Below are 56,774 nucleotides of genomic sequence, written 5' to 3'. Positions count from 1 at the left end.
GGCACCGTGACGCGCGAACCGGGCGACTGGCTCCTCGCCGTCGCGATCGCCGTCGTCGGGATCGTCGCGGTGACGTACGTCGGCGCCCTCGTCGCCTGCGTCGCGTTCTGGATGACCAAGGCCGACGGGCTGATGGGCCTGGTCATCGGGCTCCAGTGGGTGCTCGGGGGCATGGTCGCCCCCATCGCCCTGATGCCCGGCGCGCTCCCGCAGGTCCTCTCCCACCAGCCGTTCTGGTACGCGGCAGGTGCGCCTGCCGAGATCGCGGCCGGGATCGGGCACCACAGCGCCTGGGTGCTCGTCGAGGCGGCCGTCTGGGTCGTGGTGCTGCACCTCGTGTTCCGCGCGTCGTGGCGCCGCGCGCTCCGTCGCTACGAGGCGGTGGGGACGTGAGCGCCGTCGACGTGCGGGCGGCACGTCTCGGGTCGCTGCGGCACACGGCTGCGGTGATCTGGGCAGGATGGCGGGCCACCCTGGTGGGGGCGACGGAGTACCGGTCGGACCTCGTCTCAGGAACCGTGGTCTCCGTGATCTGGCTCGGTGTGTCTGCCGTGCCCTCGATCGTCCTGTCCCTCCACACGGACGGTGCGGGCGGGTGGACGCTTCCGCGTCTGATGTACCTGCTGGCGATCTGGTACTTCATGGACGCCATCATGTGGATCCTCATCCAGCCGAACATCGGGCGCTGGGGGGAGGAGGTGCGCAGCGGGACGCTCGACGTGCTGCTGCTCAAGCCGGTCCACTCGCTGATCCTCTGCTCGCTGCGCACTCTCGGGGTGCAAGACCTTCCCAAGCTCGTGCTCGCCGTCGTCCTGGGAGTCCTCGCGGTGTCGAGCGGGGGCGGGCCGACGTCGGCGCCGGCGCTGCTGGGCAGTGTCGTGTGCGTCGGGTGCGGCGTCGTGCTCATGTGGGCGTTCGGTGTGCTGACCTCGTACAAGGTTCTCTCGCAGGTGCAGTTCGACGCGAGCTTCCTTCTTCATGCGGGTCTCAATCTCGGGCGCGTACCCGTCCCGCTGTACGGGCAGGTCCTCAGTCTGCTCCTGACATGGGTGGTCCCCGTCGCCTTCGTCACGACGGTCCCCGCACAGGTCATGTTCGGGATGGTGCCGGTCTGGATGACCGCGATCGCCGTGGGGATCACCGCGGCGGTCGTGGGCCTCGTGGTCCTCCTCTGGAACCGGGAGCTGAGGCGCTATGCAGGAGCGATGGGCTAGGTGTGGGCTGAGCCGGGACGCCGGGTGCAGCGCCGACCCGCCGCCGCGCGCGCCCCTATGCTGGCCGCGTGACCCTCACCGAGCTCGTTCCGGTCCCCGGCGGGGTGTTCCGCATGGGCTCCGACCGGCACTACCCCGAGGAGGGGCCGGCGCACGACCGGGAGGTCGAGCCGTTCCTGCTCGAGCGGCACGCGGTGACGAACGCGCAGTTCGCGGTGTTCGTCGCGGACACCGGCCACGTGACCGTGGCGGAGCGCGCGCTCGACCCGGCCGACTTCCCGGGAGCCGACCCGGCGGACCTCGTGCCCGGGGGCCTCGTGTTCACCCCGACGGCGGGTCCGGTCGACCTGCGCGACTGGCGGCAGTGGTGGCGGTGGCAGCCCGGGGCGTCGTGGCGCACGCCGCAGGGCCCGGGCTCCGACGTCGACGACCGCCCGGACCACCCCGTGGTGCTCGTCGCGTTCGAGGACGCGTCGGCCTACGCGGCGTGGGCGGGCCGTCGCCTGCCGACGGAGGCCGAGTGGGAGCGCGCGGCGCGGGGCGGGCTGGACGACGCCGAGTTCGCGTGGGGCGACGAGCTCGCGCCGGGCGGGCGGCCGAGGGCGAACACGTGGCGGGGCCGCTTCCCGTACCTCGACGAGGGGTGGGGCGGGACGTCGCCCGTCGGCTCCTACGAGCCGAACGCGTACGGGCTGGTGGACCTCATCGGGAACACGTGGGAGTGGACGGTCGACACGTTCACCCCTCGTCACGTCGTTCCCGGGACGCGGGGGCCGGACGCCGGTGCGCGGCCGAACCTCCTGGCCCCGACGACGTCGCCGCAGGTCGTGCGCGTCACCAAGGGCGGGTCTCACCTGTGCGCGCCCGAGTACTGCCGTCGGTACCGTCCCGCCGCCCGGTCCCCGCAGTCGGACGACAGCGCGACGACCCACCTCGGGTTCCGCTGCGCCGCCGACGTCGGCGCCGGCTGACGGACGACGAAGGCCCCCGCCACCGGCGGGGGCCTTCGTCCTGTGTCGAGAGCGGACGGAGCGCTCCGAGCAGCGTGAGCGCGTCAGCCGCAGGTGTACGTGATGCCGTCCTCGACGTGCGTACCCGGGCCGAGCTCGGCGCACTTCTCGGCCACCGTGGCGAGGCCGATGCCGAGCACGATGCCGACGACGATCGAGATCACCAGCACGACCGCACCGACGATGATGCCCGCGAGGGCGACGCCGTTCTTGTAGCCGGCCTTCTTCGACTTGTTGAAGGCGATGATGCTGAGGATCAGGCCCACGATCGAGAGGCAGCCGAGGAACGACAGCACGAGGCCGACGATGCCCATCGTCTTGCCGGGGTCCTGGGCCGGGGCGGAGTACCCGGGCGTGCCGCCCTGCGGGGCGTTGTACTGGGGAGCCTGCGGCGCACCGTACTGGGGTGCCTGCGGCGGCTGCTGGGGCTGGCCGGGCTGCGGAGCGCCGTACGCGGGCGGGCCGGAGGGCGTCCCGCCGGGCTGCGGGGTCTGGTCAGGCTGGTCGGGGGTCGACATGCGATCTCCTCGGCGGTGGGTCAGGGCCCGGCCAGTATGCCGGTCGAGGCCGCCCGGCGTCCCGAGCGCCCGCGGCGCGTCCCGAACACGGGTCGCCGGTTCGCCCGCCGTCCACCCGACGGGCCGACCGTCACGAGTCCCACACATCCGTGGGGCTGCAGGGCGTGGGGCATGCGCGATGATGGGGGCGTGAACTCTCGGAAGGTCCGATTCGTCCCTGTCGTCCTCCCCGTCGTCCTCAGCCTCGGCGCCGCTGCGGCGCTCGGTGGCTGCGCCGCGGAGGCCGCGAAGGCCGACGGACCGTCCTCGGGAGAGACCGGGCTCGTCGCGCGTGCCGCGGAGCCCAGCGACGGGGTCCTCGTGCTCGACTCGACCGACCCGGCGGAGCTGGCTCTGACGAGCAGCCAGGCGTTCTTCACGTCCGCGCCCGTCGTCGTCCTCGCCGTCGCCGACGACGAGGCGGCGCGGGCCACGGCGGCCGCTGCGGCGGTCGAGCTCGCCGCGCCCGTCCTGCTCGTCGGCGGGGCCATCTCCGACGGGGGGCTGCGCACGGAGCTCGCCCGGCTCGGCACGGTCGCGGTCGTCGAGGTCGGCGAGGCGGACGCGCCCCCGGGGCAGGACGACACGGGCGAGACCCCGGAGCGCGCGACGCTGGGCGACGTCGAGGGTGTCGAGCGGGTCCTGCTCGACGTGGGGGCGCTCGGCGCCGACGGGGCTCTCGACCCGCACGACCTCGACGACGTCCGCGTCGCGCTGCCCGAGCGCGGCGAGCCGGAGACGCTGACCGAGGTGCTCGCCCTCACCGAGCCGGGGGGCCTCGACGCGCCCGGGGGCCCGCAGGCCGCGGCGATCGCGACCGCCCGCGCGGCCGGGGCGGTGCCCCTCGAGGTGCCGCAGGGCGACCCGCGCTCCTCGGCGGAGGTCGTCGACGCGCTCGCGGCCGCGAAGGCGCTCGCGGTCGTGGGCATCGGGGAGAGCTTCGGGTCCGCGGAGGACCTGGCGTGGCGGCTGCGCACGGCCGAGGCCGGCGGCCTGCTCCCGAGCGGGTCGCAGCTCGTGCTCGCCGACGGCGTGCGGTACGTGGCGGTCGAGGCGGACGCGGTGACCTCCGGGCTCGAGGCGGTGGGGGAGTGGGCGGTGTCCGACGCCGTCACGCGCGCGCAGGACGCGGCGGCGTCGTACGCGGAGGCCGTACCGGAGGAGACCGTGGTCCCGGTGCTCGAGGTCCCGGCGACCCGAGCGTCGTCGAACCCCGGCGAGGACCGGGACTACTCGACCGAGATCCCGACCGAGGAGCTGTTGCCGCTCGTGGACGCGGCGGCCGAGGCGGGAGTCATGGTGGTGCTGCGCCTCGAACCGGGCCGCGCGTCGTTCGACGAGCAGGTGACCGAGTACGCGGACGTCCTCGCCCGCCCGACCGTGGGCGTGGCGCTCGACGTCGACGCGCGCCGGGTCGGTGACGGTTCGCCGTCAGGCACCGTGGACGCGGCCGAGCTGGGCGCGGCGATCGACGCGCTCGGCGAGGTCGTGCGCGCGGACGGGCTCCCGCAGAAGCTCGTCGTGCTCCAGCGCTCGGACGCGGACGCGATCCGGGGGGCGTCGGACCTCGACCTGGGGTCGGGGGAGGCGGCCGTGGTGCTCCAGTCCACCTCGGGTGACAGCTACGGCGCGCGGGTGCGCGACTGGGGGCTGCTCCTCGACGGGCTGCCGCAGGGCGCGGTCGGCGGCTGGACGACCGGTTCGTCGGACCCGGCCCGTGACGTCGAGGGCGTGCTCTCGCTCGACCCGAGCCCGCGGTACGTCGCGCCCTCGCGCTAGTCCGCAGGCGCTTGGCCGCGCCTCGAGCGGCGGGTTAGGGTGTGTCGCTCGCAAAAGCCGAATCGATTCGATCCCAGCCAGACGACGAGGTACCCGATGGTCTCGGTCATCCCCCAGCCCCTGCACGTCGAGCCCGGTACGGGCCACGTCCCGGTGACCACGCTGGAGGTCCACGCGCTCGGTCTCGAGCGGACCGCCCCGTGGCTCGGGGACCTGGCCGCCTCGCTCCTGAGCGCCCTCGACGGCGTCGCCGCGACGCACGACGACCCGGCGTCCGGCGCCGCTGCGGCCGCGTCGGGCTCCACGACCCCGACCACGCTCGTGCTCCGGATCGACGAGCCGGCCGGGCCGGAGGGTTCCACGAGCCCGGAGCGGTACAGCCTGGTCGTCGACGAGGCCGGGGTCACCGCGACCGCCGCCGAGCCCGCGGGGCTGCTCCACGCGGTGCAGACGCTGCGGCAGCTGGTCGAGGCGCCCGGTCCGGGCGACGAGCCCGCGCGGGTGCCCCACGTCGTCGTGCACGACGCGCCCCGCTACCCCTGGCGCGGCCTGTCCGTCGACGTCGCGCGGACGTTCTTCGGCCTCGACGCGCTGCGCACCGTGATCGACGTCGCGGCGGCGTACAAGCTCAACGTGCTCCACCTGCACCTCACGGACGACCAGGGCTGGCGCATCGAGTCGCCGTCCCGGCCCGAGCTCGCCAAGCTCTCCTCCGGGAGCGACACGTCCGGCGGGAAGGGCGGGCACCTGTCCCTCGCGGACTTCCGCGCGCTGCAGGACCACGCGGCCGAGCGCTTCGTGCGGGTCGTGCCGGAGATCGACGTCCCGGGTCACATCAACGCGGCGACGCACGTGTACGGCGACCTCATGCCCGACGGCGTCGCGACCGACGCCTACTCGGGCATCGAGGTCGGCTTCTCGCGCCTCACGTTCGACCTGCCCGCCACCGAGCCGTTCCTGCGCGACGTCTTCACGGACCTGGCGCACGCGACCGACGGCGAGCACGTGCACCTGGGCGGCGACGAGGTGCTGAAGATGGAGCCTGCGGAGTACGCGCGGTTCGTCGAGCTGTGCGAGCGCCTGATCCTCGAGGCCGGCAAGAAGCCGGTCGCGTGGCAGGAGGCCGCGAAGGCGCCGCTGCGCCCGGGCACGATCGTGCAGTACTGGGACACGCACCCCATGGACCTCGCCTACCTGGTCGACGCGGCGAAGGGCGGGGCGCGCATCGTCCTGTCGCCCGCGAACCGCGTCTACCTCGACATGAAGTACACGGCAGACTTCGGCCTCGGTCAGGACTGGGCGGGTCTCGTCGAGGTGCGCGACTCCTACGACTGGGAGCCCGAGGAGGTCGTGCCCGGCCTGCCGGTCGAGACGATCGAGGGCGTCGAGGCGGCGGTGTGGACCGAGCGCATCCCGACGCTCGACGCGCTGTTCACCATGCTCCTGCCGCGCCTGAGCGCCGTCGCCGAGGTCGGCTGGACCGCCCCGGACCGCAAGGACTGGGACGGCTTCCGTCGCCGCGTCGCCCGCGAGGCGCACGCCTGGCGCCGCGCGGGGATCGCGTTCCACGAGTCCGCACAGGTCGACTGGTGACGCGTCAGATCCAGGTGGGCAGCCACATGTGCAGGCGCCAGAACCAGTACGGCACCTGCCACGCCGTCCAGATCGGGTAGAAGAACACGCTGACGGCGCCGATCGTCGTGAGCAGGACCGTGAGCCCCACCTTCACGCGCGCCCGCGCGACCGGGCGGTGCTCGGTGCGCTCGAGCGCGAGCGTCATCGCGTAGACGAGCGTGAGCACGACCCACGGCGTGAACACGATCGAGTAGAACGTGAAGATGGTCCGCTCGGCGTAGAGGAACCACGGCGCCCACCCGGCGACGACGCCGCTGAGCACGGCGAGCGCGCGCCAGTCCTTGAGCCGCACGAGCGCCCAGAGCGCGACGAGGATCGCGAGCGCCGCCGTCCACCACAGGACGGGGTTGCCGAGCGACGTGATCGCGCGGGCGCACCGCTCGACCTCGCACCCGGCCTCGCCCGGGTCGTAGGAGCGCCAGTAGAACGACGTGGGGCGCCACTGGAGGATCCACCCGAGCGGGTGCGCCTCGTACGTGTGCTCGGACGTGAGCCCGTTGTGGAAGTCCCACATCTTGAGGTGGTACTCCCACAGCGACCGCAGGCCGGGCGGGAGCCACCGGACCCCCTCGCCGGGGTGGTCGACCGCCCACTGCCTCATGTACGCCCCGGGCGTGCGGAACCACGACGTCCACGACGCGAGGTAGGCGAGGGCCGCCGTCGGGAGCATGACGAGCGCGGCCGGGACCGCGTCGCGCACGAGCGCGTCCTCCCACCAGCGCCCGACGCCCGCGGTGCGGCGCGCCGTCGCGTCCCACAGCACCGACACCACGGCGAAGACCGCGAGGAAGTACAGCCCGGACCACTTGACCCCGCACGCGAGGCCCAGCGCGACGGCCGCCGCGAAGCGCCACCACCGCCACCCGAGCCCGGGCCCGTAGCGTCCGATCCTCCCGCCTGCGTCGAGGATCGCCCCGCAGCGGTCCGCGAGCCGGCGTCGCGCCTGCTCGCGGTCGAGCAGCAGGCACCCGAACGCGACGAGCACCCAGATCATGAGCATGTTGTCGAGCAGGCCCGTGCGCGAGTGCACGATCGCCTCGCCGTCCACCGCCATGAGCGCGCCCGCGACGATCCCCATCGCCGTCGAGGCGAACAGGCGCCGCGCGATCCTCGCCACGAGCACGACGGCGACCACCCCCACGACCGCGGACGCGATGCGCCACGACCACGGGTTCTCCGCCCCGCCGAAGAACCTCATCCCGAGCGCGATCATCCACTTGCCGAGCGGGGGGTGGACCACGTAGTCGGCCGTCGGGAGGAACGAGTTCACGTCCCCGGCCTCGAACGCCGGGTTCGGCTCCTCGGGCCAGTCGGCCTCGTACCCGACCTGGAGCAGCGTCCACGCCTGCTTGACGTAGTACGTCTCGTCGAACACGAGCGTGCCCGGGCGGCCGAGGTTCCACAGCCGCAGCACCGCCGCGACGACGGCGACGATCGCGACCCCGAGCCACCCCCACAGCCGGTCGTGCGCGGTCGCCCCGAGCGTCAGACGGCGGGGTCCGAGCAGAGCGAGCAGGAGGCGCTCGCGGTGGGTCAGGGCGGGCGCGTCGTCGGCGTCCTGCTCGAGGGGCGCGGGCGACGTGTCGGCGCCCGAGGGGATCCCGTCGGGCTCGACGCCGGACGGCCGGCCCGACGCGTCGGCGGGCTCGTGGGGGACGTCGGTCGTGTGCCGGGGTCCGGGGTGCGCGTCGGCGGGCGGCTGGGACACGCTGGCCATCGTAGGGGCACAGGGGTGTGGAACCCTGGGAACCATGTCTTCCTCGCCCGACGCGCCCGACGCCGACCGGCCCACGACCCCGCGGGAGGCCGGGCACCTGGTGCTGGGCGGCACCCCGATCGGCAACGCGGAGGACGCGAGCCCGCGGCTGAGACGGCTGCTCGCGGAGGCGGACGTCGTCGCGGCGGAGGACACCCGCCGCCTGCACGCCCTCGCCGGCCGGCTGGGCGTGCAGGTCGGTGGACGCGTCCTCAGCTTCCACGAGCACAACGAGTCCGACCGCGCGGACGACCTGCTCGACGTCGTCGACGGCGGCGGGACGGTGCTCGTCGTGTCCGACGCGGGCATGCCGAGCGTGTCCGACCCTGGCTTCCGCGTCGTCGCGCGCGCGGTCGAGCGCGGGGTCCCGGTCACGACGGCGCCCGGGCCGAGCGCCGTCCTCACCGCACTCGCGCTCTCGGGGCTCCCGACGGACCGCTTCTGCTTCGAGGGCTTCCTGCCGCGCAAGGCGGGCGACCGGTCGCGCGCGCTCGCGGCGCTCGCCGACGAGTCGCGCACGCTCGTGTTCTTCGAGGCGCCGCACCGCGTGGCGGAGACGCTCGCCGCGATGGCCGAGGCGTTCGGCGCGGACCGGCCGGCCGCCGTCGCGCGCGAGCTCACCAAGACGTACGAGGAGGTGCTGCGCGGGCCTCTCGGCGAGCTCGCGGGACGCGCCGCCGACGAGCAGCTCCGCGGGGAGATCTGCGTCGTGGTCGGCGGTGCGCCGCCGCGCGGTCCGGTGCCGCTCGCCGAGCTCGTCCCGGCCGTGCTCGCGCGCGTCGACGGCGGCGAGCGGCTCAAGGAGGTCGTCGCGGACGTCGCCCAGGACGCGGGGGTCGCGAAGCGCGACCTCTACGCGGCGGCCCTGGAGGCGCGCCGCCGCTGAGGCGGCGGGACCGTCAGCGCCCGACGGCGGTGCTCGGCTCGAGCGCGACCCCTGCCGCCGCGAGCTCCTCGCGCGCCGCGGCGCCCAGCTCGGGCGTCACCGGCACGGTGAGGTCGGTGAGGACCCGGGTGGCGAGGCCGAGCGCGTGCGCGTCGAGCGCCGTCGCGCGCACGCAGTGCGACTCGGCGATGCCGACGACGTCGACCGCCTCGATCCCGGCGTCGCGCAGGACGTCCGCGAGCGGCCGGCCGCCGACGTCGACCCCCTCGAAGCCGGAGTACGCGGCCTGGTACTCGCCCTTCTTCACCTCGGCGTCGGGCGCGAGGCCGGCCAGCGCGGGGTGCAGCTCGGCGTTCGGGGTGCCCGCGATCCCGTGCGGGGGCCACGTGTCGACGAAGTCGGGGTCCGGGCTCCAGTGCTCGCCCGGGTCGACGTGCCAGTCCTGGGTCGTGACGACGAGGTCGTAGGCGTCTCGGTGGTCGCGCGCGTGGTCGGCGATCCGCTGCGCGACCGCGTTCCCGCCCGCGACCCCCAGCTCCCCGCCCTCGCAGAACGTGGGCTGGACGTCGACGACGATCAGCGCGCGGCGCACCGCGGGAGTGTTCTCGCTCATGCGCCCACTCTGCCACCCGGGACGGGGGCGTGGGGGAGCCTGCGCGTGGGGGGCCGGGCCCGCCGGGCGCGTCCCGCGCGCGGGTGCGAGAGTGGGAGCAGCCGTGACCCGAGCACCCGGGAGGACCCGATGAGCGACGACCCGACGCCCGCCGCGACGCCTCCTGCCGGTGCGCCGGAGCGCCCCATCGGGTACTGGCTCAAGCTCGTGGACCGGCTCATCGACGAGAGCTTCGACGGCGTGTTCCAGCACTCGGGGCTCACGCGCCGGCACTGGCAGGTGCTCAACACGATCCGGGACGGCGTGAGCGAGGAGACGAGCGTCGACGGCGTCCTCTCGCCGTTCACGGGCGCGGCCCCGGGGGTCGGCCACGGGGCGAGCGCCGTGACGGCCGAGATCGACGACCTCGTGCGGCGGGGCTGGGTCGCGCGCGACGGCTCGGGCAGCCTGTCCGTGACCGTCGCGGGCAACCACGCCTATCACGACCTGCTCGACGCGGTGTCGGTCTCGCGCGAGCGGGTCGCGGACGGCATCAGCCGCGCGGAGTACGCGCAGACGGTCGCGACGCTCGAGCGCATGGCGCGCAACCTCGGCTGGGAGGGCTGAGCGCCCGTCCCGACGAGACGGGACGCGCGGCGTCCGGCAGCAGGCGTACCCTGCGAGACCCGCGACCCGCGCGCACCCCCGCGCCCGGGCACCCCGCACAGAGCTGGAGCACTGCGATGGAGTTCCGCCGGATCCCCGGTCTGCCGCCCTACGTCTTCACCATCATCGACGGGCTCAAGATCGAGGCACGCCGAGCGGGGCGCGACGTCGTCGACCTCGGGTTCGGCAACCCCGACCTGCCCAGCCCGCAGGTCGCGGTCGACAAGCTCGCCGAGGCCGCGCAGAACTCGCGCAACCACCGCTACTCCGCATCGCGCGGAATCCCCAAGCTCCGCGAGGCCGTGGCCGGGCTGTACCAGCGCCGGTTCGGCGTGAGCCTCGACCCGGACACGGAGATCATCTCGACCATCGGCGCCAAGGAGGGCTTCAGCCACCTCATGTGGGTGCTGCTGCAGCCGGGCGACGTCGCGCTCGTCCCGACCCCGAGCTACCCCATCCACATCTGGGGCCCCTACTTCGCGGGCGCCGACGCGCGCCAGGTCCCCATCGGCGACGGGACCGACGCCGCGGGGTACATCGACCGGATCATCGAGGCCTGGGAGCTGGGCTGGCCCAAGCCGCGCGTCGTCGTGCTGTCGTTCCCGCACAACCCGACGACGACGGTCGCGACCAAGGAGGACCTCCAGCGGCTCGTCGACTGGGCCCGGGACAAGGACGTCGTGCTCGTGCACGACCTCGCCTACGCGGACATGACGTTCGACGGGTTCCGTCCGCCGTCGATCATGGAGTGCGAGGGCGCGCGCGAGGTCGCGGTCGAGCTGTACTCGATGACGAAGTCGTTCTCCATGGCCGGCTGGCGCGTCGCGTTCCTCGTGGGGCGCCGCGACGTCGTCGGGGCGCTCGCCAAGCTCAAGAGCTACCTCGACTACGGCACGTTCCAGCCGATCCAGATCGCCGCGACCGTGACGCTCAACGAGGCGACCGAGTTCCCGCAGGAGATCTCGTCCGTCTACGCGTCGCGTCGCGACGCCCTGTACGACGGCCTCCAGCGCATCGGCTGGGACATCCACAAGCCCGGCGGCACGATGTTCGCGTGGGCCCGCATCCCCGAGCCCTACCGCGACATGGGCTCGATCGAGTTCGCGACGCACCTCGTCGAGGAGTGCGACGTCGCCGTGTCCCCGGGCGTCGGGTTCGGTCCCGGCGGCGACGAGTTCGTGCGGTTCGCGCTCATCGAGAACGAGCACCGCATCGGTCAGGCGATCCGCGGCCTCAAGCGCGGCCTCACCCGGCTGGCGTAGGCGTCGTCCCCGTCCACACGTCGTCCCCGCGCAGCACGGCGTCGGCGCCGCCGTCGTCGTAGATCGTCTGCCCGGTGACGTGGGTGTTCGCCGGGTCGGTGAGCCACAGCAGCAGGCTCGCGACCGACTCTGGCGACTGGTGCCCGTGCAGGGGCATCGGGACGGCGGCGTCGACCATGGCGGCGGACTCCGGGGTCGAGAGCAGCGCGGACGTCATGGGCGTGAGCACCGTCCCCGGGGCGACGGCGTTGAGCGGGATCCCTCGACCCGCCCACGAGGGGGTGACGCACTCGCGCCGCACCCACCTCGAGAGCGCCCGCTTGGACGACGGGTAGCTGAGGTAGCCGACCGCGGGCCCCTGGTCCGCGAGCGTCGCGGCGACGCGCAGCGCCGTGTCCTCGTCGTCGGCGAGGCACGCGGCGACGAGCTCGTCGGACACCGGCTGCAGGGTCGCCATGGACGAGACGACGGCGGCGCGCGGCGCGTCCGACCGCTCGAGCGCCGGGAGCAGCGCGGCGAGGAGCCGCGTGACGCCGAAGAAGTTCACGGCGACGGTCTTCGGCACCGGGGCGGCGATGCCCGCGCACGCGACGACCCCGTCGACGCGCCCGTCGGTGAGCGCCATGACGCGGTCGACGGCGGCCGCCCGGCCGTCGGGGGTGCTCAGGTCGGCCTCGACCTCGGCGTCGCGCAGGTCGACACCGACCACGCGGTCTCCCCGGTCGCGCAGCAGCCCGGCGGTGGACGCACCCACCCCCGACGCCGAACCCGTGACCACGTACGACCGCGACATGCGTACCGACCTCCTCGCCGGCTCCTCCGGCCCTCGGGGGAGCTTCCGGTACCAGCGTGCCTCGTCGCGGGTGGGCGCGTGGCCGCCGAAGGACCGGGTCGTCGGGCCAGAGGTCCTGAGGGTCCGGGGTCAGGCCGGCGCCGCCGTGGGCGGCGTCCGACCGTGACGCCCCTGGTACCTGTCGACCTGACGCCCCGCCGCGGCGACGGCGCGGTCGTCGACCAGGTCGTAGACGACCGTCCCGACCCAGACGATGAGCGTCGCCCAGACCCAGGTCCAGAAGCCGTCGATGTCGAACCCGCTCGACGGGGACAGCAGCGTGGTGACGATGAGCGAGCCGAGCACGGTGACGATCCCCAGGGTCCACGTCCAGCCGTGGACGTGCTTGCCGAGGAGCCGCACCACGAGCGGGCGCAGGAGGGTGATCGTCACGGTGAAGAGCGCGACCGCGACGAGCCCCCACAGCCAGCTCATGGTCATTCCCTCGAGCACCAGGTCGGCGATGCCGAGCGTCACCCCGTACGCGACCGCGGCGACGACGAAGCTGAGCACCTTCGGGTTCATGGCGTCCCTCCCTGAGGGCCGGTGAGGCGGGAGGACCCGCCTCCTTCTCTCCAGTGTGGCGCGGATCGGCCGTCGTGCGCGGCGAGCGCGGCACGTGCGACGGCGCCCACGGCGCGCGACGATGGGCGCATGCGTGTCCACGGGTCGTCGTCACGCCGCGCGCGGCTCACCGTCGTGGCCGGGATCGTCGCCGTGCTGTTGACCGGGTGCACCCCCGACGACGGTCCGGGACCCGTCCCCGGCCCGTCGGTCACGACGGCCACCGCAGAGCCGAGCGAACCCGCGGAGACGAGCACCCCTGCGCCCGCGCCGGAGCCCGGGCTCGTCGTCGTGCCCGAGGTGCGGGTGGACGTGACCGAGGTCGCGACCGGGCTGCCCGCGCCGTGGGGACTCGCGGCGCTCGCGGACGGGACGCTGCTCGTCTCGCTGCGCGACGAGCGCCGGCTCGTCGTCGTGGACCCGGCGACGGGCGCCGTCGAGCCGGTCACGGGGCCGGGCGCGGACGACCTGCGCGACGGAACGGTCGCGCGGGGCGAGTCGGGCCTGCTCGGGGTCGCGGTCGGGCCCGAGGGCGGCGCGGCGCCGGGGGAGGTGTTCGTCTACCGGACCGCGGACGGCGGCAACGAGGTCCTGCGGGGGACGCTCGCCGGTCGCGAGCTGTCGGCCCTCACCCCGGTCCTCCAGGGCATCCCCGCGGCCTCCACGCACGACGGCGGTCGGCTCGGGTTCGGGCCGGACGGCTACCTGTACGTGACGACGGGGGACGCGCAGCAGCGCGGTGCGGCGCAGGACGCGGGCGCGCTCAACGGCAAGACCCTGCGTCTGACGGTGGACGGCGATCCCGCACCGGGGAACCCGGACCCGGCCTCGCCGGTGTGGAGCCTGGGGCACCGCAACGTCCAGGGTGTCGGGTGGGACGTGACGGGCCGCATGCTCGCGTCGGAGTTCGGGCAGGACACGTTCGACGAGCTCAACGTCGTCGTGCCCGGCGGGAACTACGGCTGGCCGGAGGTCGAGGGAGTGGGCGGCACCCAGGCGGGGTTCGTGGACCCCGTGGCGACGTGGGCGACGTCGGACGCCTCGCCGAGCGGGCTGGCCGTGACCCGCGAGGGCGCGTACCTGGCCGGCCTGCGGGGCCGGACGCTGTGGCGCGTGCCGTTCGCGTCGCCCGACGGCGGGACGTCGGCCGACGCGTTCGGGGCGCCGCAGGCGATGCTCACGGACCGGGGCCGGTTGCGCGCGGTCCTCGTGGACCCGGCGACGCCGCTCGGGGACGACGGGAGCTCCGTGCTGTACGTGCTGACCAACAACACCGACGGGCGCGGGGACCCGCGCGACGGCGACGACCGGCTGCTGCGGGTCGCGGTGACGCCGACGGGGTGACGGGCACGACCCGCGGGCTGACCAGTCGGTTTGGAGCACGATAACGAATCGGTTACGGTCGAGTGTCTCGCGTTGCCGCTCACCGGGGACAGGTGTATTGGCCGGCCGTGGGACGCGGTCTCCGTAGAGCACCCAGGGTGCCGGGGGCCCGCAGGACGGCCGGATCGGCTGGTCGAACCGGGTGACGCCCGCGCCGCGGCGCGGGACGCCCCGGGGCGCGCGTGCGCCGTCGACCCCCGTGCCCGGGACCCCCGACGACTGGACCAGAGTGCACAACCCCTTCCGCTTCCGCGCGCCCCAGAATCGTGACGTCGAGACCGCGACCTCGGACGCCGCCCCCACCGAGACCACCCCGGAGACCTCCGAGACGCCGAGCCGCCGCTCCGCGCGGACGCTGCGCACCACGCGCCGCCGCCGCTGGTCGATCGTCACGGCGGCCACCGCCGTCGCGCTCGTCGGCTCCGGCGCCGTCGCGTACGGCGAGGCCGACAAGACCGTGACGATCGACGTCGACGGCGAGCTGACGACCGTCAGCACGCTCGCCGGCTCGGTCGGTGGCGCGCTCGACGCCGCCGGGATCGAGGTCGGTGCGCGCGACCAGGTCGCGCCGGACCCCGGCTCGGCGCTGGACGACGGCGACGAGGTCGTGGTGCGCCTCGGCAAGCAGGTCACCGTCCAGGCCGACGGCGAGCAGTCCGACGTCTGGCTCACCGCGCTCGACGCGGACGAGGCGCTGAAGACCCTCGCCGAGCGCGGGGGCGACGTGCGTCTCGTCGCGTCGCGGTCGGGAGAGCGCGCGTCGCTCGACCTGCGCCTCGACACCGACGGCCCGGTGAACGTCGTCGCGGACGGCGAGACGACCGTCGCCCCCGACGGCAGCGTCGGCGTCCCCGCGATCCTCGACCAGCAGGGCATCGAGCTCGGCGAGCTCGACCGCGTGAGCGTCCAGCGCGTCGAGGCGCCCGAGCCGGGCGCTCCGACGGTCTCGCTCGTCGTGCAGCGCGTCGTCGTCGAGCAGCAGCAGACGACGACCCCCGTGCCCCACGAGACCGTCGAGAAGGCGGATGCCGCGCGGTACAGCGACGACCCGGCCGTCGTCTCGCAGAAGGGCGCCGACGGCGTCACCACGACGACCTTCGAGGTGACCCTCGTGGACGGCGTCGAGGAGTCGCGCGAGCAGCTGACCCAGGAGGTCACGACCGCCCCGGTCGACCAGGTCGTCGTCAAGGGGACCAAGGAGCGGCCCAAGGACCCCCGCGCGCTCGGGCAGCTCATGGCCGCCGAGCGCGGCTGGACCGGGTCGCAGTGGACGTGCCTCGAGAAGCTGTGGACCAAGGAGTCCAACTGGAACCCGAGGGCGGACAACCCGACGTCGAGCGCCTACGGCATCCCGCAGTCGCTCCCCGGCTCGAAGATGGCGAGCAAGGGCGCCGACTGGGCGACCAACCCCGCGACGCAGATCGCCTGGGGCCTGGACTACATCGCCGGCTCGTACGGCTCGCCGTGCGGCGCGTGGTCGCACTCCCAGGCGACCAACTGGTACTGAGCACGGACCTCCCGAGCCGACCGGCTCCGGACGGGCCCGCGACCTCCGAGGTCGCGGGCCCGTCGTCGTCCGGCCCCCCGAGACGACCCCACGGCGCGCTGCGCGGGCCGACTAAGATCGCCCGCATGACCCACATCCTCTCGGCCGTGGCGTGGCCGTATGCCAACGGGCCGCGCCACATCGGCCACGTCGCAGGTTTCGGTGTCCCGTCGGACGTCTTCAGCCGGCACATGCGCATGGCGGGTCACGACGTCCTCATGGTCTCGGGCACCGACGAGCACGGGACGCCCATCCTCGTGCAGGCGGACAAGGAGGGCGTGACGCCCCAGGAGCTCGCGGACCGGTACAACCGCGTCATCGTCGAGGACCTGCACCAGCTCGGGCTGTCCTACGACCTGTTCACCCGGACCACGACGCGCAACCACTACGCCGTCGTGCAGGAGATGTTCCGCACGGTCCACAAGAACGGGTACATGGTCGAGCAGACGACCATGGGCGCGATCTCGCCCTCGACGGGCCGCACGCTGCCGGACCGCTACATCGAGGGCACGTGCCCCATCTGCGGCTACGACGGCGCGCGCGGCGACCAGTGCGACAACTGCGGCAACCAGCTCGACGCGATCGACCTCATCAACCCGCACAGCCGCATCAACGGCGAGACGCCCAGGTTCGTCGAGTCGAACCACTTCTTCCTCGACCTGCCGGCGTTCGTCGACGCGCTGGGGGACTGGCTGCGCACGCGCACCGAGTGGCGCCCGAACGTCCTGAAGTTCTCGCTCAACCTGCTCGACGACGTGCGCCCGCGCGCCATGACGCGCGACATCGACTGGGGCATCCCCGTCCCGCTGGAGGGTTGGGAGTCCAACCCGAGCAAGCGCCTCTACGTGTGGTTCGACGCGGTGATCGGCTACCTCTCGGCGTCGATCGAGTGGGCGCGGCGCAGCGGCGACCCGGACGCGTGGCGCGCGTTCTGGAACGACCCGGAGGCGCGGTCGTACTACTTCATGGGCAAGGACAACATCACGTTCCACTCCCAGATCTGGCCGGCCGAGCTGCTCGGCTACGACGGCCGGGGGAGCAAGGGCGGGGCGCCGGGGGCCTACGGGAACCTCCAGCTCCCGACGGAGGTCGTGTCGAGCGAGTTCCTCAACGTCGAGGGCCAGAAGTTCTCGTCCTCGCGCGGCGTCGTGATCTACGTGCGCGACATGCTGGCCCGCTACCAGCCGGACGCGTTCCGGTACTACGTCGCGTCGGCGGGCCCGGAGACGCAGGACGTCGACTTCACGTGGGCCGACTTCCAGCGCCGCACGAACGACGAGCTCGTCGCCGGCTGGGGCAACCTCGTGAACCGCACGGCGAACCTCGTGCACAAGAACTTCGGGGCCATCCCGGAGCCGGGTCAGCGCCAGCCGATCGACGAGGGCGTCCTCGCCACGACGACGACCGCGTTCGGGCGCGTGGGGGAGCTCATCGCGACGCACCGCCAGCGCGCTGCCGTCGCGGAGGCGATGAAGACGGTCGGCGAGGTGAACAAGTACGTGTCCGACACCGAGCCGTGGAAGCTCAAGACCGACCCGGACCGCCTCGCCACCGTGCTGCACACCGTGACCCAGGCGGTGAGCGACCTCAACACGATCCTGTCGCCGTTCCTGCCGCACTCGGCGCAGCAGGTGCACGAGGCGTTCGGCGGCACGGGCACGATCGCGCCGCAGCCGCGCATCGACGAGGTGACCGACCTCGACGACGACTCGCGCCACTACCCGATCATCACGGGCGACTACCGCGCCGAGGGCCTGTCGACGTGGGAGCCGAAGGCCGTCGTGCCGGGTACCCCTGTGGGCAAGCCGACTCCGGTGTTCACCAAGCTCGACGACTCGATCGTCGAGGAGGAGCTCGACCGCCTGCGCGAGACCGCCTGACCGTGGCGAAGCAGCGCGAGCGCGGGTGGCCGCCCGACCCGGAGCCGCTGCCCGTCCCCGTGGTGGACAACCACACGCACCTCGACTCGATCGGGCACGTGCTGCCCGACGACGTCCCCGCCCCGCGCGTCACGGACCACCTCGCGCGGGCGGCGGCCGTGGGGGTCGACCGGGTCGTGCAGGTCGGGTGCGACCTGCCCGCCGCCCGCTGGACGGACGCCCTGCTGCGCGGTGACCTCGCGGCATGGGACACGACGTCGGCCGCCGAGCAGGGCGTCGGACGGCTGCTCGGGGCCGTCGCGATCCATCCCAACGAGGCGGTGCTGCACGGCGGGGTCCGCGAGGTGGGGCCGGACGGGCTCGAGCCCGACCCGCGACCGCACCACGACGTCCCGCTCGACGACGCCGTCGCCGAGATCGCCACGATCGCGCGCGGCAACGACCGCGTGCGGGCGATCGGCGAGACGGGGATGGACCTGTTCCGTACAGGCCCGCAGGGGGAGGTCGTACAGCGCGAGGCGTTCCGTTCGCACGTCGCCCTCGCGAAGGAGCTGGGCCTCGCGCTGCAGATCCACGACCGCGACGCGCACGCCGAGGTGCTCGACGTGCTCGCGCGCGACGGCGCTCCGGAGCGGACGGTGTTCCACTGCTACTCGGGCGACGCCGCGATGGCCCGGTTCTGCGCGGAGCAGGGCTGGTTCCTGTCCTTCGCCGGCCCGGTGACGTTCCGCGCGAACGACGAGCTGCGTGCGGCCCTGCGGGAGGTGCCGCTCGGGCAGGTGCTGGTCGAGACGGACGCGCCCTACCTCACGCCGCACCCGTACCGGGGCCGCCCCAACGCCCCGTACGTGCTGCCGACGACCGTGCGTACGGTCGCCGAGGTCGTGGACCTGCCGCTCGCGGACGTGTGCGAGCGCCTCGCCGCGACGTCCGTCGCGGTCTACGGGCCCTGGTGACGCGGGCCGGCGGGGCGCCACACGTCACCGCCCGTTCCGGGCGAACCGGAGGTTTCGTCCTGGGTGACGTTTCGGCTACGGTCGGGTCCGTGCGTCGCGCGCCGTGCGCCGACGACGTGCCCCACCTCGCCTCCGGCGGTCGCCGAGGGCTGCTTCCCCGCAGAAGGGACCGCGCGCGTGCTCGCACCTGACGGAACCGGTCGCCGGCGCCTGCAACGGCTGGCGGCCCAGGGCGTCGTCGTCGCGAGCCTGGTGGTCGTCACGGGTGCGTTCGCCTCGCTCCAGAAGAGCGTCACGCTCGACGTGGACGGCGAGCTGCACGACGTCTCCGCGTACGGGCGCACGGTCGCCGAGGTGCTCGACTACCAGGACGTCGCGGTCGGCGCGGAGGACCTCGTCGAGCCGGGCCTGGCGGACCCCGCGCGCGACGGCAGCACGATCGTCGTCCGGTCGAGCCACGACGTGACGATCGAGATCGACGGCCAGGTCCAGACGATCTCGACGACCGCGCGCACCGTCGGGGAGCTCCTCACGTACCTCGGGCCGCGCGCCGAGGGCGCCGTCACCGAGGTCTCGCGCACCCAGGCGCTCGGCCGCGACCCGATCCGGGTCTCCACGCTCAAGACCGTGCACGTCGCCGTCGACGGCGCGGTCATGCCCATCACGACGGCGGAGCCCACGGTGCGCGGCGTGCTCGCGACGGCCGGCATCGTGCTCGCCGAGGGCGACAGCACGTCCGCGCCGCTCGACGCGGCCGCGGTCGACGGCATGCTCGTCCTCGTGAGCCGGGCCGCCGCGTCCGCGACGACCGTCACCGAGGTGCTGCCCTTCGCCACGGAGGAGGTCGAGGACCCGAACCTGCCGAAGGGGCACCGGGTGGTCGTCCAGTCCGGCCGCGTGGGCGAGGCGACCACGACGTACGCCGTCCAGACGCTCGGCGGCGCCGAGGTCTCGCGCACGGTCCTCACGCGCACGGTCACGACGGAGCCGCGCGACGAGATCATCAAGATCGGGACGATGGACGTCTCCGTCTCGGTGGACCCGGGCTCGGCCCGGGCGATCGGCCGTTCGCTCGCGGCCCAGCGCGGCTGGGGCGACGACCAGTTCGTCTGCCTCGACAAGCTCTGGACCAAGGAGAGCAACTGGCGCGTCGACGCCGACAACCCGAGCTCGAGCGCGTACGGGATCCCGCAGGCGCTGCCCGGCTCCAAGATGTCCAGCGCCGGAGCCGACTGGCGCACCAACCCGGCGACCCAGATCACGTGGGGCCTCGGCTACATCGAGAGCCGGTACGGCACGCCGTGCTCGGCGTGGTCCCACTCCGTGGCCAAGGGCTGGTACTGACGCCGGCGCCGGGAGGTCGGCTACCGCTCGAGCATCTCCAGGTAGTGCGGGTTCTGCATGATCCCCAGCACGTTGCCGAACGGGTCCACGACCGAGGCCGTGACGAAGCCCTCGCCCTGCCCGCGCTCGACGACGCCCTCGTACTCGGTCGCGCCCAGCGCGAGCAGCCGGGCGAACGCCTCGCGCACGTCGTCGACGTGCCAGTTCACGATGACGCCGCCGGGCGTCTCCGGCTGCGGGTGCGGTGACCACGACCGGGCGATGATCCCGAGCTCGTCCTGACGGTCGCCGACGCGGAACTCCACGTACCCGCCCGGCACCACGTAGTAGGGCTCGGTCCCGAGCACCTGGGCGTACCACGCGGACGCGGCCTCCAGGTCGTCGGCCCACAGGTTCGACGTCGCCATCCCTCGCAGCATGCTGCACTCCTCGTCGTCGTCCGGGCGTGCGCCCGGGGTCGTGGTCGTCGCGTCCTCGGCGGGACCCGTCACCACGACAGTAGGACCCCTTGCGGAACGTACGGTTCCGCATGATCGGGCAGGATGAGATGCGTGCTCGACACCTCCGTGCGACTCCTGCGCCTCCTGGCGCTCCTCCCGACGCGTCCCACGTGGTCCGGACCCGAGCTGGCGGGCCGGCTCGGCGTCACGACCCGTACCGTCCGCAACGACGTCGAGCGGCTGCGGCTCCTCGGGTACGAGGTGCGCTCGGCGCCGGGGACCGCGGGCGGCTACCGGCTCGGGTCGGGAGCCGCGCTCCCGCCGCTCCTGCTGGACGACGAGGAGGCGGCCGTCGTCGCGGTGTCGCTGCGGGCCGCCGCCACGGGGTCGATCACGGGGGTCGAGGACGCCGCCCGCCGCGCGCTCGTCAAGCTCGACACCGTGCTGCCCGCCCGGTTGCGCGCCCGGGCGGACGCGCTGCGCGCCGCGGTCGCGAGCGCTCCGGTGGGCGGTCCCGCCGTCGACGCGCGGGTGCTCGCCGACGTCGCGGCGGCCGTCGCCGCCCGGACGGGTCTGCGGCTCGAGTACGAGGCGCACGACGGCACGGCGACGGACCGCGCGGTCGAGCCGTACCGGCTCGTCCACGTCGGTCGGCGGTGGTACCTGCTGGCGTTCGACCTCGACCGGGACGACTGGCGGACGTTCCGGGTCGACCGGCTGCGCCTGCGCACACCGGGTGGCCCGCGCTTCGTGCCGCGCCCCGTGCCGGGTGGTGACGCGGTCGCGTACGTGGTCCGCGGCGTGGGGTCGATCGCGTGGGCGCACCCCGCCCGCGTGCGCCTGCACGCGCCGGCGAGCGTCGTGGCGGACCGGGTCGCGCCGGGTACGGGCGTGCTCGCCGACGACGGCCCCGACGCGTGCGTGCTCGAGACCGGGGGGACGTCGCTCGCCCAGCTCGCGGGATTCCTGCTGGGCCTCGACGTGGACCTCACGGTCCTCGACCCGCCCGGGCTCGCGGAGACGCTGGCACGGGTCGGGGCACGCGCCGCACGGTCGGGGCGTGCGGGCTCAGGCGTGGCGGAGGGGGGGCCTCGCGCGTGACGCCGACGGTGTCGCCGGGTGAGAAGCGCGTGGAGGTGCCTGTGACATAGGCGTAGAAATACGGACAGAACCTCCCAGCGTAGCGGCTTGGGGGTTGGACTTCGATAACGGATCGGTTACGGTCGAACGTCGCTCGCGCGAGAACGGCACGCTGCCACGGTCCCTCCGGACCGCGGGAGACGTGCCCGGACCACGCGGGCGGTGCGCCGTCGTCGGGCCCTGGGGAAGGGGCGCCGGGGTGGCGCCGGCAGCCGGATCGGCCGCTCGAGACCCGCGGACGCACGTGTGCGCCCGCCGCGGAGGACGCACGTCCGCCGCGGTCCGCGGGTGGTGCCCACGCGCCGTCGAGCACCCGTGCCCGGGACCCCCGACGACTGGACCCGAGTGAAGAACCCCTTCCACCGGACCGCTGACGCGGCCGGCGCCCCCGAGAGCGCCGACACCCCCCTGACCCCCTTCGAGACCACCACCGACGGCCCCGCGGAGAGCCCCCAGAGCCCCGCCGCCACGGCCGCCCGCCGTCGCCGCTGGCCCCTCGTGGCCGGCGCCACCGCCGTCGTCCTCCTCGCGACCGGCGCCGTCGCCTACGGCAACGCGCGCAAGACCGTCGAGCTCGACGTGGACGGCAAGATCACCACCGTCACGACCTTCGCCGGGTCGGTCGAGGGCCTGCTCGCCGAGCAGGACGTCGCCGTGGGCGACCGCGACCTCGTCGTCCCCGACGTCGACTCGGCCCTGCGCGGCGGCGGCGACGTCGTCGTGCGCTACGGGCGCGAGGTGCCCGTCCAGGTCGACGGCTCCCAGTCCTCCGTCTGGCTCACCGCGCTCGACGCGGACGAGGCGCTGACGACCCTCGCGACGCGCGGCAGCGACGTGCGCCTCGTGGCGTCGCGCTCCGGCGAGCGTGCGTCCCTCCCGATCCGCCTCGACACGGACGGCCCCGTGAACGTCGTCGCGGACGGCGAGACGAAGGTCGCGCCCGACGGCAGCATCGGCATCGACGCGATCCTCGACCAGCAGGGCGTCCAGCTCGGCGAGCTCGACCGCGTCCACGTGGAGAAGTCCGACCAGATCGCCGCGGCCCAGGCCGACGCCGCTGCCGAGGCGGCACCCGCCGCGGACGCCGACGCCACCGCCGACGCGACCGAGGACGCCGAGGCTGCGGCGGACGCCGCGTCGGTCTCGCTCGTCGTGCAGCGCGTGAAGGTCGAGGAGGTGCCCACCGAGAAGGCCGTCCCGTTCGAGACGGTCACCGAGGAGGACGCCGACCGCTTCAAGGACCTCGACCCGGTCGTGAAGCAGGAGGGCGTCGAGGGCGTCCACACGACCGTGCACCGCGTCACGACGGTCGACGGCGCCGAGGAGTCGCGCGAGCTCGTCTCCGAGGGTGTCACCACGCCCCCGGTGAACAAGATCCTCGTGCAGGGGACCAAGGAGCGCCCCAAGCCGCAGCCGAAGGTCGAGACGCAGCAGCGCTCGTCGTCGTCCTCCTCCTCGTCGTCGGGCGGCTCGTCCGCCCCGGCCGCGAACCTCGGCTCCGCCCCCGGTGGCGTCTGGGGTGCGCTCGCGCAGTGCGAGTCCGGTGGCAACCCCGCGACGAACACGGGCAACGGCTACTACGGCCTCTACCAGTTCTCGCTGCCGACGTGGCGTGCCATGGGTGGCTCCGGTCTCCCGTCGGAGGCCTCGGCCGCCGAGCAGACGCAGCGCGCCCAGGCGCTCCAGGCCCGCTCGGGCTGGGGCCAGTGGCCCGCGTGCGCGGCCAAGCTCGGTCTTCTCTGACCGGGTAGCAGGACGCGCGGCCGCCCGACGGCCGCACCGCGGAGGGCGGGGCGCACGGCGCCCCGCCCTCCGTCGTCCCCCGTGGCGTCCGGACCGGGCTCGCCCCGGTCGGTAGGCTTGGCTGTCATGAGCGACACCCGCGGTGCCCTGCTGGGTCCGGCCGAGATCCGTGACCTCGCGGGCCGCCTCGGCGTCCGCCCCACCAAGACCCTCGGCCAGAACTTCGTGCACGACGGCGGCACCGTCCGCAAGATCGTGCGCGCCGCGGACGTGCGGACGGGGGAGCGCGTGGTCGAGGTCGGCCCGGGGCTCGGCTCGCTCACCCTGGGACTCCTGGAGGCCGGGGCGAGCGTCGTCGCGGTCGAGATCGACCCGGTCCTCGCGAAGCAGCTCCCCACGACGGTCGCCGCGCACGTCCCCGACCTCGGTGACCGGCTCGAGGTCGTCGGCGCGGACGCGCTGGAGGTCACGACCCTGCCCGGCGAGCCGCCGACGGCGCTCGTCGCCAACCTCCCGTACAACGTCGCGGTGCCCGTGCTGCTGACGTTCCTCGAGCGGTTCGACTCGCTCGAGCGCGTGCTCGTCATGGTGCAGGCCGAGGTGGCGGACCGGCTCGCCGCCCCGCCCGGGTCGCGCACGTACGGCGTGCCGTCGGTCAAGGCCGCCTGGTACGCCGACGCCCGCCGCGCCGGGACCATCGGCCGCAGCGTGTTCTGGCCGGTGCCGAACGTCGACTCCGCCCTCGTCGCGCTCGACCGTCGCGAGCCGCCGACCACGACCGCGACGCGCGAGCAGGTGTTCGCCGTCGTCGACGCGGCGTTCGCGCAGCGGCGCAAGATGCTCCGCTCCGCGCTGTCCGGTCTCGCGGGCTCCGCGAGCGTGGCCGCCGAGGTGCTCGAGGCGGCCGACGTCGACCCGCAGGCGCGCGGCGAGGTGCTGGACGTCGCGGCGTTCGCGCGCGTCGCCGAGCAGCTCGTCCTGCGGGGCAGCCTCGACGAGCGCCCCGCCCGCGGTGCGGCACCCGCGGAGCGTCGGACCGGACGACCTGGCACAGTGGACGCGTGACACCCCCGCGACCGCCGCGCATCGCCCTCGCGCCACCCCCGTCCGTCCGCGTGCGCGCACCCGGCAAGGTCAACCTCTCGTTGCGGGTCGGGGCGCTCCAGGACGACGGCTACCACCCGCTCGTGACGATCTTCCAGGCGGTCGGGCTCAGCGAGGACGTCGTCGCCCACCAGGTGCCGCCGGGCTCGGGCGTCTCGCTCAGCGTGACCGGCCTCCAGGCCGACATGGTGCCGACCGACGAGACGAACCTCGCGTGGCGGGCCGCCGTCGCGCTCGCCGAGCACGTGGGCGTCGACCCCGACGTGCGGCTCGAGATCCACAAGGAGGTCCCCGTCGCCGGCGGCATGGCGGGCGGTTCCGCCGACGCCGCGGCCGCGCTCGTCGCGTGCGACGCGCTGTGGGACGCCGGGGTCCCGCGCGCCGACCTGGTCCGCCTCGCCGCGGGGCTCGGGGCCGACGTCGCGTTCGGGCTCGTGGGGCACACCGCCGTCGGGACGGGGCGGGGCGACGTGCTCACGCCCGCGATGACGCGCGGCGAGTTCCACTGGGTCTTCGCCGTCCAGGCGGAGGGGCTCTCCACGCCCGAGGTGTACCGCACGTTCGACGAGACCGTCGGCGGCCCGGCCGAGCTCGACCTCGCCGACGACACCGCGCTCATGCAGGCGCTGCGCGCGGGCGACGCCGTCGGGCTCGGACAGGTGCTGCGCAACGACCTCCAGGGCCCTGCCCTCGCCCTGCGCCCCGAGCTCCGGCGGACGATCGACGTCGCGACCGAGGCCGGCGCGCTCGGCGCGATCGTCTCCGGCTCCGGTCCGACGGTCGCCGCCCTCGCGCGCAGCCGCCAGCACGCGCTCGCGATCGCCGCGTCGTGGACGGCGAACGACGCGTGCGACACCGTCTGGTGCACCACGGCCCCCGCCGCCGGCGCCCGCGTCGTCGCCCACTGACGAGCCCGCCCGCCGAGGTCGAACCGAGGTCGCGAGGTAGAGCCGTGGTCGCGCGAGGTAGAGCCGTGGTTGCGCGAGGTAGAGCCGTGGTTCCTGTGCTCGACGGCGTGTGGTCGCCCTGGGTGGTCGGGGTGGGTGGTGGTGCCGCGTCTACCATCCGCCGCTCGTTCCTCGCGGCTCCCGCCAGGCCCGCCACGACGCGGCACCACCACCCACCCCGCCCTACGGTGTCTCGCCCTGGTCGTCGCTCACCCTGGCGACCGCCCGCGGTGTCGGGTCGTCCCGCGCCGCGCCGCGCCGCCCTGCGGCGTGCGTCGGTGCCGAGCCGCGTCGGGACGGCGCCGAGCGGGCGAGTCAGTCGCCACGGCCTGTCCAGCCGACTCCGTGCCGCTTGATCCGATACAAGGCCGCGCGACCCGGGCGACCCGACCGCGGCAGGCGACCAGCCGTCGTCGGGCCAAAGACCACGGCTCTACCTCGCGCGACCACGGCTCTACCTCGCGCGATCAGGTTGGCACTCCGGCGGGCCGGGGTTCCCTCTCGCGTGACCCGGGGCCGCCTCGACGGCCGCGCGGATCTGCGGGTGCGGTGCGCGGGCCGGGTTATCGGGTGTGCTCGCGGAGCCAGGCGAGCTGGCGGGCGAAGCGGTAGGCCTGGCCGCCCTCGTGCTCGTTGAAGCGGTAGACGTCGATCGCGCGCTCGACGTCCCCGGCACCCGCGCCGGCGGCCCAGCCGTTGTAGGCGGCGTACACCGTCGAGGGCGGGCAGACCGGGTCCATGAGGGCGACGGAGAACAGGGCGGGGGCGGTCGCGCGGCGCGCGAGGCTCGCGCCGTCGAGGTAGGAGAGCGTGCGGAACACGGCGTCCTCGTGCTGCCGGTGGACGGCGAGGTAGCGCGTGATCTCTGCGTACGGCAGGCGGTCGGTGATCTCGACGGCACGGCGGTAGTGGCTGAGGAACGGGACGTCGGGCATCGCTGCGACGAGGCCGTCGGCCAGGCCGGCGACGGCGATGGTCAGGCCGCCGCCCTGGCTCACGCCGGTCACGGCGACACGCGCGGGGTCGATCCCCTCGACCGTCCGCACGGCGTCGACGGCCCGCACGGCGTCGGTGATGACGCGGCGGTAGTAGTGCTCGTGCGGGTCGAGGATGCCGCGGGTCAGGAAGCCGGGGGCGGCCGGGCCGGACCCGACCGGGTCGGGTGTGTCGCCCCCGGTACCCCAGCCGCTGCCCTGACCGCGCGTGTCGACGACGAGGTGCGCGTAGCCCGCACTCGCCCACAGCAGGTGCTCGTGCGGCAGCCCGCGCCCGCCCCCGTACCCGAGGTACTCGACGACGGCGGGGAGCGGTGCGGCGTCGCCGGCGGCAGCGGCGCGCTCGGCCACGGTCGGCCGGACGAGCCAGGCCTTGACCGGCTGGCCGTCGAAGCCGGGGAACGTGACGTCGTCGACCACGACCGTCTCCAGGCCGGCGTCGACCCGCTCCAGACGGACCGTCTCGGCGAGGTCCCCGCCCGCCGCGCGGGACCCGGCGAGGGTGCGCGCCCAGAACGCGTCGAGGTCGGCGGGCTCGTCGAGCGCGGGCGCGTAGGTCTCGAGCTCGGCGAGGGGCAGGTCGAAGAGCGGCACGGTGGCGATCCTCCGGGGTGCGCATAAGTCTGATGTCGGACATCGATGTCGGGTCGGGACGACTCTAGCGCCGCCACACGGACCCCGGGTCGCGCTAATAATGCGCATCATCCCTTTGACCCGCGCGGGTCCGGTGCGGCGAGACTGCCACCAGCCGCCGCCGCGCGCGCGGCGCCCGGTCGGCGACGAGGCCGCCGGTGAGGAACCGATGGAGGTCCCCTGTGAGAACCCGAGCAGCAGCACCACGCCGTAGACGCGGCGTCGCGACGGCGGCGGTCGTCGCCCTGGCCGCGATGGTGGCAGCCGGCGCGGTCGCCCCCGCCGGCGCCGCGCCGTCGCCGACAGCCCTCGCCCCGGCGCCGGTGGGCGCGACGGCGGCCGACGCCCCGTCCGCGTCCGACCTCCCGGTCTTCGAGTACCGCGGCGTGATCACCGACAAGGAGTCGATGACCTACAACCCGACGGACGAGTTCATCTTCCCCAGCGTCTTCCACGCGGGCGCCTACCTCGACGACCCGCTGGGGGAGTGGTACCTCTACTACGCCCCGCACGACTCCCCGGGCGGCATCTCGCTCATGTACGCCGACTCGCTCGAGGGCCCGTGGACCGAGTACGCGCACAACCCGATCGTCGAGAACGAGTGGCTCCCCTTCTACGAGCACGTCTCGCACGTCTCGTCGCCCGACGTCCTGTGGGACGACGCGACCGACGAGGTGCTGCTGTACTTCCACGGCGAGAACTCGACGACGCGGTGGGCGACGTCGTCCGACGGCGTGACGTTCGACGACTCCGGGGTCGCGGTGACGAACGCCGACGGCGGCCAGGGCACCACCGAGACGTCGTACGCGCGCGTCGTCGAGCACCCGGACCCGTCGTCCGGCTACCGGTTCGCCATGACGTACATGCAGAACCGCACGGACAACATCCGGCGCATCAAGGTGGCCGAGTCGGTCGACGGCAAGACCTGGGACGTGCGGCCCGACCCGCTCGTCGTGCCCGACGCCGCGACCGGGACGAACGTGTCCGGCGGCAACCTGTGGGAGTGGGAGGGCCAGCTCTACGTGGTCTACCACGGCTCCACGGGCATCACCTTCGCCCGCACGCTCGACCCGACCATGACCCAGGTCGGCCCCCGGTGGGAGCTGCACAAGGCCTCGGGCGTCGGCGACGACGTCGGCCGTGTGGCCGCGCCCGAGATCGTCACGGACGGCGACGAGACGTACCTCTTCTACGAGTCCGGTGACCGCCTCGGCGCGACGATCGCGTGGGCGCAGCGCGACCCCGACGCCGTGCGGCCGCCCGAGCCCGGTCAGGACCCCGACCCGCTGCGCGAGCAGTGCAGCGGCGCGGCGTCCGACGAGTTCGACGGCGCGATGCTCGACCCGGCGCGGTGGTCCGTCGTCCGGGCGGGGAGCGCCCGGCACGAGCTCGCCGACGGTGTTCTGCGCGTCCCCACGTACCCGACCGGCGTGGCCGGTGCGTCGCTGCCGCTCCAGGTCGTCCCGGACGGGCCGTGGGAGGTCACGACGGCCGTCTCCGTCTCCCCGGCCGAGCGCTTCCAGCAGGGCGGCCTGCTCCTGTACCGCGACGACGCGAACTACGCGAAGCTCGACCTCGTGCACGGCTCGCTCGGCCCGCGCCTCGAGTTCATCTGGCGCCAGAACGGCACCGACCGCAACACGGGCTTCGACTCGGTCGTCCCGCCGTCGGACCTCGGGAGCACGTTCTGGCTGCGCCTCGCGAGCGACGGCAGCGCCGTGCAGGCGTCGGTGTCGGTCGACGGCGTCGAGTTCGCGCCGTGGGGCCGCACCGTGGACGTCGCTGCGCTCGGTGCGACGGGCGTCGGGCCGTTCGCGATGCGCGGGTCGGCGACGCCGCCCGAGATCGTCGCGTCGTTCGACTGGTTCCGCTGGACGCCGACCGCCGAGGAGGTGGCCGCGTGCGGTGACGACGAGCCTGCCGTCGAGGTGCAGACCGCGACCCGCTGCCTCGCGGGCCGCGCGTACGTCGCGGTGACCGCGCGCAACGAGGGGGACGCCGCGGCGACGGTCCGCCTCGTGACGCCGTTCGGTGAGCGCACCGTGGCCGACGTCGCGCCCGGGCGCAGCGCCTACCAGTCCTTCGCGACGCGCTCGACGTCGGTCGCGGCCGGCGAGGCGACGGTCGACGTCGTCGGTCCCGACGGTGCCCAGCACGGCTCGACCTCGGCGACCTACGACGCGCTGACCTGCGGATAGCGCGGCACGCACGGGCCGCGCAGCGGGCCCAGGGACGCACCTCGGAGTGTGCCCCTGGGCCCGTCGTGCATCCCCGGCAGGTCTGACGCGTCCGGCCGATTATGCGGATCACCCGGGGCGGGCCGAGCGGCGGATCCGCGCTGCTCCCGACGTAATAATGCGTATTACGGCGTTGACCCACGGGCCGTGCGCTGGCGAGACTCCTCGCACGTCATCGACGACGTGATCGAGGAGGATCCATGCCGAGGCACCGCATCACCCAGGCCGACGTCGCCGCCATGGCGGGCGTCAGCCAGGCGACGGTCTCGTTCGTGCTGAACGACTCCACGCCCGCGGGGGTGCGGATCAGCGAGGAGACCCGTCAGCGCGTGCTCGACGCGATCCGGATCACGGGCTACTCGGCGAACCCCGTGGCGCAGCGCCTCGCGGGCGGGCACAACCAGATCCTCGGCGTCTTCACCTATGAGGCGACGTTCCCCCGCGCCGGCCGGGACTTCTACGGCCCGTTCCTGGTCGGGATCGAGCACGCGGCCGAGAAGCTGGGCATCGACATCCTGCTGTTCACGAGCGCGCGCGTCGTCGACGGCCGGCGCCGGCTCACCCGGGACGGCTGGCAGCGCCTCGGGATCGCCGACGGCTGCTTGCTGCTCGGCCAGCACGAGGACCGGGGCGAGCTCCAGCACCTGCTCGACACGAACTACCCGTTCGTCTTCATCGGCAAGCGCGGCAGCGACGGCGGGCGCCTGCCCTACGTCGGCGCCGACTACGTCGCGGCGACGGCTCGCCAGGTCGAGCGCCTCGTCGAGCTCGGTCACGAGCGCATCGGCTACGTCGGGCCGCGCGGCACCGACCAGCCGACGCTCGACCGCGTCGACGCCTACCGCGCCACGATGAAGGCGCACGGGCTCACCGTGCGCTTCGTCGAGCTCGACGACGTCCCCGCCACGGCCGCGGAGATCGTCGACCAGCGCCTCACGGCCGTCGTCGTCGCCCCCGAGAACTACCCCGAGGAGCTCGTCGACGAGCTCGAGGGGCGCGGCGTCCGCGTGCCCGACGACGTCTCCTTCCTCCTCCTGGGCCAGCCCCACCACGGGCGCCCGGGCGGGCGCCGGTGGTCCGGGTTCTCGATCCCGCGCGAGGAGATGGGGGCGCGCGCCCTCGTCCTGCTCTCGCGCCTCGTCGCCGAGTCCGGCTCGGGCCGCTCCGACCGCAAGGCCGCGCGCGCCGCCCGGGTCCCCGAGGACGAGCTGCACCAGCTCCTCGAGTGCGTTGACGTCGACGGCGAGACCGTCGCCGCGCCACCGCCGGCGCCGCCCCCGGCAGCCAGACCGTCCCTGCAGACCTCAGAGCACCAGAGCACCAGAGAAACGGAACCAGCGTGACCCATCCAGACCTCCAGGCAGACGTCCTCGTCGTCGGTGCCGGGCTCGGCGGCGTGGCCGCCGCGCTCGCCGCTGCCGAGCGGGGCGCCCGCGTCGTCCTCACCGAGGAGCACCCGTGGATCGGCGGGCAGCTCACGTCCCAGGCGGTGCCGCCCGACGAGAGCGCGTGGGTCGAGCGGTTCGGCGTGACCGCGCGCTACCGCGCGCTGCGCGACGGCATCCGCGACGTCTACCGCCGCTCCTACCCGCTCACCGACGCCGCGCGCACGTGGGACGCCCTCAACCCCGGCGCGGGCTGGGTCTCCAAGCTGTGCCACGAGCCGCGTGTCGCGGTCGGGGTGCTCGAGGAGATGCTCGCCCCGTGGCGGTCCGCGGGCCGTATCCGTCTGCTCGAGCGCGTGCGCCCGACGGCGGCGACCACCGACGGCGACCGCGTCACCTCCGTGACGCTCACCCCGGTCTCTGCCGACGCCACGGGCGCGGCCGTGACGGTCCACGCCGCGTTCGTCGTGGACGCGACCGAGACGGGCGAGCTCCTGCCCCTGACGGGCACCGAGTACGTCACCGGGTTCGAGTCGAACCGCGAGACGGGGGAGCCGAGCGCTCCCGACGAGGCGCAGCCCGACAACGTGCAGGCGCTGAGCGTGTGCTTCGCCGTCGAGCACGTGGACGGCGACCACACCATCGACCGACCCGAGCGCTACGACTTCTGGAGCACCTACACCCCCGGCCCGTGGAACGGGCGGCGGATGCTGTCGTGGGAGGCGCCCAACCCGCGCACGCTCGCGATGGACGTGCGGTCGTTCACGCCGAACCCGGGCGACGACGCGCGCGCCGTGGACGCCGACCAGTCGAAGAACCCGGGCGACGGCAACCTGTGGACGTTCCGGCGCATCGCGGCACGCGACCTGTTCGCGCCCGGCCACTACGCGAGCGACCTGTGCCTCGTGAACTGGCCGAGCATCGACTACTTCCTCGCGCCCGTGCTCGACGTCCCGCGCGACGTCGAGGAGGCGCGGATCGCCGACGCCCGGCAGCTCAGCCTCTCGATGCTCTACTGGATGCAGACCGAGGCGCCCCGCGCCGACGGCGGGACCGGCTTCCCGGGCCTGCGCCTGCGACCCGACGTCATGGGCTCGGCCGACGGCCTCGCCCAGGCGGCCTACCACCGCGAGTCGCGCCGCCTGCGCGCCGTGACGACGGTGACGGAGAACGACGTCTCGTACGCCGTGCGCGGCGACCGCGGTGCGACGCGCTACGACGACTCGGTCGGCGTCGGCATGTACCGGATCGACCTGCACCCCTCGACGGGCGGCGACACGTACATCGACGTCGCGTCGACGCCGTTCGAGATACCGCTCGGCGCACTGCTGCCGCAGCGCGTGACCAACCTGCTCGCGGCCAACAAGAACATCGGCACGACGCACGTCACCAACGGCTGCTACCGCCTGCACCCGGTGGAGTGGAACATCGGCGAGGCCGCCGGCCACCTCGCGGCGCACTGCCTCGCGACCGGGCGCACGCCTCACGCCGTCCAGTCGAAGGCCGACCTGCTCGCCGACTACCAGGACGAGCTCGTCCGGGCCGGCGTCGAGCTGCGCTGGCCCGCCGAGGCGCACCCCTACTGACGCGGGCCCCCCGCCCGCAACGACACGCCCACCTCAGTCCGAAGGAGAACTGATGACCCCCCTGACCTCGCGCCGTGCACCCCGCCCGGCCCGCACCCGACACCGCCTCGTGAGCGCACCCCTGGCCGCAGGCGGCGTCGCGCTCGCCCTCGTCCTCACCGCGTGCTCCGGCGGCGGCGACGACGTCGCCGGCGAGCCCAGCACGCCGAGCGAGCCCGTCGAGCTCCGCATGACCGTCTGGACGGCCGACGAGACGCAGCTCGCGCAGTTCCAGGAGATCGCCGACGCGTACGTCGCCGAGAACCCGGACCTCGTGTCGGGCGTGACGTTCGAGACGATCCCGTTCGAGGACTACACGACGTCCCTCACGACGCAGCTCGCGGGCGGCAACGCCCCCGACCTCGCGTGGATCCTCGAGAGCTACGCGCCCGAGTTCGTCGCGAGCGGCGCGCTCGTGGACGTCGCCCCGAAGCTCCAGGAGACCGAGGGGTACGAGTTCGACGACCTGCTCGACTCCTCGCTCGCGCTGTGGGAGAAGGACGGCGGGCTCTACGCCTACCCGTTCTCCAACTCGCCGTTCGCGGTCTTCGTCAACACCGACCAGGTCGCCGCGGCGGGCCAGCCGAACCCGGCCGACCTCGTGGCGTCGGGCGACTGGACCTACGACCAGGCCCGCGACATCTCGGCCGCTGCCGCCGCGACGTCGGGCAAGCAGGGCCTCGTGGTGCGCGACTTCGACTTCAAGGTGTGGGAGAACCTGTCGACGATCTGGGACGGCTGGGACGCGGCGCCGTGGAGCGAGGACGGCACGCAGTGCACGTTCACCGACCCCGAGATGGTCGACGCGCTCACGTGGGTCCACGACGCGACGTTCGTGGACAAGGCGATGCCCGGCCCGGGCACGACGGCCGACTTCTTCGCGGGCGACTCCGCCATGACGATCACGCAGATCAGCCGTGCGTCCGCGCTCGACGACTCGTTCGGGTGGGACGTGGTGCCGTTGCCGGCAGGACCGGCGGGCCAGCAGAACGTCATCGGCCAGGCCGGGATCGGCGTCTTCGCCGCGGGCGAGCACCCGGACGTCGCCGCCGACTTCCTCGCGTGGTTCACCAACCCGGAGAACGCCGAGACGCTCGCGGCGTACTTCCCGCCGCCGCGCGAGTCGCTCCTGAACGCCGAGACGCTCGGGGCCGCGAACCCGAAGCTCAGCGAGGCCCAGCTCCAGGCGGTCGTCGTCGACGGCATCCAGGGTGCGGTGACCAAGCCCTCGCACCAGAACTTCGCGAAGCTCCAGGACACGGTGCGCGCCGAGCTCGACGCGCTGTGGACCGCGGACGCGGACGTCGAGGGCGTCCTCGCCGACACGTGCGCGGCGATCCAGCCCCTGCTCGGGGACTGAGCGTGGCGTCCTCCGCGCTCGCACGACGGGACGCGGCCGTGGGCTACACCATGGTCGCGCCCGCCGTGCTCGGTGCGCTCGCGTTCGTCGTCGCGCCGCTGGTCGCCGTCGTCTGGTACTCGCTGCACGAGTGGAACGTCCTCGCGAACACGTTCACGTTCGCCGGCGCAGACAACTACGAGCGCATGCTCTCCGATCCCGGCCTGCGTGACTCGCTGCTCGCCAGCCTGTGGTTCTCCGTCGGGCTCGTGGTCCTCAACATCTCGCTCGCACTGCTGCTCGCGGTGCTGCTCAACCAGAAGCTGCCGGGCACGACGACGTTCCGCACGTTCTTCTTCTCGCCGGTGGTCGTGTCGCTCGTCGCGTGGACGATCGTGTGGAGCTTCCTGCTCCAGGCCGACGGCGGGATCAACGGGTTCCTGTCGCTGCTGGGCGTCGAGGGCCCGAACTGGCTGCGCGGCGAGACGACGGCCATGATCTCGGTGATCGTCGTCCAGGTGTTCAAGAACGTGGGCCTCAACATGATCCTGTTCCTCGCGGCGCTGCAGGGAGTGCCGGAGGACGTCCAGGAGGCCGCGCGCATCGACGGCGCGGGCGCGTGGCGACGTTTCCGCTCGATCACGCTCCCGCTCATCAGCCCGACCGTCCTGCTGGTCTCGATCCTCACGATCGTGGGCTCGCTCGAGGTCTTCGCGCAGATCGCCGTGCTGACCGGCGGCGGGCCCGGGAACTCGACCACCGTGCTCGTCTACTACCTGTACCAGCAGGCGTTCCGGTTCAACGACTTCGGCTACGCGAGCGCCATCTCGGTCCTGCTGTTCGTCATCGTCCTCGTCCTGACACTCGTGCAGTGGCAGACGCGCAAGAGGTGGGTCTTCCATGAAGTCTGACGTGATGCCCGGCCCGGCCACGCTCCCGGGCGCGGACGACGGCCCGTCCCGGCCCGCGGCGTCGGGCGGGGGCGGCGACGGCACCGGCGGGGCGGCGCACGCGCCCGCGCGCCGCGACCGCGCCGCGCGTTCGCGGCGGCGGTGGGGACGCTGGGCGCTCGTGGCGCTGCTCGTCGTGCTCAGCGTGCCCTTCGTCTTCCCGACGTGGTGGATGGCGACGTCGAGCCTCAAGCCGATGAGCGAGATCCTGCGGGCCGTGCCGACGCTGTGGCCGCAGGACCCGTCGTTCGCGGCGTACGGGGAGGTGTTCCGGCTGCAGCCGTTCGCGCAGCAGTACTGGAACAGCCTCTACATCGCCGCGCTGGTGACGGTCGGGACCATCCTCGTGTCCTCGATGGCCGGGTACGCGTTCGCGCGCATCCGGTTCCCCGGTGCGAACGCGCTGTTCCTGCTCGTCCTCGTCGGGCTGCTCGTGCCGTCCGAGGTGACGATCGTCCCGCTGTTCCGGATGGTCAACTCGCTCGGGCTCATCGACACGCACTGGCCGCTGGTGGTCATCCCGATCCTCGGGGCGCCGAGCGTGCTCGCGACGTTCATCATGCGCCAGTTCTTCCTGGGCCTCCCGGGCGAGCTCGAGGAGGCGGGGCGCATGGACGGCCTCGGGCGCTGGGGGATCTTCTGGCGCATCGCGTTCCCGCTGTCCCGCTCGGCGATCTCGGCCGTCGCGATCTTCACGTTCCTCAAGTCGTGGAACCTGTACCTCGAGCCGATCGTGTACCTGTCCAGCAAGGACCGGTTCACGCTCCCGCAGGCGCTCACGCAGTACGTCGACGCGTACGGCGGGCCGATGTGGAACGTGCAGCTCGCCGCGACGACGCTCACCGTGCTGCCGGTCCTCGCGGTGTTCCTCGTCGCGCAGAAGCAGTTCGTCCAGGGCCTCGCCCACTCGGGCCTCAAGGGCTGACTGACCGCCCACCCGTGAGTGCATGAAATAGTCGCGTTCTCCTCGCGGACCGGCGACTATTTCATGCACTCACGGGGTGCGGCCTAGGCTCGTGCGTGTGGCTCATCTCCTCGGCGCCGACGGCATCTCGCTGACCGTCGGCACCCGCACCCTGATCGACGACGTCTCGCTCGGCCTGGACGACGGCGACCGTGTCGGCATCGTCGGCCCCAACGGCGCCGGCAAGTCCACGCTCCTGCGCCTGCTCGCGGGCACGCAGCAGCCCGACGGCGGCCGGGTCACCCGGGTGGGCGGGCTGCGGGTCGGCCTGCTCGACCAGCGCGACGACGTCGGCACCGGCGCGACGATCCGTGACCTCGTGCACGGCGACGCCGCGACGCACGCGTGGGCGTCGGACGCGAGCATCCGCACCGTGCACGCCGGCCTGCTGGCCGACCTCGACCTCGACGCCCCCGCGGACACGCTGTCCGGCGGGCAGAGGCGCCGCGTGGCGCTCGCGGCCCTGCTCGTCGCCGACCACGACGTGCTCTTCCTCGACGAGCCGACCAACCACCTCGACGTCGAGGGCGTGGCGTGGCTCGCCGCGCACCTGGGCGACCGGTTCGCGCGCCCGGGCGCGAAGGGTGCGCTCGTCGTGGTGACGCACGACCGCTGGTTCCTCGACGCCGTCTGCTCGCGCATGTGGGAGGTGCGCGGCGACGGCTCCGGCGCGGTCGAGGGGTACGAGGGCGGGTACGCCGCCTACGTGCTCGCTCGCGCCGAGCGCCAGCGCACCGCGGCCGTCGCCGCGGAGAAGCGCGACAACCTGCTGCGCAAGGAGCTCGCGTGGCTGCGCCGCGGGGCGCCCGCGCGCACGTCCAAGCCCAAGTTCCGGCTCGACGCCGCTGCCGCGCTCATCGCCGACGTCCCGCCCCCGCGCGACACGCTCGAGCTCACGCGCACCGCGACCAAGCGGCTCGGCAAGGACGTGCTCGACCTCGAGGACGTCACGGTCGCGGTCCCTCGCCAGGACGGTCAGGGTGAGCGCGTGCTGCTCGACGACGTCACGTGGCGCCTGGGCCCGGGCGACCGGTACGGGGTCGTCGGCGTCAACGGCGCCGGGAAGACGACGCTCCTCGCGCTCCTCGCCGGGCGGCGCGAGCCCGACGCGGGCCGGGTCAAGCGCGGCAAGACCGTGCACGTCGCCGAGCTGTCCCAGGACGTCGGTGAGCTGGACGACATCGCCGGGTCGCGCGTCATCCAGGTGATCGAGGACGAGAAGCGGTCGGTCGTCGTGGACGGCAAGGAGCTCACGGCGTCGCAGCTCGTCGAGCGGCTCGGGTTCACGCGCGAGCGGTCGCAGACCCTCGTGCGCGACCTCTCGGGCGGCGAGCGCCGCCGCCTGCAGCTCCTGCGTCTGCTCGTCGCCGAGCCCAACGTGCTCCTGCTCGACGAGCCCACCAACGACCTCGACACCGACACGCTCGCCGCGCTCGAGGACCTGCTCGACGGCTGGCCCGGCACGCTGATCGTCGTGTCGCACGACCGCTACCTGCTCGAGCGCGTCGCGGACCGCCAGGTCGCCCTGCTCGGGGACGGCAAGGTGCGCGACCTGCCGGGCGGCGTCGAGCAGTACCTCGAGCTGCGACGCGCGGCGCTCGCGGGCGCAGGGTCGGCGTCGACCGGGTTCGCGGCCGCCCCCGCGGCCGGCGGGCCGGACGTCGCGGCGGCCGCCGACACCCCCGCGGGCCCGAGCGCTGCCGAGGTGCGCGCCGCGAAGAAGGAGATCAACCGCATCGAGCGGCGGCTGTCGAAGATCGCCGAGGTCGAGGGCCGCCTGCACGAGAAGATCGCGGCGAACGCGACCGACTTCGCGGCCGTGGCCGAGATCGACGCCGAGCTGCGCACGCTCGCGGCGGAGAAGGACGAGCTGGAGGCCGCCTGGCTCGAGGCGGCGGAGGTCGCCGGGTGACGGCGGCAGCGGCGCCGGGACCGCGCGCGATGCGGGTCGGGCTCTCGGCGCGCGGCGTCGAGGTCGAGGACGGGCAGGGCGGCGTCCTCGCCCCCTGGTCCGACGTGCACCGGGTGACGGCCTTCGCGCTCGACGCGGTGGTGAGCACGGTGCGGTACGTGTCGTTCGACCTCGTGAACGGGCACAGCGTCGAGGTGGACGACGCCGCGCCCGAGTGGGACGAGGTGGTCGCGACGCTCCCGGAGGTCGCGGAGCTCGCGGTGGCGGACCTGCCGACGGCGCTCGGCGCGCTGGTGCCGGGCAGCGGCGCGCTCGTCCTCGCGGAGCCCGCCCGCTCGCGCTGAGCCCGGGACCCGCGGGGTCCGGGGCGCGCCGACCAGGGTCAGCGCCGCAGGAAGCCCATCCTGTCGTCGGGGTCGACGCGTTCGAGGATCGCGCCCGCGATCTCGTCGAGCTGGCCGACCTGCTCGGGGGTGAGCGCGTCGATCACGTGGTCCCGGACGGTGGCGACGTGGCCCGGCGCCGTCGCGACGACCTTCGCCCATCCGGCGTCGGTGAGGTGCGCGTTGGTGGCGCGGCGGTCCTCGGGGCACGGGACGCGCTCGACGAGCCCGCGCTTCTCCAGGCGCGCCACGACGTGGGAGAGGCGGGGGAGCGTCGCGTTGGTGGCACCCGCCAGGTCGGTCATGCGCAGCGTGCGGTCGGGGGCCTCGGAGAGCATGGCGAGCACGTAGTACTCGAAGTGGCTGAGGTCGGCGTCGCGCCGCAGCTGGGTGTCGAGGACGCCCGGCAGCAGCTCCACGACCGCCACGAGCCGCTTCCACGCGTCGAGCTGCTGGTCGTCGAGCCAGCGGGGTTCTGTCGTCATCGGGCCTCCTCCGGTGTGACCATCGTAATAGTTGACGCTACAAGTTTAGCGTCGTATCGTGTTGGTTGTAGCAACAACTAATAGCCGACCGGGCGGCCGGCGCAGGAAGGGAAGCCACCATGAGCAGCATCACCATCATCGGCGCCGGCAACATGGGCACGGCCATCGCCGGTCTCGCGCTCGCCGCGGGCAGCGAGGTCCAGGTCCTCACGCGCGAGGCGACCGACCTCGACCCCCGGGTCGCGGCCGGGACCGTCGGCGACGAGCTGAAGGGCGACGTCGTCGTCCTCGCCCTCCCGTACGGGGCGGTCGCGGAGGTCGTCGACCTCTACGCCGACCGCCTCGACGGCAAGGTCGTCGTCGACATCACCAACCCGCTCGACTTCACGACCTTCGACGCCCTCGTCGTGCCCGACGGCTCGTCGGCCGCGGCGCAGGTCCAGCAGCGCGTGCCCGGCGCGCGCGTGCTCAAGGCGTTCAACACGAACTTTGCCGCGACCCTCGCGTCCGGGCAGGTCGGCCCGCTCCCGACGACGGTCCTCGTCGCGGGCGACGACGCGGACGCCAAGGCCGCGCTCGCCGGCGCCGTGTCCGGCGTCCGCGTGGTCGACGCGGGCTCGCTGAAGCGCGCGCACGAGCTCGAGGCCCTCGGCTTCCTCCAGCTCACGCTCGCCGCGGGGGAGAAGACGTCCTGGACGACGGGCTTCGCACTCGCCGAGTGATCCTTCCTCCGTGCGACGGCGGCCGGACACCCTCGGGGTGACCGGCCGCCGTCGTGCGTCGGGGAGTCAGCCGCGTGCCTTCTCCACGGCCGCCCGCGCCGTCTCGCGCTCCGCCTTCTCCGCCTCCCGCAGCGCCTTCTCGAGCTCGCGCACCTTCTTCTGCGCCTCGCGGACGCGGCGCTCGGCGTCGCGCCGCTTGAGCGTCGCCTTCTTCACCTTGGGGTCCTTGACGTGCACGGCCATCTCGACCGGGGCGACGGCGTCGCGCGGGTCATGCTCCGCCCCGGTGCCGTGGGCCGGGCCGCCCGCGTCGTCGGACGTGCCGTCCGGGGCGGAGGGGTCTCGCCCCGCGCCCGGGGCGCCGGCGGCCCGCGCGTCGACGTACACCGCGATCCCGTCGAGGACGCGCTCGAGACCCCAGGCGGTGTCGTCGATCTCGCCGTCCTGCGCGTACGTCCCCGCCTCCACGAGCGGGCGCAGGTAGGGGAAGCGCACCTCGTCGACGAGGTCGCGCAACGCACCACCCCAGCCGCCGCCCAGGACGGTCTCGTCGCCCCCGGCCGCGGTCACGGCGCGGGCCAGGTCGGTCTGGAGCCGGGCGGCGTTCCGCGCGTAGCCGCTCACGAGGAGGATGACGGACATCTTCTCCTCGTCGTCGAGCGGCGTGGACCGCAGGGCGCGCAGCCCGTTGTCGGCGCCGCGCAGGTTGTTCGGCGTGAGGGGAGCGCCGGTCACCGGGATGTCGAGGAACCACGGGTGGGACGCGAACACCGCCATGGTGAACTGCGCCCACTCGCGCAGCTCCGCGCGCCAGTCCGCGGGGTCGTGCGCGGGCGGGTACTCGACGTCGAGCGCCGCCTCCTGCATGAGGAGCAGCAGGTCGTCCTTGCTCGTCACGTACCGGTAGAGCGACATCGTCGTGAAGCCGAGGCTCTGCGCGACCTTCGCCATGGAGACCGCGGCCAGCCCGTCGGCGTCGGCGATCTCGATCGCGGCCTCGACGATCCGCTCGATGCTCAGCTCGCGCTTCGGGGCACGCTCGGGACGTTCGGCGACGCCCCACGCGAGCGCGAGCCGGGGCGGGAGGTCGGGTGCGTCCGTCATGCCCACATCATCCCCGAGGTCGTGCGCCGAGCGCGGTCCCGTGCCCGGCCGCGCACGCGGCTGCCGCCCGTCCTGGGCTCAGGACGGGCGACAGCCGCATGCTCGGCGACGGAGGTCAGCGGGCGGTCCGCCGGCGGTAGAGCACGGAGCCGGCGGCGCAGCTCACGACGAGGAAGCCCACGAGCCATGCGACGGCCGTGAGGACCGTCGTCGCGTCGGGCGACCCCGCGAGGAGCCCGCGGAACGTCTCGATGATCGGCGTGAACGGCTGGTTCTCGGCGAACCCGTGCAGCCACGACGGCATCGTGTCGATCTCGACGAACCCCGAGCTGAGGTAGGGCACGAACAGGAAGAGGAAGTTCACCGACTGCGACGCCTCGACGCTCAGCACCAGCCCGAGCGCGACGCTGAGCCACGTGAACGTGAGCACCGCGAGCACGGCGAACGCGACGAGACCCAGCCAGTCGCCGAGCCCCGCGTCGGGACGGAAGCCCAGCGCGAGCGCGACGGCCACGACGACGACGGCGGACGCGAGGTTGCGCACCACGCTCGCCACGACGTGGCCCCACAGCGCGGACGGCCCGAAGATCGGCAGCGTCTTGAACCGGTCGATCGTGCCCGACGTCATGTCCTGCGCGACCCCCACCGCGGCGGTGGCCGAGCCGAACCCGAGGCACATGACGAGCACGCCCGGGACGACGTAGTCGATGTAGTCGTCCCCGCCGATCGCGCCGCCGAAGATGACGACGAACACGAGCATGATCATCACGGGGAGGACGAACGCCGTGATGAGCCCGTCGATGCTGCGGAGCTGGCGGCGCGTCTCGCGCGCGACCATCGTGCGCACGTCGCGCGCGGCCGTCGCGGGCGTCTGCCGGGCCCGCGCGGTGGTGCGCGGCTGCCGCGTCGGGGAGGTCGTGAGCGTGGGCGTGGTGGCGCTCATCGGGCGCCCTCCTTCCGGGTCAGCGCGAGGAAGACGTCGTCGAGCGTGGGCTTGACGACGCTGACCCCGACGACGGCGAGGTCGTGGGAGTCGGCGGCCGCGAGCACGTCGCGGATCGTGCGGACGGGGTCGTCGCTCGGCGCGGTGAGGGACAGGTCCTTCTCGTCCGTGGTCGGGCGGGTGAGCCCCAGCGTCGGCGCGAGCCCGACGGCGGCCGCGAGGCTCGCGGGGTCGTCGAACGCGACGCGCACGTGGTCGCCCGCGACGAGCGCCTTGAGCTCGGCCGCCGTGCCGCGCGCGGCGACGCGGCCGTCGTGCAGGACGGCGATCGTGTCGGCGAGGCGGTCTGCCTCCTCCAGGTACTGGGTCGTCAGCAGGACCGTCGTCCCGTCGGCGGCCAGGCCGCGCACCACGTCCCAGAGCTGGGCGCGCGACGCCGGGTCGAGCCCTGTGGTCGGCTCGTCGAGGACGAGGACCGCGGGGTCGGCGACGAGACTGATCGCCAGGTCGAGGCGGCGACGCATGCCGCCCGAGTACGTCCCGACCCGGCGCTCGGCGGCGTCGGTGAGGTCGAAGCGGGCGAGGAGCTCGTCCGCGCGGCGACGCACCGCGCGCCGGGGGAGGTGGGCGAGCTCGCCCATCATGACGAGGTTCTCGCGGCCCGTCTGGAACTCGTCCACCGACGCGTACTGGCCCGTGAGCGCGATCGTCTCGCGCACCCGCGCCGCGTCGTGCACGACGTCCGCCCCCGCGACGCGGGCCGTGCCGCCGTCGGGCCGCACGAGGGTCGTGAGGACGTTGACGGTCGTGGTCTTGCCGGCGCCGTTGGGCCCGAGCAGCGCGAAGATCTCGCCGCGGCGCACGGTCAGGTCGACGCCGCGCAGCACGGCGTGGTCGCCGTAGGACTTCTCGAGCCCCTGCACGGCGATCATCGGTTCGGTCATCGCCTTCTCCTTGTCGTTCGGACGTGCTGGCCGGTATGCGGCACACACTGACGTATATGGCATAAACGATGTGTACACCATAAACACGTCTCGGCGCGCGGGTCAAGGGCGTGGTGCCGACCGAGGGGAGCGAGTGCGAGGTAGAGCCGTGGTCTCCCGAGGTAGAGCCGTGGTCTCCCGAGGTAGAGCCGTGGTGGCGCGAGGTAGAGCCGTGGTCTCCCGAGGTAGAGCCGTGGTGGCGCGAGGTAGAGCCGTGGTGGCTACCTCGCGTGAGAGCGGGGGGAGCCCGTGAGGGCGAGGCCGATCCCCGTCATCACGACGAGCGCGCCGAGCACGACGGCGACCGGCGTCGTCCACGTGCCGGTCGCCGAGTGCAGGGCGCCGGCCAGCGTCGGCGCGACCGCCGCGAGGCAGTACCCCACGGACTGCACGGTGGCCGAGGCCTGGCGTCCGCGACGGACCGTCGGGAAGCGCTGCGCGACGAGCGTAAAGATGACGACGAAGTTCGCCGCCTGGGCGATGCCCGCCATCGACGCCCACACCGCCCACAGGCCCGGGGCGACGAGGAGGCCCACCGGCAGCGCCAGCCACAGCACCGCGATCACGGCGAAGCTCTGCCGCAGCGTCCAGCGGCGCGCTGCGAGCGGCACGGCGAGCCCACCGACGATCGCGAACCCCTGGAACAGCGACGCCGCGCCGCCCGACGCCGCGCGCGGGATCCCCGCGAGGTCCTCCAGGACGAGCGGCAGCCAGGCCGTGAGCGCATAGAAGCTCGACGACTGGAGCGCGAACATCGCGCACAGCCACCACGTGAACGGCGTCGCCAGGACGTGGCGCTCGCGGGCGGCGGCGGGGTCGCTGCCCGTGACGCCCTCCGCCGCCGCGGCGGCGAGGCCGCCGGGAGCGGGGGAGGCGTCCTCGTCCGACCCGCCCGCGTCGTCCGGCGCGTGCCCCGCCCCGTCGGTGGTCGCCGTCGTGCCCGACGCCGGCCCGCTCGCCCGGCCCGTCGTCGCCCGTCCCGTCCGGCTCGCCTCGCGCGGGACGGCGCGGAGCCACCACGCGAGCGCGACCACCGCGAGGACGGACCAGGACGCCAGCGCCCAGCGCCACCCGACGGCGTCGGCCAGGGGTGCGGTGAGCGCGGTGGTCGCGACGGTCCCCACGTTGATCGCGGCCGTGTACAGGCCCGTCACCGTCGCGACGTGCCCGGGGAAGTCGCGCTGCGCGATCATCGGGACGGCGAGGTTGGCCGTCGTGATGCCGAGCCCGAGCAGCACCGTCCCGGCGAACGTGCCCGCGGCGCCGAGGGCGGCGACGTCGGCCGAGCGCAGCAGGGTGCCGGCGAGGATCAGCGCGAGGGCGACGGCGATCGCCGTGCGCAACGACGACCGCCCCAGCAGCCCCGCGACCGCGGGCGTCGCCACGGCGAAGCAGAGCACGGGGATGCCCGTGAGCAGGCCCGCGGCCGCCGCCGTGAGGTGCAGGTCTGCCGCGACGTCCGCGACGACGGGCGGCAGCGCCGTGAGCGGCGCGCGCAGGTTGACCGCGACGAGCAGCACCGCGACGAGGAGCACGCCGTCGATCCCGCCCCGGAAAGTGCTCGGGCGGGGCGGCCGGGACGGCGGCATCGGGTGGTGACCTCCGGGTGCGGGCGCGTGCGACGCCGCCGGCCGGTCAGCCGGGCCGTCGGTCAGTCGTCGAACTGTCCTACGACTGTACGCAGGAGCGCCGCGAGCGCAGGGCGGCCGCCGGGCTCCAGCGCGTCGAGGATGCGGGCCTCCACCGCGAGCAGGTCGGTCATCGCCGTGTCGACGCGTTCCAGGCCCTCGGCCGTGAGCTCGACGAGCACGCCGCGGCGGTCGTCGGGGGACCGGCGGCGCACGACGAGCCCGCGCTCTTCCAGCCGGTCGATGCGGTTCGTCATGGTCCCGCTCGTCACGAGCGTCTGCGTCACGAGGGCCCCGGGCGACAGGCGGTACGGCTCGCCGGCCCGCCGCAGCGCGGACAGGACGTCGAACTCCCACGTCTCCAGGTGCCCCCGCGCGAACGCCGTGCGGCGCGCGCGGTCGAGGTGCCGCGCGAGGCGGTCGACGCGCGAGAAGACGGTGAGCGGCTCGACGTCGAGGTCGGGCCGCTCGCGCTGCCACGCCGCGACGATGCGGTCGACCTCGTCCTCGTGCTGCTGGTCCATGACGCGAGGGTACTCGACGTGTCTCGACATCAAGACTCTTGACGCTCGCTGCCTGTCCGGCCGCGGAGAAGCCGCGGTAGCGCGAGGTAGAACGCTGGTCGCCCGAGGTAGAACCCTGGTCGACCGAAGGAGAACCGCAGTTGTCGGCCGCGGCGCGGACCGTCGTCGCGAACCTGTCACCGCGGGCAGATGCCCGGGTGAGCGACGACCAGGGTGGGTCGAAGCCGGGCGGGGTGGGTGGTGGTGCCGCGTCGTGGCGGGCCTGGCGGGAGCCGCGAGGAACGAGCGGCGGATGGTAGACGCGGCACCACCACCCACCCCGACCACCCAGGCCAGCCACGCGCCGTCGGGCACGACCACGGCTCTACCTCGGCCGACCACGCCTCTACCTCGGCCGACCACGGCTCTACCTCGACCGACCAGGGCTCTACCTCGGCCGACCAGGGCTCTACCTCGCGTGGCCACGGTTCTGCCTCGCGGGGACCTGGTCAGGTCAGGCGGTGCGCAGGGCGTCCTTGAGCTTGACGCGGGCGCCGGTGCGCAGGACCGCGTTGGAGTAGATCTTCGCGGCGAGCCAGACGAGCACCGGGATGACGGCGAGCGAGAGGCCGAGGGCGAGGAGCGCCTCCCAGGTCTCGGCGCTGCCGAGCGCGATGCGCACGGGCATGAGGAGCGGCGAGCACAGCGGGACGTACGACAGCCACACGACGAGCGGGTTGTCCGGGGCCCACGGCGCGACGGAGACGCCCACGATGTACGGCACGATCATGAGGAACGTGACGGGGGTCGTGACGGCGCCGACGTCCTCCTGGCGCGAGACGAGCGCGCCGAGGCCGGCCATCAGCAGGGCGTAGCTGACGAACCCGACGACGAACCAGACGAGAGCCCAGAGGGCCGCGGTGCCGAGGTTGATCGTGGACGTGTCGACCAGGCCGAGGCCGAGCGCGGTCCCGACGCCGGCGAGCACGACGAGCGCGACCTGTCCCAGCCCGACGAGGCCGATGCCGAGCACCTTGCCCGCCATGAGCTGCCACGGGCGGACGGTCGAGAGCAGGAGCTCGACGACCCGGCTCGTCTTCTCCTCGACGACGCCCTGCGCGATGAGCTGGCCGCTGATCATGATGGCCATGAAGAGCAGGATCCCGGTGACGAGGCCGGTGACGTAGCGCGTCGGGTCGAACTCGCTGGGCTCGCCGATCGTGCGGACGGTGGGCTCGGCGGTCGCGATGTCCCCCGCGACCTGGGCGGGGTCGCCGCCGAGCTCGGCGACGGCGTCGGACAGCGCGGTCTGCTGGGCGAGGGTCGTGAAGACGGCCGTGAGGCCGGGGGAGAGCTCGGTGTCCACGACGACGGTCGGGGCGTCGGCCGTCCCGGTGACGAGCGCGTCGAGGTCGCCGTCCTGCACCTGGGCCTCGCCCGCCGCCTCGTCCGCCACGTCGACGGTCTCGACCTCGGTCCCGAGCGTGCCGCCGGTGGCCTCGATCGACTCGGCGAGCGCCGCGGTCTGCGGCGTGACGCCCACGCGCTCCGCGGTCGGCCCGGACGAGCTCGCGGCGTTGAGCACGAACCCGCCGAGCACGACCGCGCCGACGAGGATCACGGTCAGCCAGACGAACGACTTCGAGCGGAGCCGCGTCATGATCTCGCGGCTCGCGACGAGGCGGATCGCACCCCAGGACGTCAACGAGGTCCCCGTGCTCATGCCCCCACCTCCACGGTCTCGGCGGCCGCGGTGGCCGGCTTCTCCTCGGCGCTCACGACGTCGCGGTACAGCTCGGTGAGCGACGGCCGCACGAGCGAGAACTCGTGCACCGGCCCGGCGGCGAGCGCCGCGCGCAGCACGGCCTGCTCGCGACCGCTCGTCCCGTCGACGGCGGCCCCGGCATCCGGCGTGAGCTCCACGACCGTGCGCGCCCCCTCGAGGCTGACGGCTCGCGCGTCGGGCACGGCGCCGATCCAGCCCGCTCCCGGTGGCCCGTCCACGACCCATCGCTCCGTCTCGGTCCGGCGGAGCTCGTCGATCGTGCCGACCTCGACCATCGCGCCGTCCTTGATGATCCCGACCCGGTCGCACAAGCGCTCCACGAGGTCGAGCTGGTGGGAGGAGAAGACGACGGGCACGCCCGCCTCGGCACGGTCGCGCAGGACGCCGCTCATGACGTCGACGGCGACGGGGTCGAGACCGCTGAAGGGTTCGTCGAGCACGAGCAGCTCGGGGTCGTGGGTGAGCGCAGCGGCGAGCTGGACGCGCTGCTGGTTGCCGAGCGAGAGCTTCTGGACCTCGTCGCCGCGGCGGGCGTCGACGCCGAGCGTCGTGGTCCAGCGCTCCATCGCATCCTTCGCGTCGGCGGCGGACAGGCCGTGCAGGCGGGCGAGGTAGACGAGCTGCTCGCCCACCTTCATGCGCGGGTAGAGCCCGCGCTCCTCGGGCATGTACCCGATGCGCCGCCGCGCGGCGAGGTCGATCGGGCGGCCGTCCCACCGCACCTCGCCGCCGTCGGCGGCGAGCACGCCGAGCACGATGCGCATCGTGGTGGTCTTGCCGGCACCGTTGGAGCCGACGAAGCCGAAGATCTCCCCGGCGCGCACGTCGAACGACGTCCCGCGCAGGGCGCGCACGTCTCCGTAGGTCTTGGTGAGCGAGTCGATCTCGAGTGTCGCCATGCGTCCCAGACAACCACGCGACACAGCGCGTGGCACGGGACAGATGTCACGTCCTGCCCCTCCTGGCAGCGGGTGCGGACCCTCCCGAGGTCGGGGCCCGCCGCACGGTTCACGCGGCGACGCGGGAGCTCAGCCGCGGTGCTCGTCGCGCACGGGTGGCAGGGGCGAGCGCGCGGCGCGCACGGTGAGACGCAGCATCGCTGCGGTCGCGTGGTCGACGTCGGCGACGTCGTCGCGCCGGACGGCGTCGAGCGCGACCCAGAGGAGCTCGCGCGCGATCGCGGCCTCGCCCTGGTCTAGGCGGCCGGAGATCGACTCGACGGCGCTCATCGCGACGAGCACCCGCATGCCCGCCGACGTGGGCGGGGCGACCCGCACGCGCCGGATCTCGACGGCGTCGCGCAGGGCCCGGCGCTCGACGCGCGAGAGCCGGGGGCCGGCGACCCGCAGGAGCGCGCGCGTGAGGAGGGCGGCCGCGACGCCGAGGACCGCGGCGACGACGACGAGGGTGACGGGCGCCAGGGCGTGCCCGACGAGGAGGGCGCCGATCGCGGTCACCGCGCCCGCGACGAGCCCCAGGCGCACGCCGTCGACCGACGCGTGCCACTCGGCGTGGCGCCGCACGCGGTCGAGCTCGCGCGGCGTCAGGCCGGGGACGAGCACGTCGGTGCGTTGGACGATGCGGTCCGGCGCCCCGGCGACGGCCCCCTGGAGGCAGCGCGCCGTCGTCCAGGTCGAGTACCCCCAGACCGTGGGACGGATCTCGTCCTGGCAGTCCTCGTGCGTGCGGTCGGTGGACCGGTCGTGCCTGTGCATGAAGTGCCCCGCTTCGTCGATCTCGTGCTTCCACAAGGAGAGACGAGTTCGCCCGGGCCCCATGACGCGGATTCTGGGAAGTTTCCCGGGGCGACCAGTGGACGGACGCGTCAGGACGCCGTCATGACCTGGGCGTCGTGATGAGGTGCGGGCGCTTCTCCATGTCCGCGAGGCCGTTCCACGCGAGGTTGACGAGGTGCGCCGCGACCTCGGTCTTCTTGGGCGAGCGCGCGTCGAGCCAGTACTGCCCGGTGAGCGCGACCATGCCGACGAGCATCTGCGCGTAGATGGGCGCGACCTTGGGGTCGAGGCCGCGCGTGCGGAACTGGTTCGCCAGGAGGTGCTCCACCTGGGTCGCGACGTCGCCGATGAGGCTGGAGAACGTGCCCGTGGCCTGGGCGACGGGGGAGTCGCGCACGAGGATGCGGAAACCGTCCTCGGACGCCTCGATGTAGGACAGGAGCGCGAGCGCGGTGCGCTCGAGGAGCACCTTGGGGTGGCCGCCCTCGTCGAGGGCACCGGAAAGCGCCGCCGTGAGCGCCTGGACCTCGCGGTCCACGACGACGGCGTAGATGCCCTCCTTGCCGCCGAAGTGCTCGTACACGACCGGCTTGGACACCTCGGCGCGCGCGGCGATCTCCTCGACGCTCGTCCCCTCGAACCCCTTCTCGGCGAACAGCCGACGGCTGACCGCGAGCAGCTGCTCGCGCCGCTGGCTCGCAGTCATGCGGGATCGGGGGGTGCGTCTGGATTCGGCCACGGGTCCATCATGCCGTGCGGCCGCTCCCGGCAGACGGAAGGTCCGGCCCGACGGCGCGGGCGCCCCTGCGAGGGGGCACGCGTGCGGGGTGTGTGGTGCGGACCACGTCCCGGGCGCGGCGCGGACCGGACGAGACGGGCACGACCGGCGTCGGGCACGGGGACCGACCTGGCAGACTGTTCCCGGACCCACCCCGCCCGCCGTGGCCCGGGAACGCACCGGGCGCGAGCGTCGCCGGGTCCGATCCGCCTTGGTGTAATCGGCAGCACAAGGGTTTTTGGTGCCCTTGGTCCAGGTTCGAGTCCTGGGGGCGGAGCTCGTGCCACCGATCCCGAGGGGAACACCCATGGAAGCTCAGCAGGGCACCGACACCACCGTCGCCCCCGCTGCCGTGATCGTCCTCGCCGCAGGCGAGGGCACGCGGATGAAGTCGTCCACCCCCAAGATGCTGCACACGCTCGCGGGCCGCAGCCTGCTCGGGCACGTGCTCGTCGCCGCGCGCTCGCTCGACCCGGCGCTGCTCGCCGTCGTCGTGCGGCACGAGCGCGACCGCGTCGCCGAGCACGCGGTGTCGGTCGACCCGGACGCCGTCGTCGTGGACCAGGACGAGATCCCCGGGACGGGGCGGGCCGTGCAGTGCGCGCTCGCCGCGCTCGACGCCAAGGCCCACGCGCAGGCGCTCCTGCACGGCGTGCCCGACGGCGAGGAGGGACGCGGCGCCGGCGACGGGCTCGAGGGTCCCGTGGTCGTGACTGCGGGCGACACCCCCCTGCTCGACGGTGGCACGCTGGCCCAGCTCCTCGCCGCGCACGTCGAGGACGGCAACGCGGTGACGATGCTGACGACGGAGCTCGAGGACGCGACGGGCTACGGGCGCGTCGTGCGCGACGGCTCGGGCGACGTGCTGCGCATCGTCGAGCACAAGGACGCGTCGGCCGACGAGCGCGCGATCCGCGAGATCAACGCGTCGATCTACGTGTTCGACGCCGCGGTCCTGCGCCGCGGGCTGGGCACGCTCGGCCGCGACAACGCGCAGGGCGAGGTCTACCTCACGGACGTCGTCGCGGCGGCGCGCGCCGAGGGCGGCACGGTCCGGGCGCTCGTCTCGGCGGACCCGACGATCGTCGAGGGCGTCAACGACCGCGTGCAGCTCGCGACGCTGCGCGCGGAGCTCAACCGCCGGATCCTCGAGGACTGGATGCGCGAGGGCGTGACCGTCGTCGACCCGGCGACGACGTGGGTCGACGTCGACGTCGAGCTCGCGCGCGACGTGACGCTCCTGCCGGGCACGCAGCTCCACGGCGCGACGGTCGTCGCGGAGGGCGCGACGATCGGCCCGGACACGACGCTCACGGACACCGAGGTCGGCGCCGGTGCGGCGGTGACCCGCACGCACGGCAGCCTCGCGGTGCTGGGCGCGGGGACGTCCGTCGGGCCGTTCGCCTACCTGCGCCCGGGCACCGTGCTCGGCGCGAAGGGCAAGATCGGCACGTTCGTCGAGACGAAGAACGCGGAGATCGGCGAGGGTTCCAAGATCCCGCACCTGTCCTACGTGGGCGACGCCACGATCGGCGAGCACACGAACATCGGCGCCGCGTCGGTCACCGTCAACTACGACGGCGTCCACAAGCACCGCACCGTGATCGGCTCGCACGCGCGCACCGGCGCGGACAACATGTTCGTCGCACCCGTGACGGTCGGCGACGGCGCGTACACGGCGGCCGGCTCCGTGATCCGCCGCGACGTGCCCGCGGGCGCGCTCGGCGTGAGCGGCGGGCCGCAGCGCAACATCGAGGGCTGGGTCGAGCGCCGCCGTCCGGGGACCCCGGCGGCCGAGGCGGCCGCGGCCGCGCGTGCGACGGACCCCGAGGCGCCGCCGCTCGGCGCCCAGGCGCAGGCGCAGCTCGCGGACCAGAGCGCCGCGGCGACCGCCGAGCGCCCCACGCCGCCGCCGCCCGGGCCCGAGCTCGAGCACACGCTCGAGGCGCTGCGTGGCGGTCGCCCCGCGACCACGGCAGACTGACCGCGTCCGGCCGAGACCTCCTCAGACCCACCCCGCACCCGGAAACACCACCGAAGGAACCCACTGGTATGAGCAGCACGATCGCCGGCAACGGGGAGAAGTCCCTCGTCCTCGCCTCGGGGCGCGCGCACCCCGAGCTGGCCAACGACGTCGCGCGGGAGCTGGGCATCGACCTGCTGCCCACGACCGCGTACGACTTCGCGAACGGCGAGATCTACGTCCGGTTCGGCGAGTCGGTGCGCGGCGCCGACGTCTTCATCCTCCAGAGCCACACCGCCCCGATCAACCAGTGGATCATGGAGCAGCTGCTCATGGTCGACGCCGCGAAGCGCGCCTCGGCCCGCACCATCACGGTCGTCCAGCCGTTCTACGGCTACGCGCGCCAGGACAAGAAGCACCGTGGCCGCGAGCCGATCTCGGCCCGCCTCATGTCCGACCTGTTCACCGCCGCGGGCGCCGACCGCCTCATGAGCGTCGACCTGCACGCCGCGCAGACGCAGGGCTTCTTCGACGGCCCCGTCGACCACCTGTGGGCCATGCCGATCCTCACGGACTACGTGCGCTCCCGCGTCGACACGTCGAACGTCACGGTCGTCTCGCCCGACGCCGGGCGCATCCGCGTCGCCGAGCAGTGGGCGGCGAAGCTCGGTGGCGGGCCGCTCGCGTTCGTGCACAAGACGCGCGACGTCACGCGCCCCAACCAGGCCGTCGCCAACCGCGTCGTCGGCGACGTCGAGGGCCGCGACTGCGTGCTCGTCGACGACCTCATCGACACCGGCGGCACGATCGCCGAGGCGGTGCGCGTCATCCTCGCGGCGGGCGCCCGGTCCGTCATCGTGGCGGCGACGCACGGCGTGCTGTCCGACCCGGCGGCGCAGCGCCTCTCGGAGTGCGGGGCGAGCGAGGTCGTCATCACGGACACCCTGCCCATCGCCGCGGAGAAGCAGTTCCCGCAGCTCACCGTGCTCTCCATCGCGCCGCTCGTCGCGCGCGCCATCCGCGAGGTGTTCGACGACGGTTCCGTCACCTCGCTCTTCGACGGCAACAGCTAGGTGTACTGACCGGAGACGTTGGTCGAATGAGTGCGACGCGTTGATCTGATCTGGTAGCGCACGAGGGCCTCCCGCGGTGGAGTGGAACTGCCTAGGTATCCGCTCCGCTCACAGGAGGCCCTCGTGTCCCACGCTAATGCCGCTCTGACGCCGCGCGCCCGGCTCACGGTCGCCCGGCTGGTGATCGACCAGCACGTCCCGATCGCGGAGGTGGCGGCCCGGTTCCAGTGCTCGTGGCCCACGGTCAAACGGTGGGCCGACCGGTACGCGACCGGCGATTCCATGGCGGACCGGTCTTCGCGTCCGCGCCGGATGCCGGCCAAGACCGACGGGGCGACGACCAGGCGGATCGTGTCGTTGCGGCTGCGTAAGCGTCTGGGCCCGGTCCAGCTGGCCGCGCTGACCAGCGTCGCGCCCTCGACTGCGCACCGCGTCCTGGTCCGGTGCCGACTCAACCGGCTCTCGCACGTCGACCGGGCCACCGGTGAGCTGGTGCGCCGCTATGAACACGACCACCCCGGCGCGATGCTGCACGTGGACGTCAAGAAGCTCGGCAACATCCCTGACGGCGGCGGGTGGCGGTTTGTAGGCCGCCCCCAGGGCAGACGCCACCGAGCGGCAACGCCCGGCAAGCCCAAGAATGCCTACAGTCATCCGAAGATGGGGCACGCGTTCGTACACACCGTGATCGACGACCACTCCAGGGTCGCCTATGCCGAGGTCCACGACGACGAGACCGCCGTCACTGCGACCGCCGTCCTGCGCCGGGCCGTGACCTGGTTCGCCGCCCGCGGCATCACCACCCAACGAGTCTTGTCGGACAACGGCTCGCCCTACCGCTCACACCTGTGGCGCGAGACCTGCGCCGAACTCGAGATCACGCACTCCCGGACCCGCCCCTACCGGCCCCAGACGAACGGCAAGATCGAACGCTTCCACCGCACCCTCGCCGACGGCTGGGGCTACGCCCGCGCCTACACCTCAGAGACCGAACGACGCGCTGCTCTGCCAGCATGGATCCACGAGTACAACCACCACCGCCCCCACACCGCCTGCGGGAACAAGCCACCGATCACCCGATTGACCAACCTGTCCGGTCAGTACAGCTAGGCGTCGCGGACGGTTCTCCAGCTCAGCTCTTCATACGCCGGGCTACCCCGGCGTCTGCGTGGTGACGCTCGCAAGGGCGACCCAGGCGGGCCCCGCCTCGGTCCACGGCTTGATGCTGGAGTTGGTGGCGCGGACCCTGATCGCGGTCGCGGTGACCGGGGCGGTGGGGACGGTCCGGTACGTCCAGGTGAGGGGCAGGCGCGGGATCTCCTGAGGCACGGCCGGCTGGTGCGCCGTGCCGAGCGTGTGCCAGGTTCCCCCTGCTCCGTTGCGGTACTGGACCGTCACCGTCGCGGGCAGGACGACGGAGGCGTCGTAGTCCTCGAGCCAGGTCGTGGTGACCTCGGTGATCGTGCGGTTCGGCTGCCCGGTGCCGCCCGCGAGGTCGACCTCGTAGGTGGTTCCCCGGATCGTGGGGTCGTCGAGGTCGGGCACGAGGGTCATCGCCCACCGTTCTGACCCGTTCCAGGTCGTGGTGAACGAGGCGGCCGACGTGAGGACACCGAGGTCCGCCCCGAGGGCCGCGGCCCCCCGGCAGGTGGTGCCGCTGCACAGACCCGCGGAGCGGTTGAGGTGGGTGACGGGCCGGTCCAGCGCCGAGTTGGTGGTGGTGCGCGTATGGACCTCGACCTCGTCCAGGAACAGGTACTGACCAGGGGTCGTGGTCAGGTGGATCTGCACGAACCGGGCGGTGCTCCTGTCCGCGGGTACGGGAATCGTCTGCACGACCCGGTCCGCATAGCCGGATCCGGTGGGCGTCGTCAAGGTCACCGGCGCGCTCCACGTGTCGTGCCAGGCGTTGTCCGGGCCGGCGACACGGATCCGTGCTGTCCCGGGTGTCCTGATCGCGGCACCGGGCCGGTGATAGGTGCCCAGGGTGATGTCGGTCAGGTCGCGTTGCCGGGCGCCGAGGTCGAGGGTGAGGTACGTGCTGCCGGACGTGATGCGCCCCGTCCACGCGGGGTCGGACATGTACTGGTTCTCGGGCTGGCTCGTGGTCCTGGTCGCGGCCGTGCCGTCGGTGACGGACCAGGCGCGCGTCCCCGCGTACACGACGGTGCCGTCCGGGTTCCACGGGTCGTAGGTCAGGTCGGTGTCGGAGTTGTAGTCCTGCAACAGGTAGGGGGCGCGCGCCGCACTGTTGGTGCCGCCGTCGTCCATCGCCTGGGCCTCGCCGAGGAAGGCCCAGCTGCCGCCCTGCTGGTCCACGGTGATGAGGACGGCGGTGACGTTCTCGATCTGGGTGGCGGCCTGGTGGTGGTACCACTTGGCGCCCTTGGTCGCGCGGTCCGCGTCGGGCAGCCGTTGCGCACCCAGGTCGACGAGCCCGGCGTTCCCCGCCCGAACGAGCTGGACCTGCACCTTCGTGGGTGCGGACACGCCGAAGGCGGGATCGTGACCCCACTGGGTGTTCACCTGCCGCACAGGGACCCCGCCGGGGTGGACCGCGGTCAGGTCGATCCGGATCGCCCAGTAGCCGGAGGACTCCGTGAACTGGCCCTGCCAGCGCCCGTCGAACACGCCGTTCGTCGCCAGCACCGTGTCGGTCGCCGCACCCTCCGCATACGTGGCGGAGACCTTCGGGGCCGTCGGGGTGGCCGCGTGCCCGATGTCGCCGGGGGTGGCCACCGGATCGTCGTACGCCGGCGAGGGTGTCAGCTCGTCGGTGACGTTCCGCTCGTCGATCCCGTCCGCGCTGATCGGAGTCCCCGTGGCGGTGGAGGTGATCGCGTAGGGGGCGTTGCGGGCCACGTTGAAGTCGCCGGGGCCGCCGTCGCGCGCGGCGAGGGCGGCAGCGGTCCACGGCACCGTCACGGTGATCGCGCTCGCCGCCGGGGAGTAGGTGCCCCAGGCGTCGTAGGCGTACACCTGGTACGTGTACGTGCGGCCGGGCTGCATCTGGTAGTCCAGGTGTGTCATGCCTTCACCCGCCGCCGTCGGGGCGGCGTACTCCCCGACGCGGCGTCCGTCGCGCAGCACGAGGTAGCCCGCGACCTTGCGGCCCGGGCTCGTCGTGCTGGTGGTGGACTGGTCCCACGTCAGGCGGACGGTGGTGGACTCGTCCTGCCCGGCCGCGCCGCTTCCGGTCACGGCAGCGAAGCCCCGGGGCGCGGACAGCGCGGTCGCGGGGCATCCTTCCCCGCTCGCCCACGCGGCGAACGCGGCCCGGTACAGCGCGTTCGTCCCTGCACCGTCATGCCCGGCCACGTCGTCGATGCGGTGCATCGAGAACGTGACCAGCGTGCTCGCACCGCTTGCCTTCATCGCCGCGAGGTTCTGCGCGTGGTTGCGCATGCCCATGTGGTCGATGCCCTCGTTCTGGTCGCGGTAGTTCTCCGCGTTGCCCCACACCTCGTTGCCCGCCTCGACGCCGGACGACCCGGCCGCGACGCGGGCCTCCTCGGTCCTGCCGATCCACCGGGCCAGGTCCGCCGCCGTGACCTTGCCCGACCCAGCGCCGTCCTGCGGCGCGACGACGGAGAGGTCGGTGGTGGAGTACGCGCGCTGCCATACGTCCTTCCACGCGGACAGGCGATTCTGCTCGGCCGTGCTGCCTGGGTCGTCGGAGTCGGCGGTGAAGAGCGGCGAGACGACCACCCGCTTCTTGCCCGAGGAGGAGACCAGCGCCTGTGACGCGCCCTTGAGGTAGGTGTCGACATAGGGGTGCGCGCGCTCGGGCGTCGGTTGGTGGACGCCACCCATGAAGTCGGCAAGTCTGTAGCCCTCGAGCTCGTACGGCAGATACCAGCCGTCGATCGTGCTCGCGTACCGGCCTTGGTAGGGACCCGTGGCCTTGCCGAACGTGTCCCAGATCGCCTTCCCCGCTGAGACGGCGCGGCCCCTCTCCTGGCCGAGCCACGTCTGGTTTCTCCAGCCTGGTTGGGAATCCTCCGGCGGAATGTTGAACCACTCGCTCTCTGCCAGGCCGAGCCCGACGGTCACGGTCATGCCGTGCAGGCGGGCCGCCTCGAGGATGCGGTGGAGCTGGTCCCGCTCGGCGGCGAGAGTCGCCTCCGAGTACCCCTGACCTGAGGGAGTCTCCGGGTAGATGACGTCGCCGGAGGCGTCGCGGTTCGGGAAGTACGGCATGTGCGTGCCCGAGAAGTCGCCGCTGTAGGCGGTGGCCTGCACGATCACGGACGACAGCCCGGCGTCCTTGAGGCGCGCGAGGGAGGCGTTCCACGCCTCCTGGGTGAACGGGCGGTACGCCCCGTTCGTGTCGGTGAACCAGGCGAGGCGCGGCACCACGAACGTGCTCGACGGGCGGATCGAGCCGTGCCCGTCACCGTTCGCGGAGACGCACGCGGGCGAGGTGATCGCCGACGCTGCTGGGAGGCCTCCCGGAGGAGCGACGACTGACCCGGCCAGGACCAGCCCGGCTCCCACGACGGTGGAGAGCACTGCCGTCCACGACGACCGGCGCGCGCGCCGCCGCCCGTTCCTTCCGAGACCTGCCATCGCGCTCAGCTCCTTCGCTCGTGTCGTGACTCGTGTGCGGACCTGCCCATGCATCCCCGTCCAGGCGCACCGCAGCGCTGGGGTCGCAGGACCGGGTCGACGGGGGTCAGGGTGAGGTCGTGGGGTGATCGTTCTGGTTGCGGTGGCGTCGGGTGCGCAGGAGCCACGTCGTGGTGAGGGCCGCGGCGAGGCCTATGGCGGCGAGTGCTGGGGTGGGGGCGAGGGGGACGTTCTGCAGGCCGATGTGCAGGTGGGTGCCGGTGATGTTGTAGCCCTGGTCGGGTACGGAGGAGTACCAGTACTGGCGTGCTCCCCAGGTGTGGTCGCCCGGTGGGACGCCGGTGATGGTCAGGCGCCAGGTGAGGGCTTCGTGGGGGACGGGGCCGGGTGCGGGGCGGGGGTCGGGTCGGGGTTCGGCGGCGAGGAGGGTGCCGTCGGTGTCCTTGATCTCGACGAAGGTTCCTAGGTCGCGGGTCCCGGTGAGGGTGACGGTGTAGGTGCCGTCGTCGTCGGGGGTGATGGACTCGACCTGGGCGGTGAACGGCGCGTTGCGCTCGTCGTAGGGGCTGGTGTTGCGGTCCTGGAACCAGACGGCGTCCGTGGCGTAGCCGATGATCTTGCCGTCCTTGACCTGGGTGAACTCGATGAGGTTCAGCCCGGGGGAGACGAGGCCGGGCGTTCGCGTGGACCGGCGCCATTCCCAGGTGCCGTCTGTGAGGACGGTCGCGCCTCTGACGGCTTCGCTCGCCTCGTCGGGGGTGAGGTGCGCGCCGAAGACCTGTGCTCCGGGAACGCCGCGTCCGGTCGCGTAGAGGTGGAAGATCTCGACCGATCCTCCGGCA

48 protein-coding genes and 1 tRNA gene (1 of these 49 running past the window's edge) are annotated in these 56,774 nt (G+C 73.6%); 30 read left to right on the top strand and 19 right to left on the bottom strand.

Annotated features, from left to right (window positions below):
* The 3 genes from CCE02nite_RS13680 to CCE02nite_RS13670 form a co-directional block, all read left to right on the top strand.
* Positions 1-393: the final stretch of an ABC transporter permease gene (locus tag CCE02nite_RS13680; RefSeq protein ID WP_141390176.1), read on the top strand. It extends 489 nt beyond the left edge of the window; only the last 393 of its 882 coding nucleotides appear in the window; the start codon falls outside the window, past its left edge; its stop codon occupies positions 391-393.
* A complete protein-coding gene (locus tag CCE02nite_RS13675; protein ID WP_170227315.1) occupies positions 390-1,214 on the top strand; it encodes an ABC-2 family transporter protein in 825 nt (274 codons plus the stop codon). Before CCE02nite_RS13680 ends, CCE02nite_RS13675 begins: the two co-directional genes overlap by 4 nt.
* A 113-nt stretch (positions 1,215-1,327) precedes the next feature.
* A complete protein-coding gene (locus CCE02nite_RS13670) occupies positions 1,328-2,185 on the top strand; it encodes a formylglycine-generating enzyme family protein (protein ID WP_218027118.1) in 858 nt (285 codons plus the stop codon).
* 83 nt (positions 2,186-2,268) lie between these two features.
* Here CCE02nite_RS13670 and CCE02nite_RS13665 read toward each other — a convergent pair whose 3' ends face one another.
* Entirely contained in the window at positions 2,269-2,742 is a 474-nt protein-coding gene (locus CCE02nite_RS13665) for a DUF4190 domain-containing protein (RefSeq protein WP_141390173.1), read from the bottom strand.
* Positions 2,743-2,931: 189 nt separating this feature from the next.
* On the opposite strand from CCE02nite_RS13665, the gene CCE02nite_RS13660 reads away from it, so the two are divergent.
* Positions 2,932-4,560 (top strand): hypothetical protein, encoded by a 1,629-nt coding sequence (locus CCE02nite_RS13660; protein WP_141390172.1) that lies wholly within the window; start codon positions 2,932-2,934, stop codon positions 4,558-4,560.
* 96 nt (positions 4,561-4,656) lie between these two features.
* Positions 4,657-6,153 (top strand): beta-N-acetylhexosaminidase, encoded by a 1,497-nt coding sequence (locus tag CCE02nite_RS13655; RefSeq protein WP_141390171.1) that lies wholly within the window; start codon positions 4,657-4,659, stop codon positions 6,151-6,153.
* 4 nt (positions 6,154-6,157) lie between these two features.
* Here CCE02nite_RS13655 and CCE02nite_RS13650 read toward each other — a convergent pair whose 3' ends face one another.
* Complete coding sequence (locus tag CCE02nite_RS13650; protein WP_141390170.1) at positions 6,158-7,912, bottom strand: dolichyl-phosphate-mannose--protein mannosyltransferase; 1,755 nt, start codon at positions 7,910-7,912, stop codon at positions 6,158-6,160.
* Positions 7,913-7,946: 34 nt separating this feature from the next.
* Here CCE02nite_RS13650 and rsmI point away from each other — a divergent pair, with 34 nt between their 5' ends.
* On the top strand, positions 7,947-8,837 hold the full coding sequence (gene rsmI / locus CCE02nite_RS13645) for a 16S rRNA (cytidine(1402)-2'-O)-methyltransferase (protein WP_141390169.1): 891 nt from the start codon (positions 7,947-7,949) through the stop codon (positions 8,835-8,837).
* A gap of 13 nt (positions 8,838-8,850) precedes the next feature.
* Here the strand turns inward: rsmI and CCE02nite_RS13640 are convergent, their stop codons facing one another.
* Positions 8,851-9,450, bottom strand: a complete 600-nt coding sequence (locus CCE02nite_RS13640; protein WP_141390168.1) for an isochorismatase family protein — start codon at positions 9,448-9,450, stop codon at positions 8,851-8,853.
* A gap of 129 nt (positions 9,451-9,579) precedes the next feature.
* Between CCE02nite_RS13640 and CCE02nite_RS13635 the strand changes: the two genes are divergently transcribed.
* Both CCE02nite_RS13635 and CCE02nite_RS13630 read left to right on the top strand, forming a co-directional pair.
* A complete protein-coding gene (locus CCE02nite_RS13635) occupies positions 9,580-10,056 on the top strand; it encodes a MarR family winged helix-turn-helix transcriptional regulator (RefSeq protein WP_141390167.1) in 477 nt (158 codons plus the stop codon).
* A 116-nt stretch (positions 10,057-10,172) separates the two neighbouring features.
* Positions 10,173-11,357, top strand: coding sequence for an aminotransferase class I/II-fold pyridoxal phosphate-dependent enzyme (locus CCE02nite_RS13630; RefSeq protein ID WP_141390166.1), 1,185 nt, complete (start codon positions 10,173-10,175; stop codon positions 11,355-11,357).
* On the opposite strand, the gene CCE02nite_RS13625 is transcribed toward CCE02nite_RS13630, so the two are convergent.
* Positions 11,341-12,150: an SDR family oxidoreductase gene (locus CCE02nite_RS13625; protein WP_141390165.1), complete on the bottom strand. Its 810-nt coding sequence runs from the start codon at positions 12,148-12,150 to the stop codon at positions 11,341-11,343. The genes CCE02nite_RS13630 and CCE02nite_RS13625 overlap by 17 nt on opposite strands.
* Before the next feature lie 129 nt (positions 12,151-12,279).
* Positions 12,280-12,714: a phage holin family protein gene (locus CCE02nite_RS13620; RefSeq protein WP_141390164.1), complete on the bottom strand. Its 435-nt coding sequence runs from the start codon at positions 12,712-12,714 to the stop codon at positions 12,280-12,282.
* 129 nt (positions 12,715-12,843) lie between these two features.
* Here CCE02nite_RS13620 and CCE02nite_RS13615 point away from each other — a divergent pair, with 129 nt between their 5' ends.
* From CCE02nite_RS13615 to CCE02nite_RS13595, 5 genes are all read left to right on the top strand, one after another.
* A complete protein-coding gene (locus tag CCE02nite_RS13615; protein WP_141390163.1) occupies positions 12,844-14,097 on the top strand; it encodes a PQQ-dependent sugar dehydrogenase in 1,254 nt (417 codons plus the stop codon).
* Positions 14,098-14,335: 238 nt separating this feature from the next.
* On the top strand, positions 14,336-15,643 hold the full coding sequence (locus CCE02nite_RS13610; RefSeq protein ID WP_255318863.1) for a resuscitation-promoting factor: 1,308 nt from the start codon (positions 14,336-14,338) through the stop codon (positions 15,641-15,643).
* Between the two features lie 125 nt (positions 15,644-15,768).
* The gene (gene metG, locus CCE02nite_RS13605) at positions 15,769-17,562 is read left to right on the top strand and encodes a methionine--tRNA ligase (RefSeq protein ID WP_141390161.1); all 1,794 of its coding nucleotides are present in this window, start codon (positions 15,769-15,771) and stop codon (positions 17,560-17,562) included.
* A gap of 2 nt (positions 17,563-17,564) precedes the next feature.
* Positions 17,565-18,518 carry a TatD family hydrolase gene (locus CCE02nite_RS13600; RefSeq protein WP_141390160.1) on the top strand — a complete coding sequence of 318 codons (954 nt, stop codon included), beginning with the start codon at positions 17,565-17,567 and terminating at the stop codon, positions 18,516-18,518.
* A gap of 177 nt (positions 18,519-18,695) precedes the next feature.
* Positions 18,696-19,862 (top strand): resuscitation-promoting factor, encoded by a 1,167-nt coding sequence (locus CCE02nite_RS13595; RefSeq protein ID WP_141390159.1) that lies wholly within the window; start codon positions 18,696-18,698, stop codon positions 19,860-19,862.
* Between the two features lie 20 nt (positions 19,863-19,882).
* On the opposite strand, the gene CCE02nite_RS13590 is transcribed toward CCE02nite_RS13595, so the two are convergent.
* Positions 19,883-20,353: a VOC family protein gene (locus tag CCE02nite_RS13590; RefSeq protein WP_308463697.1), complete on the bottom strand. Its 471-nt coding sequence runs from the start codon at positions 20,351-20,353 to the stop codon at positions 19,883-19,885.
* A gap of 60 nt (positions 20,354-20,413) precedes the next feature.
* On the opposite strand from CCE02nite_RS13590, the gene CCE02nite_RS13585 reads away from it, so the two are divergent.
* The 4 genes from CCE02nite_RS13585 (at position 20,414) to CCE02nite_RS13570 (ending at position 25,197) form a co-directional block, all read left to right on the top strand.
* Positions 20,414-21,403 (top strand): helix-turn-helix transcriptional regulator, encoded by a 990-nt coding sequence (locus tag CCE02nite_RS13585; RefSeq protein ID WP_141390158.1) that lies wholly within the window; start codon positions 20,414-20,416, stop codon positions 21,401-21,403.
* A gap of 354 nt (positions 21,404-21,757) precedes the next feature.
* Positions 21,758-23,185: a resuscitation-promoting factor gene (locus tag CCE02nite_RS21195; protein WP_304363335.1), complete on the top strand. Its 1,428-nt coding sequence runs from the start codon at positions 21,758-21,760 to the stop codon at positions 23,183-23,185.
* A 126-nt stretch (positions 23,186-23,311) separates the two neighbouring features.
* Positions 23,312-24,250, top strand: coding sequence for a 16S rRNA (adenine(1518)-N(6)/adenine(1519)-N(6))-dimethyltransferase RsmA (rsmA, locus tag CCE02nite_RS13575; RefSeq protein ID WP_141390157.1), 939 nt, complete (start codon positions 23,312-23,314; stop codon positions 24,248-24,250).
* The gene (locus CCE02nite_RS13570; RefSeq protein WP_141390156.1) at positions 24,247-25,197 is read left to right on the top strand and encodes a 4-(cytidine 5'-diphospho)-2-C-methyl-D-erythritol kinase; all 951 of its coding nucleotides are present in this window, start codon (positions 24,247-24,249) and stop codon (positions 25,195-25,197) included. Before rsmA ends, CCE02nite_RS13570 begins: the two co-directional genes overlap by 4 nt.
* Before the next feature lie 602 nt (positions 25,198-25,799).
* On the opposite strand, the gene CCE02nite_RS13565 is transcribed toward CCE02nite_RS13570, so the two are convergent.
* Positions 25,800-26,825 carry an acetylxylan esterase gene (locus CCE02nite_RS13565; protein ID WP_141390155.1) on the bottom strand — a complete coding sequence of 342 codons (1,026 nt, stop codon included), beginning with the start codon at positions 26,823-26,825 and terminating at the stop codon, positions 25,800-25,802.
* Positions 26,826-27,046: 221 nt separating this feature from the next.
* Between CCE02nite_RS13565 and CCE02nite_RS13560 the strand changes: the two genes are divergently transcribed.
* From CCE02nite_RS13560 to CCE02nite_RS13525, 8 genes are all read left to right on the top strand, one after another.
* Positions 27,047-29,062, top strand: a complete 2,016-nt coding sequence (locus CCE02nite_RS13560) for a beta-xylosidase family glycoside hydrolase (RefSeq protein WP_141390154.1) — start codon at positions 27,047-27,049, stop codon at positions 29,060-29,062.
* Positions 29,063-29,301: 239 nt separating this feature from the next.
* Entirely contained in the window at positions 29,302-30,444 is a 1,143-nt protein-coding gene (locus CCE02nite_RS13555) for a LacI family DNA-binding transcriptional regulator (protein WP_047234390.1), read from the top strand.
* The gene (locus CCE02nite_RS13550; protein ID WP_141390153.1) at positions 30,441-32,072 is read left to right on the top strand and encodes an FAD-dependent oxidoreductase; all 1,632 of its coding nucleotides are present in this window, start codon (positions 30,441-30,443) and stop codon (positions 32,070-32,072) included. The genes CCE02nite_RS13555 and CCE02nite_RS13550 overlap by 4 nt, the downstream gene beginning before the upstream one ends.
* A gap of 52 nt (positions 32,073-32,124) precedes the next feature.
* The gene (locus CCE02nite_RS13545) at positions 32,125-33,471 is read left to right on the top strand and encodes an ABC transporter substrate-binding protein (protein WP_141390152.1); all 1,347 of its coding nucleotides are present in this window, start codon (positions 32,125-32,127) and stop codon (positions 33,469-33,471) included.
* 2 nt (positions 33,472-33,473) lie between these two features.
* Positions 33,474-34,361, top strand: a complete 888-nt coding sequence (locus CCE02nite_RS13540; RefSeq protein WP_255318862.1) for a carbohydrate ABC transporter permease — start codon at positions 33,474-33,476, stop codon at positions 34,359-34,361.
* Complete coding sequence (locus tag CCE02nite_RS13535) at positions 34,351-35,325, top strand: carbohydrate ABC transporter permease (protein WP_255318861.1); 975 nt, start codon at positions 34,351-34,353, stop codon at positions 35,323-35,325. The genes CCE02nite_RS13540 and CCE02nite_RS13535 overlap by 11 nt, the downstream gene beginning before the upstream one ends.
* Before the next feature lie 97 nt (positions 35,326-35,422).
* Positions 35,423-37,276 carry an ABC-F family ATP-binding cassette domain-containing protein gene (locus CCE02nite_RS13530; RefSeq protein ID WP_141390151.1) on the top strand — a complete coding sequence of 618 codons (1,854 nt, stop codon included), beginning with the start codon at positions 35,423-35,425 and terminating at the stop codon, positions 37,274-37,276.
* Positions 37,273-37,620 (top strand): hypothetical protein, encoded by a 348-nt coding sequence (locus CCE02nite_RS13525; RefSeq protein ID WP_141390150.1) that lies wholly within the window; start codon positions 37,273-37,275, stop codon positions 37,618-37,620. The genes CCE02nite_RS13530 and CCE02nite_RS13525 overlap by 4 nt, the downstream gene beginning before the upstream one ends.
* Positions 37,621-37,658: 38 nt before the next feature.
* Here CCE02nite_RS13525 and CCE02nite_RS13520 read toward each other — a convergent pair whose 3' ends face one another.
* On the bottom strand, positions 37,659-38,144 hold the full coding sequence (locus CCE02nite_RS13520; RefSeq protein ID WP_141390149.1) for a MarR family winged helix-turn-helix transcriptional regulator: 486 nt from the start codon (positions 38,142-38,144) through the stop codon (positions 37,659-37,661).
* 119 nt (positions 38,145-38,263) lie between these two features.
* Here CCE02nite_RS13520 and CCE02nite_RS13515 point away from each other — a divergent pair, with 119 nt between their 5' ends.
* Positions 38,264-38,866 (top strand): NADPH-dependent F420 reductase, encoded by a 603-nt coding sequence (locus tag CCE02nite_RS13515; protein WP_141390148.1) that lies wholly within the window; start codon positions 38,264-38,266, stop codon positions 38,864-38,866.
* A gap of 66 nt (positions 38,867-38,932) precedes the next feature.
* Here the strand turns inward: CCE02nite_RS13515 and CCE02nite_RS13510 are convergent, their stop codons facing one another.
* From CCE02nite_RS13510 to CCE02nite_RS13470, 9 genes are all read right to left on the bottom strand, one after another.
* Positions 38,933-39,970 (bottom strand): TetR/AcrR family transcriptional regulator, encoded by a 1,038-nt coding sequence (locus CCE02nite_RS13510; RefSeq protein WP_141390147.1) that lies wholly within the window; start codon positions 39,968-39,970, stop codon positions 38,933-38,935.
* A 115-nt stretch (positions 39,971-40,085) separates the two neighbouring features.
* Positions 40,086-40,913: an ABC transporter permease gene (locus CCE02nite_RS13505; RefSeq protein WP_218027114.1), complete on the bottom strand. Its 828-nt coding sequence runs from the start codon at positions 40,911-40,913 to the stop codon at positions 40,086-40,088.
* Positions 40,910-41,857 carry an ATP-binding cassette domain-containing protein gene (locus tag CCE02nite_RS13500; RefSeq protein ID WP_141390146.1) on the bottom strand — a complete coding sequence of 316 codons (948 nt, stop codon included), beginning with the start codon at positions 41,855-41,857 and terminating at the stop codon, positions 40,910-40,912. Before CCE02nite_RS13500 ends, CCE02nite_RS13505 begins: the two co-directional genes overlap by 4 nt.
* 260 nt (positions 41,858-42,117) lie before the next feature.
* Positions 42,118-43,485: an MFS transporter gene (locus CCE02nite_RS13495; RefSeq protein WP_141390145.1), complete on the bottom strand. Its 1,368-nt coding sequence runs from the start codon at positions 43,483-43,485 to the stop codon at positions 42,118-42,120.
* Positions 43,486-43,547: 62 nt separating this feature from the next.
* Entirely contained in the window at positions 43,548-44,048 is a 501-nt protein-coding gene (locus CCE02nite_RS13490; RefSeq protein WP_170227314.1) for a MarR family winged helix-turn-helix transcriptional regulator, read from the bottom strand.
* Positions 44,049-44,541: 493 nt separating this feature from the next.
* On the bottom strand, positions 44,542-45,750 hold the full coding sequence (locus tag CCE02nite_RS13485; RefSeq protein ID WP_141390144.1) for an ABC transporter permease: 1,209 nt from the start codon (positions 45,748-45,750) through the stop codon (positions 44,542-44,544).
* The gene (locus tag CCE02nite_RS13480; RefSeq protein WP_141390143.1) at positions 45,747-46,712 is read right to left on the bottom strand and encodes an ABC transporter ATP-binding protein; all 966 of its coding nucleotides are present in this window, start codon (positions 46,710-46,712) and stop codon (positions 45,747-45,749) included. Before CCE02nite_RS13480 ends, CCE02nite_RS13485 begins: the two co-directional genes overlap by 4 nt.
* A gap of 129 nt (positions 46,713-46,841) precedes the next feature.
* On the bottom strand, positions 46,842-47,528 hold the full coding sequence (locus CCE02nite_RS20505; RefSeq protein WP_170227313.1) for a hypothetical protein: 687 nt from the start codon (positions 47,526-47,528) through the stop codon (positions 46,842-46,844).
* A 121-nt stretch (positions 47,529-47,649) separates the two neighbouring features.
* Positions 47,650-48,255, bottom strand: coding sequence for a TetR/AcrR family transcriptional regulator (locus tag CCE02nite_RS13470; protein ID WP_047234376.1), 606 nt, complete (start codon positions 48,253-48,255; stop codon positions 47,650-47,652).
* 277 nt (positions 48,256-48,532) lie between these two features.
* Between CCE02nite_RS13470 and CCE02nite_RS13465 the strand changes: the two genes are divergently transcribed.
* The 4 genes from CCE02nite_RS13465 to CCE02nite_RS13450 all read left to right on the top strand — a co-directional run bounded on the left by CCE02nite_RS13465 (position 48,533) and on the right by CCE02nite_RS13450 (position 52,473).
* Positions 48,533-48,604, top strand: a tRNA-Gln gene (locus CCE02nite_RS13465).
* Between the two features lie 30 nt (positions 48,605-48,634).
* Positions 48,635-50,311, top strand: a complete 1,677-nt coding sequence (glmU, locus tag CCE02nite_RS13460) for a bifunctional UDP-N-acetylglucosamine diphosphorylase/glucosamine-1-phosphate N-acetyltransferase GlmU (RefSeq protein ID WP_141390142.1) — start codon at positions 48,635-48,637, stop codon at positions 50,309-50,311.
* 68 nt (positions 50,312-50,379) lie between these two features.
* Positions 50,380-51,363 (top strand): ribose-phosphate diphosphokinase, encoded by a 984-nt coding sequence (locus tag CCE02nite_RS13455; protein WP_053370151.1) that lies wholly within the window; start codon positions 50,380-50,382, stop codon positions 51,361-51,363.
* A 123-nt stretch (positions 51,364-51,486) separates the two neighbouring features.
* The gene (locus CCE02nite_RS13450) at positions 51,487-52,473 is read left to right on the top strand and encodes an IS481 family transposase (RefSeq protein ID WP_141390141.1); all 987 of its coding nucleotides are present in this window, start codon (positions 51,487-51,489) and stop codon (positions 52,471-52,473) included.
* A 42-nt stretch (positions 52,474-52,515) separates the two neighbouring features.
* Here the strand turns inward: CCE02nite_RS13450 and CCE02nite_RS13445 are convergent, their stop codons facing one another.
* Together CCE02nite_RS13445 and CCE02nite_RS20500 are read right to left on the bottom strand one after the other, a co-directional pair.
* Positions 52,516-55,932 carry a DUF4434 domain-containing protein gene (locus CCE02nite_RS13445; protein ID WP_170227312.1) on the bottom strand — a complete coding sequence of 1,139 codons (3,417 nt, stop codon included), beginning with the start codon at positions 55,930-55,932 and terminating at the stop codon, positions 52,516-52,518.
* Positions 55,933-56,038: 106 nt separating this feature from the next.
* Positions 56,039-56,774 (bottom strand): hypothetical protein (locus CCE02nite_RS20500; protein ID WP_170227311.1); only part of this gene is annotated, 736 nt, incomplete at its 5' end.

This window comes from Cellulosimicrobium cellulans (genome assembly GCF_006539945.1).
GTDB lineage: Bacteria > Actinomycetota > Actinomycetes > Actinomycetales > Cellulomonadaceae > Cellulosimicrobium > Cellulosimicrobium cellulans.
The sequence above is the reverse complement of the archived record's forward strand: the minus strand, read 5'-3'. Positions and strand labels throughout refer to the sequence as shown.

Excerpts from the sequence above, each read along its gene's own strand:
- CCE02nite_RS13665 (WP_141390173.1), bottom strand. The coding sequence starts at position 2,742 with ATGTCGACCCCCGACCAGCCTGACCAGACCCCGCAGCCCGGCGGGACG.
- CCE02nite_RS13445 (WP_170227312.1), bottom strand. The coding sequence starts at position 55,932 with ATGGCAGGTCTCGGAAGGAACGGGCGGCGGCGCGCGCGCCGGTCGTCG.
- CCE02nite_RS13505 (WP_218027114.1), bottom strand. The coding sequence starts at position 40,913 with ATGAGCGCCACCACGCCCACGCTCACGACCTCCCCGACGCGGCAGCCG.
- CCE02nite_RS13470 (WP_047234376.1), bottom strand. The coding sequence starts at position 48,255 with ATGACTGCGAGCCAGCGGCGCGAGCAGCTGCTCGCGGTCAGCCGTCGG.
- CCE02nite_RS13620 (WP_141390164.1), bottom strand. The coding sequence starts at position 12,714 with ATGAACCCGAAGGTGCTCAGCTTCGTCGTCGCCGCGGTCGCGTACGGG.
- CCE02nite_RS13495 (WP_141390145.1), bottom strand. The coding sequence starts at position 43,485 with ATGCCGCCGTCCCGGCCGCCCCGCCCGAGCACTTTCCGGGGCGGGATC.
- CCE02nite_RS13535 (WP_255318861.1), top strand. The coding sequence starts at position 34,351 with ATGAAGTCTGACGTGATGCCCGGCCCGGCCACGCTCCCGGGCGCGGAC.
- CCE02nite_RS13520 (WP_141390149.1), bottom strand. The coding sequence starts at position 38,144 with ATGACGACAGAACCCCGCTGGCTCGACGACCAGCAGCTCGACGCGTGG.
- CCE02nite_RS13480 (WP_141390143.1), bottom strand. The coding sequence starts at position 46,712 with ATGGCGACACTCGAGATCGACTCGCTCACCAAGACCTACGGAGACGTG.
- CCE02nite_RS13655 (WP_141390171.1), top strand. The coding sequence starts at position 4,657 with ATGGTCTCGGTCATCCCCCAGCCCCTGCACGTCGAGCCCGGTACGGGC.
- CCE02nite_RS13670 (WP_218027118.1), top strand. The coding sequence starts at position 1,328 with ATGGGCTCCGACCGGCACTACCCCGAGGAGGGGCCGGCGCACGACCGG.
- CCE02nite_RS13615 (WP_141390163.1), top strand. The coding sequence starts at position 12,844 with ATGCGTGTCCACGGGTCGTCGTCACGCCGCGCGCGGCTCACCGTCGTG.
- glmU (WP_141390142.1), top strand. The coding sequence starts at position 48,635 with ATGGAAGCTCAGCAGGGCACCGACACCACCGTCGCCCCCGCTGCCGTG.
- CCE02nite_RS13630 (WP_141390166.1), top strand. The coding sequence starts at position 10,173 with ATGGAGTTCCGCCGGATCCCCGGTCTGCCGCCCTACGTCTTCACCATC.
- CCE02nite_RS13545 (WP_141390152.1), top strand. The coding sequence starts at position 32,125 with ATGACCCCCCTGACCTCGCGCCGTGCACCCCGCCCGGCCCGCACCCGA.
- CCE02nite_RS13500 (WP_141390146.1), bottom strand. The coding sequence starts at position 41,857 with ATGACCGAACCGATGATCGCCGTGCAGGGGCTCGAGAAGTCCTACGGC.
- CCE02nite_RS13635 (WP_141390167.1), top strand. The coding sequence starts at position 9,580 with ATGAGCGACGACCCGACGCCCGCCGCGACGCCTCCTGCCGGTGCGCCG.
- CCE02nite_RS13510 (WP_141390147.1), bottom strand. The coding sequence starts at position 39,970 with ATGACGGACGCACCCGACCTCCCGCCCCGGCTCGCGCTCGCGTGGGGC.
- metG (WP_141390161.1), top strand. The coding sequence starts at position 15,769 with ATGACCCACATCCTCTCGGCCGTGGCGTGGCCGTATGCCAACGGGCCG.
- CCE02nite_RS13485 (WP_141390144.1), bottom strand. The coding sequence starts at position 45,750 with ATGAGCACGGGGACCTCGTTGACGTCCTGGGGTGCGATCCGCCTCGTC.
- CCE02nite_RS13625 (WP_141390165.1), bottom strand. The coding sequence starts at position 12,150 with ATGTCGCGGTCGTACGTGGTCACGGGTTCGGCGTCGGGGGTGGGTGCG.
- CCE02nite_RS13515 (WP_141390148.1), top strand. The coding sequence starts at position 38,264 with ATGAGCAGCATCACCATCATCGGCGCCGGCAACATGGGCACGGCCATC.
- CCE02nite_RS13650 (WP_141390170.1), bottom strand. The coding sequence starts at position 7,912 with ATGGCCAGCGTGTCCCAGCCGCCCGCCGACGCGCACCCCGGACCCCGG.
- CCE02nite_RS20505 (WP_170227313.1), bottom strand. The coding sequence starts at position 47,528 with ATGCACAGGCACGACCGGTCCACCGACCGCACGCACGAGGACTGCCAG.
- CCE02nite_RS13490 (WP_170227314.1), bottom strand. The coding sequence starts at position 44,048 with ATGGACCAGCAGCACGAGGACGAGGTCGACCGCATCGTCGCGGCGTGG.
- CCE02nite_RS13455 (WP_053370151.1), top strand. The coding sequence starts at position 50,380 with ATGAGCAGCACGATCGCCGGCAACGGGGAGAAGTCCCTCGTCCTCGCC.
- rsmI (WP_141390169.1), top strand. The coding sequence starts at position 7,947 with ATGTCTTCCTCGCCCGACGCGCCCGACGCCGACCGGCCCACGACCCCG.
- CCE02nite_RS13555 (WP_047234390.1), top strand. The coding sequence starts at position 29,302 with ATGCCGAGGCACCGCATCACCCAGGCCGACGTCGCCGCCATGGCGGGC.
- CCE02nite_RS13640 (WP_141390168.1), bottom strand. The coding sequence starts at position 9,450 with ATGAGCGAGAACACTCCCGCGGTGCGCCGCGCGCTGATCGTCGTCGAC.
- rsmA (WP_141390157.1), top strand. The coding sequence starts at position 23,312 with ATGAGCGACACCCGCGGTGCCCTGCTGGGTCCGGCCGAGATCCGTGAC.